42 protein-coding genes, 2 tRNA genes and 1 riboswitch are annotated in these 47,379 nt (G+C 55.4%); of the genes, 18 read left to right on the forward strand and 26 right to left on the reverse strand.

The features are described 5' to 3' along the window. The 3 genes from GAP13_RS06125 to GAP13_RS06135 all read left to right on the forward strand — a co-directional run. Window positions 1-1,417, forward strand: a 1,417-nt coding sequence (locus GAP13_RS06125; protein ID WP_158907244.1) for an ABC transporter ATP-binding protein, incomplete at its 5' end; no start/stop codon positions are given. Then, window positions 1,414-2,448 carry an ABC transporter permease gene (locus GAP13_RS06130; RefSeq protein WP_222126163.1) on the forward strand — a complete coding sequence of 345 codons (1,035 nt, stop codon included), beginning with the start codon at window positions 1,414-1,416 and terminating at the stop codon, window positions 2,446-2,448. The genes GAP13_RS06125 and GAP13_RS06130, both read left to right, overlap by 4 nt. Then, a complete protein-coding gene (locus GAP13_RS06135; RefSeq protein WP_158907248.1) occupies window positions 2,445-3,338 on the forward strand; it encodes an ABC transporter permease in 894 nt (297 codons plus the stop codon). Before GAP13_RS06130 ends, GAP13_RS06135 begins: the two co-directional genes overlap by 4 nt. 16 nt (window positions 3,339-3,354) lie before the next feature. Here GAP13_RS06135 and GAP13_RS06140 read toward each other — a convergent pair whose 3' ends face one another. Then, window positions 3,355-4,005, reverse strand: a complete 651-nt coding sequence (locus GAP13_RS06140) for an HAD-IA family hydrolase (RefSeq protein ID WP_158907250.1) — start codon at window positions 4,003-4,005, stop codon at window positions 3,355-3,357. Window positions 4,006-4,182: 177 nt separating this feature from the next. Between GAP13_RS06140 and GAP13_RS06145 the strand changes: the two genes are divergently transcribed. From GAP13_RS06145 to GAP13_RS06180, 8 genes are all read left to right on the forward strand, one after another. Next, entirely contained in the window at window positions 4,183-4,908 is a 726-nt protein-coding gene (locus GAP13_RS06145; protein WP_158907252.1) for a rhomboid family intramembrane serine protease, read from the forward strand. Between the two features lie 3 nt (window positions 4,909-4,911). Further along, a complete protein-coding gene (recO, locus tag GAP13_RS06150; protein WP_158907254.1) occupies window positions 4,912-5,685 on the forward strand; it encodes a DNA repair protein RecO in 774 nt (257 codons plus the stop codon). A gap of 84 nt (window positions 5,686-5,769) precedes the next feature. After that, a complete protein-coding gene (locus GAP13_RS06155) occupies window positions 5,770-7,080 on the forward strand; it encodes a thymidine phosphorylase (protein WP_158907256.1) in 1,311 nt (436 codons plus the stop codon). After that, complete coding sequence (gene recJ, locus GAP13_RS06160; protein ID WP_158907258.1) at window positions 7,077-9,281, forward strand: single-stranded-DNA-specific exonuclease RecJ; 2,205 nt, start codon at window positions 7,077-7,079, stop codon at window positions 9,279-9,281. Before GAP13_RS06155 ends, recJ begins: the two co-directional genes overlap by 4 nt. A 102-nt stretch (window positions 9,282-9,383) precedes the next feature. Continuing rightward, window positions 9,384-9,454, forward strand: a tRNA-Gln gene (locus GAP13_RS06165). Between the two features lie 32 nt (window positions 9,455-9,486). Next, a tRNA-Glu gene (locus GAP13_RS06170) sits at window positions 9,487-9,558 on the forward strand. Between the two features lie 93 nt (window positions 9,559-9,651). Beyond that, window positions 9,652-9,789, forward strand: a riboswitch (cobalamin riboswitch). A 194-nt stretch (window positions 9,790-9,983) separates the two neighbouring features. Next, window positions 9,984-11,957, forward strand: coding sequence for a TonB-dependent receptor plug domain-containing protein (locus GAP13_RS06175; RefSeq protein WP_158907260.1), 1,974 nt, complete (start codon window positions 9,984-9,986; stop codon window positions 11,955-11,957). Window positions 11,958-12,035: 78 nt separating this feature from the next. Further along, a complete protein-coding gene (locus GAP13_RS06180; protein ID WP_158907262.1) occupies window positions 12,036-13,151 on the forward strand; it encodes an NHL repeat-containing protein in 1,116 nt (371 codons plus the stop codon). 17 nt (window positions 13,152-13,168) lie between these two features. Here the strand turns inward: GAP13_RS06180 and GAP13_RS06185 are convergent, their stop codons facing one another. Both GAP13_RS06185 and GAP13_RS06190 read right to left on the reverse strand, forming a co-directional pair. Further along, a complete protein-coding gene (locus GAP13_RS06185) occupies window positions 13,169-14,902 on the reverse strand; it encodes an energy transducer TonB (RefSeq protein ID WP_158907264.1) in 1,734 nt (577 codons plus the stop codon). Then, window positions 14,899-15,696 carry a TVP38/TMEM64 family protein gene (locus GAP13_RS06190; RefSeq protein ID WP_158907266.1) on the reverse strand — a complete coding sequence of 266 codons (798 nt, stop codon included), beginning with the start codon at window positions 15,694-15,696 and terminating at the stop codon, window positions 14,899-14,901. The genes GAP13_RS06185 and GAP13_RS06190 overlap by 4 nt, the downstream gene beginning before the upstream one ends. A 176-nt stretch (window positions 15,697-15,872) precedes the next feature. Between GAP13_RS06190 and GAP13_RS06195 the strand changes: the two genes are divergently transcribed. Beyond that, on the forward strand, window positions 15,873-16,373 hold the full coding sequence (locus tag GAP13_RS06195; protein ID WP_158907268.1) for a CarD family transcriptional regulator: 501 nt from the start codon (window positions 15,873-15,875) through the stop codon (window positions 16,371-16,373). After that, window positions 16,370-17,608 carry a 2-C-methyl-D-erythritol 2,4-cyclodiphosphate synthase gene (gene ispF / locus GAP13_RS06200; protein WP_158907270.1) on the forward strand — a complete coding sequence of 413 codons (1,239 nt, stop codon included), beginning with the start codon at window positions 16,370-16,372 and terminating at the stop codon, window positions 17,606-17,608. Before GAP13_RS06195 ends, ispF begins: the two co-directional genes overlap by 4 nt. Before the next feature lie 66 nt (window positions 17,609-17,674). Here the strand turns inward: ispF and GAP13_RS06205 are convergent, their stop codons facing one another. From GAP13_RS06205 to GAP13_RS06215, 3 genes are read right to left on the reverse strand one after another with little or no spacing between them, the layout of a single operon-like run. After that, window positions 17,675-18,514, reverse strand: a complete 840-nt coding sequence (locus GAP13_RS06205; protein WP_158907272.1) for a DMT family transporter — start codon at window positions 18,512-18,514, stop codon at window positions 17,675-17,677. Next, window positions 18,472-19,779, reverse strand: a complete 1,308-nt coding sequence (locus GAP13_RS06210) for a glycoside hydrolase family 31 family protein (protein WP_158907274.1) — start codon at window positions 19,777-19,779, stop codon at window positions 18,472-18,474. Before GAP13_RS06210 ends, GAP13_RS06205 begins: the two co-directional genes overlap by 43 nt. A gap of 16 nt (window positions 19,780-19,795) precedes the next feature. After that, the gene (locus tag GAP13_RS06215; RefSeq protein WP_158907276.1) at window positions 19,796-21,112 is read right to left on the reverse strand and encodes a fucose isomerase; all 1,317 of its coding nucleotides are present in this window, start codon (window positions 21,110-21,112) and stop codon (window positions 19,796-19,798) included. A 236-nt stretch (window positions 21,113-21,348) separates the two neighbouring features. On the opposite strand from GAP13_RS06215, the gene GAP13_RS06220 reads away from it, so the two are divergent. The 3 genes from GAP13_RS06220 (at window position 21,349) to GAP13_RS06230 (ending at window position 24,891) form a co-directional block, all read left to right on the forward strand. Then, window positions 21,349-22,290, forward strand: a complete 942-nt coding sequence (locus GAP13_RS06220; protein ID WP_158907278.1) for a TAXI family TRAP transporter solute-binding subunit — start codon at window positions 21,349-21,351, stop codon at window positions 22,288-22,290. 82 nt (window positions 22,291-22,372) lie between these two features. Continuing rightward, the gene (locus GAP13_RS06225) at window positions 22,373-22,894 is read left to right on the forward strand and encodes a DUF1850 domain-containing protein (RefSeq protein ID WP_158907280.1); all 522 of its coding nucleotides are present in this window, start codon (window positions 22,373-22,375) and stop codon (window positions 22,892-22,894) included. Next, window positions 22,891-24,891, forward strand: a complete 2,001-nt coding sequence (locus GAP13_RS06230; RefSeq protein WP_158907282.1) for a TRAP transporter permease — start codon at window positions 22,891-22,893, stop codon at window positions 24,889-24,891. Before GAP13_RS06225 ends, GAP13_RS06230 begins: the two co-directional genes overlap by 4 nt. Before the next feature lie 117 nt (window positions 24,892-25,008). On the opposite strand, the gene thrA is transcribed toward GAP13_RS06230, so the two are convergent. The 13 genes from thrA to GAP13_RS06295 form a co-directional block, all read right to left on the reverse strand. Then, window positions 25,009-27,456, reverse strand: coding sequence for a bifunctional aspartate kinase/homoserine dehydrogenase I (gene thrA / locus GAP13_RS06235; protein WP_158907284.1), 2,448 nt, complete (start codon window positions 27,454-27,456; stop codon window positions 25,009-25,011). An 82-nt stretch (window positions 27,457-27,538) separates the two neighbouring features. Further along, window positions 27,539-28,669 carry a sodium ion-translocating decarboxylase subunit beta gene (locus GAP13_RS06240; RefSeq protein WP_222126164.1) on the reverse strand — a complete coding sequence of 377 codons (1,131 nt, stop codon included), beginning with the start codon at window positions 28,667-28,669 and terminating at the stop codon, window positions 27,539-27,541. An 18-nt stretch (window positions 28,670-28,687) separates the two neighbouring features. After that, entirely contained in the window at window positions 28,688-29,083 is a 396-nt protein-coding gene (locus tag GAP13_RS06245) for a biotin/lipoyl-containing protein (protein WP_158907286.1), read from the reverse strand. 54 nt (window positions 29,084-29,137) lie between these two features. Continuing rightward, window positions 29,138-29,506, reverse strand: a complete 369-nt coding sequence (locus tag GAP13_RS06250) for an OadG family transporter subunit (protein ID WP_158907288.1) — start codon at window positions 29,504-29,506, stop codon at window positions 29,138-29,140. A gap of 10 nt (window positions 29,507-29,516) precedes the next feature. Further along, on the reverse strand, window positions 29,517-31,061 hold the full coding sequence (locus GAP13_RS06255; RefSeq protein ID WP_158907290.1) for an acyl-CoA carboxylase subunit beta: 1,545 nt from the start codon (window positions 31,059-31,061) through the stop codon (window positions 29,517-29,519). Window positions 31,062-31,205: 144 nt separating this feature from the next. After that, window positions 31,206-31,610 carry a methylmalonyl-CoA epimerase gene (gene mce / locus GAP13_RS06260; RefSeq protein ID WP_158907292.1) on the reverse strand — a complete coding sequence of 135 codons (405 nt, stop codon included), beginning with the start codon at window positions 31,608-31,610 and terminating at the stop codon, window positions 31,206-31,208. After that, on the reverse strand, window positions 31,591-32,784 hold the full coding sequence (gene meaB, locus GAP13_RS06265; RefSeq protein ID WP_158907294.1) for a methylmalonyl Co-A mutase-associated GTPase MeaB: 1,194 nt from the start codon (window positions 32,782-32,784) through the stop codon (window positions 31,591-31,593). Before meaB ends, mce begins: the two co-directional genes overlap by 20 nt. Before the next feature lie 31 nt (window positions 32,785-32,815). Then, on the reverse strand, window positions 32,816-33,220 hold the full coding sequence (icmB, locus tag GAP13_RS06270) for a coenzyme B12-dependent isobutyryl CoA mutase small subunit (protein ID WP_158907296.1): 405 nt from the start codon (window positions 33,218-33,220) through the stop codon (window positions 32,816-32,818). A 13-nt stretch (window positions 33,221-33,233) separates the two neighbouring features. Further along, window positions 33,234-34,901 (reverse strand): acyl-CoA mutase large subunit family protein, encoded by a 1,668-nt coding sequence (locus GAP13_RS06275; protein ID WP_158907298.1) that lies wholly within the window; start codon window positions 34,899-34,901, stop codon window positions 33,234-33,236. A 38-nt stretch (window positions 34,902-34,939) separates the two neighbouring features. Beyond that, complete coding sequence (locus tag GAP13_RS06280; protein ID WP_158907300.1) at window positions 34,940-35,536, reverse strand: 2-oxoacid:acceptor oxidoreductase family protein; 597 nt, start codon at window positions 35,534-35,536, stop codon at window positions 34,940-34,942. Continuing rightward, complete coding sequence (locus tag GAP13_RS06285; RefSeq protein ID WP_158907302.1) at window positions 35,515-36,381, reverse strand: 2-oxoacid:ferredoxin oxidoreductase subunit beta; 867 nt, start codon at window positions 36,379-36,381, stop codon at window positions 35,515-35,517. The genes GAP13_RS06280 and GAP13_RS06285 overlap by 22 nt, the downstream gene beginning before the upstream one ends. After that, complete coding sequence (locus GAP13_RS06290) at window positions 36,381-37,514, reverse strand: 2-oxoacid:acceptor oxidoreductase subunit alpha (RefSeq protein ID WP_158907304.1); 1,134 nt, start codon at window positions 37,512-37,514, stop codon at window positions 36,381-36,383. Before GAP13_RS06290 ends, GAP13_RS06285 begins: the two co-directional genes overlap by 1 nt. Further along, a complete protein-coding gene (locus GAP13_RS06295) occupies window positions 37,507-37,782 on the reverse strand; it encodes a 4Fe-4S dicluster domain-containing protein (RefSeq protein ID WP_158907306.1) in 276 nt (91 codons plus the stop codon). Before GAP13_RS06295 ends, GAP13_RS06290 begins: the two co-directional genes overlap by 8 nt. A 257-nt stretch (window positions 37,783-38,039) precedes the next feature. Here GAP13_RS06295 and GAP13_RS06300 point away from each other — a divergent pair, with 257 nt between their 5' ends. Beyond that, window positions 38,040-39,800, forward strand: coding sequence for a hydroxymethylglutaryl-CoA lyase-like TIM-barrel protein (locus tag GAP13_RS06300; RefSeq protein WP_158907308.1), 1,761 nt, complete (start codon window positions 38,040-38,042; stop codon window positions 39,798-39,800). 288 nt (window positions 39,801-40,088) lie between these two features. Beyond that, complete coding sequence (locus GAP13_RS06305) at window positions 40,089-41,042, forward strand: hypothetical protein (protein ID WP_158907310.1); 954 nt, start codon at window positions 40,089-40,091, stop codon at window positions 41,040-41,042. A gap of 104 nt (window positions 41,043-41,146) precedes the next feature. Here GAP13_RS06305 and GAP13_RS06310 read toward each other — a convergent pair whose 3' ends face one another. The 7 genes from GAP13_RS06310 to GAP13_RS06340 all read right to left on the reverse strand — a co-directional run. After that, entirely contained in the window at window positions 41,147-42,619 is a 1,473-nt protein-coding gene (locus GAP13_RS06310) for an RtcB family protein (RefSeq protein WP_158907312.1), read from the reverse strand. Window positions 42,620-42,751: 132 nt separating this feature from the next. After that, on the reverse strand, window positions 42,752-43,555 hold the full coding sequence (murI, locus tag GAP13_RS06315) for a glutamate racemase (RefSeq protein ID WP_158907314.1): 804 nt from the start codon (window positions 43,553-43,555) through the stop codon (window positions 42,752-42,754). 91 nt (window positions 43,556-43,646) lie between these two features. Beyond that, window positions 43,647-44,438: an SIMPL domain-containing protein gene (locus GAP13_RS06320; protein WP_158907316.1), complete on the reverse strand. Its 792-nt coding sequence runs from the start codon at window positions 44,436-44,438 to the stop codon at window positions 43,647-43,649. Window positions 44,439-44,477: 39 nt separating this feature from the next. Further along, window positions 44,478-45,455 carry an alpha/beta hydrolase fold domain-containing protein gene (locus tag GAP13_RS06325; protein WP_158907318.1) on the reverse strand — a complete coding sequence of 326 codons (978 nt, stop codon included), beginning with the start codon at window positions 45,453-45,455 and terminating at the stop codon, window positions 44,478-44,480. Next, window positions 45,452-46,069, reverse strand: a complete 618-nt coding sequence (locus tag GAP13_RS06330) for a TetR/AcrR family transcriptional regulator (protein ID WP_158907320.1) — start codon at window positions 46,067-46,069, stop codon at window positions 45,452-45,454. Before GAP13_RS06330 ends, GAP13_RS06325 begins: the two co-directional genes overlap by 4 nt. 119 nt (window positions 46,070-46,188) lie before the next feature. Further along, a complete protein-coding gene (locus GAP13_RS06335; RefSeq protein WP_158907322.1) occupies window positions 46,189-46,644 on the reverse strand; it encodes a YbaK/EbsC family protein in 456 nt (151 codons plus the stop codon). A 10-nt stretch (window positions 46,645-46,654) separates the two neighbouring features. Then, the coding region (locus GAP13_RS06340; protein WP_186338826.1) for an MraY family glycosyltransferase at window positions 46,655-47,379 on the reverse strand (725 nt) is incomplete at its 5' end.

Below are 47,379 nucleotides of genomic sequence, written 5' to 3' on the forward strand. Positions count from 1 at the left end.
CCTTATGAAAATCCTTGCCGGCCTGGAACTGCCGGACGCTGGAACAATAGAAATCGAAGGCAAGCCAGTACATATCCAATCTCCTGCTCATGCGCGCGAGCTCGGGATCGGCATGGTGCACCAGCATTTTCTTATGTTCGATGACCTCACGACGGCTGAAAACATTTTCTTCGGTCTCGAGCCGCTCCGCGTTTCGAAAATACCGGGAGTATTGGGCATTCTCGACAGGCAAAGTCTTGTCGAGCAGACAAGGCGCATCGCTGCGGACTACGGATTTGTGCTCGATCCGATGGCTCAAGCAGGAGATCTCAGTATAAGCGCGCGTCAGCAGGTGGCAATTTTGCGCCAGCTTGCGCGCAATCTTCATATCCTTATCCTCGATGAGCCGACTTCGGTACTCACAGAACAAGAAACGACCGCGCTTTTTGAAAAATTGGCAGAAATCCGCCGCATGGGGCATACGATTATCATCGTCACGCACAAAATCGACGAAGTGATGCGTATCGCCGACAGAGTCACTGTCATGCGCCAGGGAAAAACCGTCGGCACCTATGATATTGCGGCAACAACTGCCAATGAACTTGCCTGCCTGATTATGGGGACGAATGTCTGCGAAGAAATTAGCCCGCGCACAGAACCTGCAGCGCAAGGCCCTGTCGTATTCCAGATCGAGGGCTTGAGCGCTCGAGGCCATCATCATGGTGAAACTGGTGTAACTGATCTGCACTTTGCAGTGCATGCAGGCGAAGTTCTGGGTGTCTGTGCTCTGAGCGGAAATGGCCTAGCTGAGCTTGAAGATGCGCTGGGCGGTTTTTTGGTTCCCTCAAAAGGCTTCTGCATTTTCGATGGATCGCAGCTAGATATTCGACGAATCCATGAATACCGCCAGCTCCTCAAAAAGGGAGCAATCGGTTATCTGCCTTCGGATCGCATGCGCCGCTCAATGGCTCTTTCGCTTAGTGTGCGCGACAATTTCATGGCAGTATCCCGTACGCGCTATTTCCACAGAGGCTGGTTAGAATCGACTCTCGCGACAAGACAGACACAGGATGCGCTTCACAGCTTCGATATTTCAGCTCAACCGGAACAGAAAACAGTCGAACTCTCAGGCGGCAATATCCAGAAGCTTGCGATAGCTCGCCTTTTCTCTAATCAGCTGCCCAAATTGCTCATTCTCTGCGAACCAACATGGGGGCTCGATATCAAATCGACAGAGAATGTGCACCGGCGAATACTCGATGCCAAAGCCGCTGGCTCGGCTATTCTCATCTTGTCCTCCGATGTCGATGAAATTCTTGCGCTCGCTGATAGTATTATGGTTCTCTACCGGGGGAGGGCTGTTTTGCTTGCGTCCAACAGCGGAGAGCTGAATCGCGAGCGCATCGGTGAGTATCTGCTCGGAGCAAGGAGCGAATGATGCACTCCGAAAGAGAATTGCCTGCAGGTGCCAGAATTGCGCTTGCTGTGGCGCTGTCTATTGCGCTCGCTGCGGCCGTGCTTGCGCTTTTTACAAAAGATTTTTCCCCGGCGCTGGGACAGTTCTTTTTCGAGCCATTTGCAAATCGTTATTTTTTTGGTAATTACATTGCAGATTCCGTACCGCTCATGATTGCGGGCTTGGGAGTCCTCATCGCGTTCCGGTCTAGGAATTTCAACCTGGGCGGCGAAGGGCAGATCTATGCAGGAGCAATTGCTGCGGGAATGCTCGCACTGTCGTTGCCGGAACGCATACCACCCGCTCAAGCATGGCTTTTTGCTGCACTTGCCGGCATGGTGGCCGGCGGGCTGATCGGCGCGCTCTCCGGGATTCTCAAGGCTCTCTGGCATGTTTCGGAGATGATTTCTTCCTTTTTAATTTCCGCTATCGTGCTCAATGTCGGAGACTATCTTATAACTGGTCCTTTTCAGGATCCTGCGAGCAATTTCCAGACAACACGGCAGATTTCCTCGCAGCTCCTTTTGCCCAGGATTCTCGCTCCATCAAAACTGGATATATCGGTATTCATCGGATTGGCGCTTATCGCTGTCCTTGCAATCATGAGCAAGCATACAAGGCCGGGGTTTGAATTGAGAGTGTGCGGCGAAAACGAAGAATTCGCGCGTTATTGCGGTATTCCTGTGGCGTTGTATCAATCAGCGGCCATGGCCATTTCGGGAGCGCTCTATGGCTTGGCTGGCGCGCTGATTGTGATGGGTCCGCAGGCGCGTGTCATGCGCGGTTTTTCGAGCGGGCTGGGATGGAGCGCAATTTCGGTGGCTTTGCTTGCCCAAAGCAGCGAAGCAGGGATTCTGCCCTCTGCCCTTTTTATTGCTTACCTCAAAGCAGGCTCTGATCATGTCATGATAGGATCAGGAGTTCCTTCCGAAATCATTTCGATTCTGCAAGCGGCTGCAATGTTCTTCATCACTGCGCGCCATTTCCCGGTCCGCAAGAGAAGGCGCCCATGAGCACCCCAATCACGATTCTGGCAGACATCCTCAAGTATACAATTGCAGCAGCTACCCCCCTTTTATTCGCTTCGATCGGAGGGCTGTTTTCCCAACTCGCGGGCATGCTGAATATTGCCCTTGAAGGACTCATGGGGTTGGGCGCTTTTTTCGGAATGGCTGCAGCAGGAGCCTCGGGGAGCCTTGTTGTTGGCGCAATGGCCGGGGTAGCCGCTGCGGTTGTCGGCTCCTGGCTTATGGGGATTATCACCATCAAGTTCAAGGCGAACCTGTTCATAACAGGGCTCGCGGTGAACCTCCTCGCGGTTGGTGTAACCGCTGTGCTCTCCCAATCCTGGTTTCACACCAAAGCGGTTGTGGCTTTCGACATCCCGCGCGTGATGCTCGCATTTCCCGCTTTCCTCGGACGAATTCCCTTTATAGGCCCTGTCTTGTTTTCCCAGAATATTCTATCCGCAAGCGCGTGGCTGTGGGTGATTGCTGCGGCGTTCATTATCAGGAATACGCGCCATGGTGTGCGAATCCGCGCGACGGGGATGAATGAGGAAGCGGTGAATGCGCTGGGCTATCGACCCGACCGGTACCACATGGCCGCGCTGATCTGGTCGGGAGTCGGGAGCGGGCTTGGCGGTTTTGCGCTTGGCGTATCAATATCGGCCTTTGTACCGAACATCACTGCGGGGCGGGGGTGGATTGCGCTCGTTGCAATGTATCTCGGGCGCGGAAAACCATTATGGATTGCCGCTTCCTGCTTATTGTTCGCTCTTGCAGAGAGCTTGTCGAATTATGTACAGGGGTTCTCTGCAATTCCGCCTTTGCTGGTGCTCGCGCTTCCCTATGCGGTGACCCTGGTTTCGCTCGTTGCTGCGGCGGCGGGCAAAAAAGATTAAAAAGAACAAGAAGCCGCTAGCTGGCTTTCATGCCAATTTCGTCCAGTACTTCCGGCAGCTCATAAATCGTTTGGATACGTCGACAAGGCAGGTCAGGAAATCGGTTCATCTCGTCTTTCAGAACAGCGGGACCGCCGAGATCGGCATATCCTTTGACATATTTCGGAAGATCATCCACAAACAGCGTCTCTCCCAGCGCAAATCCGGAAGCATCGAGCGCGCGAAGGTAAGCCTTCGGATTCGGCTTGCCCAACAATTCATTGAACCAAATATCATAGACCCCAATAAAACATTCTGCTATTCCCAGTTTCGCAAGGATGCGCTCCGCGTGCTCCCGGGGTGCATTCGTAAGAACAGCTTTGGGCAGCGGAATCGAATTCAGCATGAGGCGCAGGACATGATCCGGCTCGAGGCAGTCTTCTTCGCCTTCGGGATGAATATAGCTGAAATAGCGCTCCGGTTCCGCGAAGCCTTTTTCGCGCATCAGCCATTCAAGAGTAGTGCCATACGGCTTTGCATGCTCGCGACGGAATTTTCCTGCCTCGGAGAATGGCAGATTGAATATGTCGGCCACAAACTGATTCATGCGCTGCAACACGCCCGTTTCAAGACCCGTGGCTTCCGAATAAAGGGTGTTGTCAAGATCGAAAAGCAGCGCTCGTATCATTTGTGTATTGTAATACCATGGATGCCGCGCCGGGGGCAAGAGCGACCGAAAAGCCCCTATACAAGGGCAGCCCGCGCCTGGCGGACTTGCTGAATGCGCTGCCAGCCGAATCGCTAGCCTGCAAGCCGCTCCTGTGGTATTTTTAACCTGTCGCTAGCAATAAAACAGGAGCAATCAATGATACCGATTGGTGATGACAATTCCGGAAGGCGCGGCAAAGCTGTTGTGAACTGGATCCTCATAGGGCTGAATGTCTTTGTATTCGTTTTTATACAGAAATTTGCGCTCGACGATTATGCGACGCTGGCGCTTGCAGCCATTCCGGAAGAGATCCTGTCGGGGCACCGGCTTTTCACGCTTATCACAAGCCAATTCACCCATGCAGGCTTTGCCCACATTCTTGGCAACATGATCTTTCTGGCTGTATTCGGAGACAATGTCGAATGCCGCATCGGAAAGCTCCGCTATATTCTTCTGTATCTGCTTTCCGGCACGTTTGGCATGCTGCTCCAGATTCTGCTTGCGCTGATGGCGGGTGGTGCAGCCTTGCAGATGCCACTTGTCGGCGCCTCTGCAGCAATTTCCGGCGTGCTCGCTTCGTACCTCGTCCTGTTTCCGGGGAACAAGGTTGTGGTCCTTCTTTTCTATTTCATTCCGACAGCCCTGTCTGCGTGGGTTGTCATCGGTTTCTGGTTCGTGCTCCAGGTTCTTGGCGGGTTGTCCGGCCTCGCCAGCATCCAGTCTGGAGGGACGGCGTATTTTGCGCACATCGGTGGTTTTGTGAGCGCGTACCTTTGGTCGCGAGGGTACAAGAAAAAAGAACTCGAGCGCATTCTGGCATGGCGCAAGCGCAGGCTGGCGGGCGATAGCGATGGTTTCCACTGGTGGATTGTAGACGATTGAACGATGGCTGAACGAAACGAGCGGTATCGAGGTCTCTTTCTCCATGCAAAGGATACAGCCCGAGGCGACAGGATTGTCACATTTCTTTGCAAAGAAGGTATTTTGTCGCTCTTTCTTTTCGGCGGACCCAAAAGCTCGCTCAGATCTGTTGCGACTCCCTATATTCTCGCAGATATCGAAGTCTATCATGACCGTCGCAATGATTTTTCGAAGCTGACAGGAGCCACGATCCTCGAGACGTTTGACAGCCTGCACACGAGCTTTTCGCATATGCAAGCCGCCGCTGCTGCTGCCGAGTTTGTGATTCGCACATCCGCGTTTGGTGGTGAATACGGCCTCGCTCTCCAGATGATAACGACATTGCTCCGCGAACTCCCTTCAATCGAAGAAGACTCAGCCCCCTATGCCATGTATGCATTCCTCTGGAATGCCCTGGCTCCGCAAGGATTGGCGCCTGACATCAGCGCATGCGAGCATTGCGGCAAGCGATTCACAGAGGAAGGCGCGCTTCCCGGGCGCCTTTTGGCGGGTGAGCGGAGTTTTCTCTGCGCCAGATGTGCGGAAGAGCGACGAAGGGAAGGGTTCCCGGCCTCGGCGATGATATTGATCGATGCAATGGTGCTCCAATGCTTGAGGGAAATTTTAGATGTTTCGTACAGCCAGGCCGCCCGGTGTATGAGCGTAAATCCATCGCTTCTTCATATCGAAGCGATCATCGAATCGCTTGCGGAATCCGCAGCAGAAGGTCCGTTGCAGAGCCTTCGACTGTTCCATTAGTGCTTTTACATATCAAAAAATTGAAGTAATATACATATCTATTGCGACATAATTAAGAAGCAGCCAAAGCAGGAGACAGTATCAATGAGAGCAGTCGATATCTTGATGAAAAAGCGGGCGGGCGAAACCCTCACCGAAGCCGAAATCCGTTTTATTATCGATGGATACGTAAAAGGCGAAATACCGGATTATCAGATCTCCGCCCTTTTGATGGCGATATTTTTCCGCGGCATGACAGCGAAGGAAACCGCTATCCTGACCGAGACAATGCTCGATTCCGGCGATCGGATGGATCTGTCCGGTATTCCCGGCCCTTTTGTCGACAAGCACTCTACGGGCGGCGTGGGAGACAAAATATCCCTCCCCCTTGCCCCTATGGTTGCTGCCTGCGGCGTCAAAGTCCCGATGATGTCCGGGCGCGCGCTTGGCCACACAGGGGGAACGCTGGACAAGCTCGAATCCATCCCTGGCTATCGCACAGGCCTCGAGCTTTCCGAATTCCGTAAAGGCCTCATCGAAGACGGTTTTGCGATGACCGGCCAGACTGCCCGCGTTGTACCAGCAGATAAAAAGCTCTATGCGCTTCGCGATGTCACTGCAACCGTTGAATCGATTCCGCTCATCACCGCTTCGATTCTGTCCAAAAAAGTAGCCGAAGGCGCTGATGGCATTGTATTCGATGTAAAATGCGGCTCGGGAGCCTTCATGAAGACCTACAACGACGCCAAAGCGCTTGCGTCGAGCCTTGTCGCAACCGGCACCGCAATGGGCAAGCGCGTCGTCGCTGTCCTCACCGACATGTCCCAGCCGCTCGGCTACAAGGTCGGCAATTTTCTCGAAATCGAAGAGACGCTGGATTGCCTTGAAGGAAAAGGCCCCCAGGATGTTATGGAACTCACCTTCAGGCTGGGAGCCTGGATGCTCGTGCTCGGTGGAGCTGCAGAGACAATCGAAGAAGGACGCGCCCGCTGCGAAGAGGCAATCAGCTCGGGTGCAGCTCTCGAGCGGTTCTATCGCAATGTCGTAAGGCAGGGCGGCAATGTAGGCCAGATGCTCAAGCGGCGCGGGTCCTGGCGATCGGATTTTGCGCGCGAACTCAAGGCCGAAAACGATGGATATATCGAATCGATCGATGCGCTGGATATCGGGCTCGCGGGGGTCTATCTCGGCGTCGGCAGGAATCGTACTGAAGACAATGTAAGCCCCACCGCAGGTTTTATTTTCGAGAAAAAACGCGGCGACCTCGTAAAAAAAGGCGATCGCATCGCGATTGCATATGGAAAAGACGAAGCGAGCCTCGATCCCGCAATGGCTCTTGCTCGCAAAGCTGTATCGATTTCAAAAGAAGCGCCACAGCCACTATCGCTCGTCATTGAGGAAATCACTGCCCCATGAAATGGACAAAAAAAGAAATCGACCCGACTTTGGTACGTGAAATCGCACGGCGATATCAGATCGACACATTGACTGCATCCATTCTCGTAAGAAGAAACATCACCGAACCGGAGCAGCTGCGATTTTACCTGGAAGATGACCTTCAACTGCTTCATAATCCCTTTCTCTTTGCCTCGATGGAAGATGCAATCGATCGCCTTCTGATGGCGCATGACGAAGATGAGAAAGTGCTCATCTTCGGCGATTCCGATACAGACGGCATAACATCGACCGCACTTATGACAGAATTGCTAAGAGATTTCGGTCTCGAAGTCTTCCATAAAGTCCCGGAAGGTGAAGAACCGTATGGTCTTTCGGTTTCGGCCATCGATTTTGCGGCGGAAAACAATATAAGCCTTATTGTCACCGTGGATTGCGGCATATCGAACCACGATGAAGTCGCGTATGCGCAGCGCAAAGGCATTGATGTCATAATTGCAGATCACCATCACCTGCAAGCGCCCGCCCCACCCCAAGCTATAGCAGTGCTCGATCCGAAACTTCCGGACTGTGGCTATCCCTTCCGCGATCTTTCAGGCTGCGGCGTTGCCCTCAAACTGGCACATGCCCTTGCAATTGCCCGCCTTGGCATGTACAAGGAGCCTTTCGCTTTGCTGTATGCAGGCAGCGCTCTTTCGTTGGATGAGGCTGCCGGGCTTGCTGATGACGCCGGCGGTGCTGACAGTGCCATGGTCGCAGATTCTGTTTCTGCGCTGACCATCGAAGCTGTCAGGCTCGATAATCTCATCGAGACATCCCGATTGAAGATTCGCTCGGGCAGTGATGGCGTGTTCCCATCGGACACCCTGGAAAAGCTTGAAAAATTCCTTCGCGGCCGCGTTATCATTGCCTGGAACAAAAAAGAAATACATTCATTTTTCAGAGAGCACTTCGGCAATGCCGCCGAGCTCGATGTAATGGATCTGGGCCAGCTCTCGGCCGGATTCTGGCCTGCAATGGCGCGCAGTCCATTCGCTTCGCTCGTCCGGGCTTCCAGGCTTAAAAAATACGCAGGCAGCGCGCATTCGGCTATCGATACGCTCAAAGGCATTTTCAGCGCCTATGTCCTGCAGACGCTGCAGAGCCAAAACCTGCTGACAGAGCGCATGTTCCAGCTTGCGGCTCTCGGCACCATAGCCGACCTCATGCCGCTCAAGGATGAAAATCGTATCATAGTCCGCAAAGGTGTAGAAAGCATAAATGCTTCACCCAGCAACGGCATTCGGGAACTCAAATCGGGCCTCGGACTCGCAAAACCTCTCGGAGCGATCGAAATCGCCTGGCAGATTACGCCGACAATCAATGCGGCAGGCCGCCTTGGCACGCCTAAGCTCGCCCTCGATCTTTTGCAGGCGAAAACTGTCGAAAGCGCCATTACTGCGGCATCGGCACTCATTCAGGCGAACAGCGAGCGGCGTCGGCTCGGTACCGAAGCATGGGAGAATATCCGAGAAGCCTTGAATCAGAGCCTCGAGAAAAGCGGCGGCAAATATGCGGTAGTGGGCAGCTCTGAAATCAAGCCGGGAATCACAGGGCTCCTCGCATCGAAAGCAGCCAACATAATGAAAGTGCCGGTTATCGTTGCGGTATTCAAAGCGGACGGCACCTGCACCGGCTCTATCCGCGGCGGCGCGAACTTCCCCCTTACCCGTCTTCTGGCACATTGTGCGGATCTATTCCTGGACTACGGCGGACACGATTCCGCCGCCGGATTCACGCTCAAAACCGAGCGCTGGCAAAGCTTTCTTGAACGCCTCTCGGAATTCATGGCTCAGACAGAATATAATGCAGAAGAACCGGAGCTCAGCATTGATGCGGAACTTCCACACGCATATGTCACGCCGGAGCTTGTAAACCTCTGTCGACTTTTTGAGCCCTTCGGCGAGGAGAATGATCCGCTCGTTTTCTGCTCGAGGCAGGTGAGCATGATCGATGCCCAGGTCGTTGGCAAAAATGGCAAAAATCACCTCAAGCTCACGCTCGATTTCGGAACCTATAAATGGCCTGCAATGCTCTGGGACGGAGCCGAAAGACTCGAGCGCGATTTTTCTTTCCGCAAAGGCGACAGGGTCGACATTCTGTACAAGGTGACTATGAATTACTGGAATGGAGAAGAACGCCCGCAGCTCGAGCTGTATGACATTCGCCGCGCCGAAGGCTGAGATCGGGCGTAAGGCGGAAACGGGTGCGGCGCTTTCACCATCACTCGCTCAGCAAAAAGCTCTTGACCAAAGCACGAAAAATCGCTATGGTACACCCATCATTCCCCGGTTGTGTAATGGTAGCACGGCAGACTCTGGATCTGCTTGTGGGGGTTCGAATCCTCCCTGGGGAATTTTATTTTTAATCAAGAATTATGCAGATTGAGGCCCCTTCGTCTATCGGTTAGGACAAAAGATTCTCAATCTTTAAAGAGGGGTTCGATTCCCCTAGGGGCTATGTGAGAGCCGGCTTTTGCAAGCCGGCTTTTTTTGCGCCCTCTTGACCGCGCATAAGAACTCAATATACCCTGACTCAGCTTCAGGGGCCTGAGGAATGCGGTGAGAATCCGCAGCGGTCCCGCCACTGTAACCGGGGATGGATGCAGCAGGTCGGTGTCAAGCCGACAGCCATTGCGGCATAAAGCCGCGAGAAGGCGCTGCATTTCAGATGATCCGGAAGCCAGGATACCGCTCTGGGGCGAGCCCGGTATCATGTATCGGGCAAAACTTCGAGGTTTGAGGAACTCTTCATGCGCTGTCGCCCTAATCCCAAAACTCCCACGCGTTCAAAAGGCCGGATTTTACACGTATTTCTGGTATCACATGAACAGATGTGCGGACGCATCGTGAACCTCTTCCCTCGGATTTGCAAGGAGGCTCGCAATGCGCTCGACCTGTCCGGTCAAATTTTTGCTTTTGGGCTTGCTTCTTGGTTCAGCAAGCGTGCCGCGCGCGTTCTCGCAGACTGTTGAGCTGCCCGCTGTCATAATTGAAGAAACTCTGCCTTTTGACCTCCTCGCCCCTTCTGCCGGCACAACCATCATCGAAGAACACGCAATCCAGACGAGCGCAGCGCCAGATTTGCCCTCTCTCCTGTCATCTGTTCCCGGCGTTATTCTCTCCCCTACCGGATCGGAAGGAGCCCAGGCCAGTGTTTCCCTGAGGGGATCCACTTCGAACCAGGTTTTGGTCCTCGTCGATGGTGTGCGCGTGACAGACCCGGCTACGGGGCTTACCGATTTCTCGCGCCTTGGAATACCGCTCGACCAAATCGTACAGATCGAAGTCCAGCGAGGCGGGCTTTCGGCACAGTATGGCGCGGATGCGGTGGGCGGTGTCATTCACATTCATACGCGCAGAGGCTCGAAAAACCTTTCCGCACGCATATCGCTCGAGAATACTTCGTTCCTTCCTTCCTCGATTACCATCGGGAATGGGCTTTCGGCGATTACTGTTCCTTTTGTCGGGTCTGCGTTGATCGATGGCCAGTCTCTCTCCCTTGCTGCCGAGAATCAGTGGCTTTCTGCATGGGCAAAAATCAGCCGGGCGGCGAACGGTTATCCGTATTACGATACAAACGGAGAGCGCAGGCGCAGAGAAAACGCAGGACTTTTTGCGGCAAGCGGGGGCTTGCAAACCCGGTTTCCGCTTTCGGCCGGAGAAATATCGTCTTCAGCAAAGGTTTCCTATCGCTCGGTCGGTATTCCCGGCTCACTCGATATACCGACGCCAGAAGCGCACCAGGAGGACTGGAACGCAAACCTCACTATGCAATTTCGCACCGATGCCCTTCTTGCAGGAGCGCTCGCCCTCGAACTGAGTCCTTATGCGCAGGCAGGAGGAATACGCTATCAGCAATCACAGACGTCGGCAGTCGATTCTCACATTTCGTACCGGGCCGGACTCGACTCGAGCCTTTCCTGGCTTCCTCCTTGGAATGGCGAAGTAAAGGCAGGCGCATCTTTCCGGTACGATAGGCTTGAATCGAGCGTAGTCAAGGGCGCCGACGGCAGTGCACCTGAGCGTTTCTCAGGGGGGATATTTGCTGAGCCTTCATTCGGATTCGGCGCGTGGACCGCGGTTCCAGCGCTCAGGGTCGATATAACGAACGATTTCCCTTCCGGCGTTTCCGCCAGTTTCGGGCTTATTCACGACTTCAGCAAACAGACCGCAATACGCGCCACAATTTCGAGCGCATACCGAGCCCCTTCCTTCGACGATCTCTACTGGCCTGCTTCGGGAGGCGCTGAAGGCAACCCCTCTCTTAAGCCTGAATCAGCCATTTCCAGCGATATATCGCTCACACATAAAGAAGACGCATGTACATGGTCGGTCGGGACGTTTGCACGCTATGCACGCGATGTCATTCTCTGGCAGCCAGATGATGCAGGAATATGGAAACCTTCCAACTTTGGCAATGCGCTGTACCCCGGGATCGAAGCGGAGAGCTCCTGGAAGGCGGGATCCTGGAATCTGGGCGCAAACTACACATTTCTCTATAGCTATGTGCTGTCAGGCAATCTTTCTCTCGCTGACGACAGGCGGGTTCCTTATGTCCCGGTGCATGCAGCTTCTCTGAGCGCAAGCCGAACCACAAAAGCTTTCAAAAGTGCTTTCTTGTTCACCTACCAGAGCCTTCGCTTTATCACTACAGGGAATAGAGCATTTTTGCCTGCGACGCTTATTGCGAACGCAAAATTGACCTGGGAACTTGGTCCGCGCTCTGACTTTGAGCTTTCATTCCAGAATCTGTTCGATGAGCGCTACGAAGCGGTAAAAGGCTACCCGATGCCTGGCTTTTCGGTGTCGGCCACCGTAACGCTGCGGTTCGAAGGGGCAAGGCCCGAGCAGAACTAGCAAAGAATAGAGAGGCTATCTCCGCAAAAGGGAAAATTGGGCTGCGGCCCATTTTAAATATACATGAGGAGGTTGAGCATGAACAAGTTGTGGCAAAGGATCGGGCGCCCGGTTCTGTTTGCAGGGATGATCGCGATGCTGCTCGCAGGACTGGCGGGCTGCGATCTGTTTTCGTCGCCGCAAGGCTCGAGCGCTGTTGTCTTTGCGGTAGATTCGAAAAACGGGAATGTGTACGAAATCGATGCCGACAAGGCAGAGAGCGCTGCAGTGCCGCTTGTCAGCACACAGCAGAACGCGACCGGCAAGATGATCATCAGCGGGACAAAGGCATTTCTTGCGGTAGCAAGCTGGCAGAATACAAGCCCCGGCCTGTATTGGTTTGATCTTTCGTCCAGCAAGCCTTCGGTTGTGCAGGCAGGGCAGAAAATCAGCGCACAATACATCTGTATTGCATCCAGCACAAAAGGCTATGTGAGCTCGGCGGATTGGGGCGGCACCTATGCCAACGCGGTCTATCCATTCAACCCGAGCAGTCCGTCTGCAGGGTTCGGCACAGCGATCAGTGGCTTCGACGCTGGTTTCTTTCCGCAGGATGTCGCGTATGTCGATGACGGCAATGGCACAGACCGCGTGTTCGTCGCGGACAATGGCAATGGCAAGGTTTACCGGCTCAATGCAGAAGGCACGTTGGTCGAAAAGAGCTTTGCTGCATCTGCGGGCGGCACGACCGGATTGCTCGCCGGTGAATTCGACAGCAATGGCGATGGGGTTGCGGAAGCCGGCGTGTTCGTGGCAAATTCCGGAGGCTACGATGCAAATTGGAATCCGCTTCCTGGTTCAATCGATTTCATTCCCCTTGGCGCCTCGAGTGATGCTGATGTGGTCGTTGTCCAATCTGACCTCTCGGCCAGCGCGCTTGCCTTCTTAGATGCTACCCATCTCGCCGCAACTAGCTACGGGCACACCTGGCTCATCGATCTGTCCAAGCTTGCAAGCGACGCTTCCCGCCTCACCGAAATCAAAACCAGCTCTGGCGTCTCCTTTGGCTCAATGGATATTGCGGTGCGAGAAGGCTATGCCTATGTGCCTGACGGAGCACAGACAGTGTACCGCTTCGGGCTGAACAGCCCGACAACCGCAATTCCTACAGGAAAATCAGGCGAAATGATTACGAATATCGCGGTCAGGCAATAGCCGCCGATATGCCCGATTCACCTGGGAATCCGATATTCGACAGGGATGAGGAGCGAAACAGCAGTCTCCAGCCTGATGTGCAAGGGGAAAATGCTCCTGACAAGCTGGAGCGCTGCCTCATCGAGAATCGCGCTCCCAGACCGGGATTGAATGGCCAACGAAGCGAGGGTGCCGTCCGGCGCAACTTGCAATGCAATCCGGACAGTGCCTTCGCTTTTTCTTTTGAGGGCTGCGGCGGGATATTGCTTCTGAGCGGCAAGCTTGCCAGCAATTGCGGCGGCAAGAGATTCAACAGTGTCATAAGTGGCCGGTGCAGACTCCATTGAGGCTGACTTTGACCAGGCTGGCTCTGTTTGGACCGACTCTGTTCGGGCTGGCTCCAATGGGTCCCTCTCAAGCGGCTTTTCCAGAATCAGCGGGCTTTCGGCATCTAAATCAGAAGCGGAAACGGTGCTTTTGGGAGATTCGGGAGCATCGATTCCGGAAGGTTCGGACGCGTCACTCCTAGCGAGCGCTCCATCTGCCCGTGACTGCTCGCGCACCTCGACGACTGCATTCGCTGAGCCAAAGTCGTTTTGGATTGCGCGCTGGTTTGTCAAAGAAGCACTTCCTTCAGCGCGAGCCTCCAGAGAACCAGCCGAAGAGGCCTCTGCACTGCCTTGCGCTATAGGTTGCAACTGGCTTTCATGCAAGCTGGCTGGCACCAAAGCGCTTTCCGGCTGTTGCTCTCCCTGAAAGGCAGCCGGGCTGCCAGACTTTCGCTTTGCAAGAAAATCATTTACATGCTCGGCGCGAATTTCTTCGGCATCGTCATGGAACACGCCTTCTTGCGGAGCTATGGCAGCTGAAGATGGAGCTGAAGATTGAGCTGCCGATACGGAAGACCTTGAGATTGCTCCCTTGGCCTGCTTCTGGCCGGCAGGCACATCTCCTGAAATGCTTTGCGGGAGCGCTATAAGGCTTGAAGCAAGGCCCTCCCGAGAAAGAGCCAGCTTTGGCTTCGCCGGCAAGGGTTTTTCTGCTTGTGGAACAGATAGCGCTTGGCTGGGCGTTGGCTGCAGCGCATCCACAGGAACGTCCGAAAGTGTCGGCTCTGTTGAGCGCGCTGCTTGAGGCGCTGCCTGTGCAAATGCTTGCGCTGCTTGGGGTGCTGGTTTGGCAGGCGGTTCTGCTGGCGCAAATTGTTGTACTTCAGACTCCGCTATTGGCACTGCTGGTGCTTCTATCGGCACTGCTGGCGCCGCTGGCAGCGTTGCCGACGCTTCTATTGGCATTTCAGACATTGCCCGCGCAGGCGCAGGCGCTTCTTCCAGCGCAGAAGGCCCAGGGATTTCGCGAGCGATTTCTGCTTGAGCACTCAGCGGTTCCTGTAAAGATTCTTTTGCTTCTATTGCCTCTGCAGCTGCGGGTATATCAGGGATGTGTATTTCAGGCGCCTCTGCCTGCGGCAAAACCGCTTCTTTTTCGAAAGGCTGCTGAGTTGCTTCAGGCACCTCTGTCTGCTTCAAAGCTGTTTCTTGCTTGTCTTGCTTTACCTGCTTGACTTGCCCGACAGGATCTTGAATCACCTTCGGAGCCTCACGAGACAGCACATCGGCTTCCCGCAATTCATCGATGTTCAAAGACACCACAAAAGGCTGCCGTACTGCGCGCATTCCAATTGGCGCAAAAATAATGAGCGCATGAATCGCCAACGACAGCGCTAGCCCCGCAGCTCGATAGACAAATAGCTGATTCCTCCTCTGCCTCATGCCTTTTTCCGATGAAGAAGCTTTTTGATCGCCGCTTCTATCTTGTTTCTGAAAAAAATACCCAGAATCATTGCTATTGCAGTCACAACGGCGAGCACCACCACAAGGCCCAACTTGTCCTTGTAAACCGCACTCCCCGCCAGTGTTGTTCCGATGATGCCCGGCATTCGCGCAAGCATCGACGCAACAATGAAATACAGAAATTCGCGCTCGCCAGCCCCGGCAAAATAACACAGCACATCCTTCGGAATCCCCGGAATTAGAAACAAAAGAATCAACCCCGCAAAGGTTCGTGCGTCTTTCGCATATTGCTGCAGCTTTTCGTACTGCTCTCTGGAAAGAATGGCCATGAGAAATTGCGGCCCCAGCGCTTTCCCGAGAAAAAAATTGATTGCGGATCCGATGCCGATTCCAGCCATAGTCAGCGCCAGGCCGCCCCAGAAGCCGAAAATGAATCCCCCCGAAATCTGCATAACCTCGCCAGGAATTATAAAAATCACCACCTGCAGAATCTGAAGCGATATGAACACAAGCCATCCGAATGCGCCAAATGCCAGCACCCATTCGCGCAAGGCTTCTTTTTTCGACAAGAGAGGCGCAAGCGCGCTGCGGAGCAGAAATCCTGCCACAACAAACAGCACTAGCAGAATCGGAAATGCAAAACTGCTCAAGCCCGGGGCCTGCTTACCCTGCGGCTCCGGCTGTTTTTTCTGCGCCTCCGGCTGCGACACATGCGGCTGCAACGCTCCCGACTGTAAACTAGCCTGCTTCTTTTGCTCTTTCTTATTGCTCATAGTCGGCACTAAGATACTCTCGCTTATGGGGCTCGCACAAGTCAGGAGCAATTCGGCGGAAGCCGGCTATCGCTTATTGGCTCTATCGTGCAATTCTTTTTGCTATTTACGATTTTTGCAGAAAGCTGTGCCGAGGTTTTGACTGTTATTCATTTTTCTGCTATTATAGCTAACCTATGCCAAATGACCAGACAACAGACTTCCAAATCGACCAGCGAGTCGTCTATCCGAGCCAGGGCGTCGGCCGCATAATGGAAATACGGGAAAAAGCATTCAACGGCCAGAAAACGCTGTACTACATCATCTATCTCGAATTTTCCGACATGACCGTTATGGTGCCAGTCGACAAAGTCGAAGCGCTCGGCATTCGCCCCCTTGTCTCCAGAGAGGAAGCGGAAACAGCGCTTGAATATATCTCTCAAGCTGCATCCACTATTCCTTCCGACTGGAAGCTGCGTTACCAGATGAACCTCGACCTTCTCAAGAAAGGCTCGATTATGGATATCGCCGCGGTCGTTCGTTCGCTCTATCAGCGCTCGAAAATCAAGGAACTCCCGATTCTGGAGCGTAAACTCTATGAATCCGCACTGAACCTCCTGCAAGACGAGATTGCTTTTGCGCTCGATCGTCCAAAAGAGGAGATCGTCAAGATTATCCGCGCCAATCTGGATAAATGAGTACCTCGCTTTCCAAGCCCATCCCTGCTCCTTCGCTCCCTCTCGACGGGCGCGTCTTTGCCCTCATCACCGCGGCAGGTTCAAGCACGCGTTTCGGAGGACAGAAAAAGGAGCTCGAGCAGTTTGAAGGCTGTACGGTGCTCGAACGCGCTATCGAGCCATTTATCGAGACGTGCTCCGGCATCGTCGTGACATGCCCGCCTGGCGCAAGAGCGGAATTTGAGGCATTTTTTGCCCAGTCTGCCTTGAGCCCCGTCATCGCGCGCCTCGAAAGAGGCTTTGCGATCGTCGAAGGCGGCTCAACGCGCCAGGATTCTGTGCTCTTTGGCCTGCGGGCGCTCAAAGAGCTTGGCTGCGATCGCGACATCGTGCTCATACATGACGGAGCGCGCCCCTGGATCTCAGCCGATCTTGTGCGCACGACAATTGAGCAGACTCGCATGCATGGAGCATGCCTGCCCCTTGCGCCTCTTGTCGAAACACCGAAAATAGTCAAAGGCCAGGTTGTGCATACACACCCTTCGCGCGCGCATGTCATGACTGCACAGACACCGCAGGCATTCTCGTTTCCGGAAATCCTGGCTGCTCACGAGCTTGCCGCGCGCGAAGGCTATGTTGCTACCGACGATGCAATGATCTGGGATCATTATGTCGGGCCGGTTTTCTGGATCGAAGGCGAGCGCCAGAACCGCAAAATCACGTATAGAGAAGATTTGTTCGGATCGCCAGCTATGCCGGAGGCCAAACCGGCGGCCGCTCCGACTACGCGAACCGGCATCGGATACGATATCCATCCGTTGATTGCGGATCGTCCGCTTCTCCTTGCTGGAGTGCAGATCGAAAGCGATCGCGGCGAAGCAGGTTACTCGGATGGCGATGTCCTCTGGCACGCGCTGATCGATGCACTTTTGGGCGCGGCCGCGCTTGGCGATATCGGCACGCATTTCCCGCCCGGCAAGCCCGAATGGAAAAACGCCGATTCCACCGCGCTTGCGCGCAAGGTCGCTGCGATGCTGCACAGGCAGGATTGGCATATCGTGAATATCGACTGCACGGTCATCCTCGAGAAGCCTCGTCTCGGCCCTTATCGGGAGCAGATTTGCAGCGCAATCGCACGCGCGCTCAATATCCCTCAAGGCTCTGTTTCCTTCAAAGCCAAAACAAAGGAAGGTTTTGATGCAGTCGGGCGCGGCGAAGCCATAGAGGCACATGCAATCGTATTGATTGCAAGGTAAGGCATTGGCCCCTGTGCGCAGCTAGCCGTTTTTCATGTTCCTGACTGCTTCGCTGGCAACCCCTTGTCACAAAGAAATCAGAATAATCGAAACGCTGATTCCCAGAAAGGCCAGGATCTGCTGGGGATGCAGCGGCACCGACGAGACAAAATACGTTGCGATAGATGGATAGAGCACAAGCAGCCCATAGAAAGACGGCGCGACCGCCGCCATTCTCCCTCGCTCAAAGGCGACCTGCTTGATCGAAAAGGACGAAATGCCACAAAAAATGTAGACATAGAGATACGGCGAGAAAATCCAGCTCATAAAATCAGAACCGCGGGTCATGCGCAGCGCTTCCAGAGCGAGCACCATGAACCCCCCGAGCGCCCCTGCAGCGCTCCCCAAAAAAATGCCTACTTGTGCGGGTGTCATTTTCCTGTTGGCGAGCAGCACAAGCATCGCAAAACCTGTAGGAATAAAAAAGGCAGTCCAGAAGGCTTCGACCTGAAATTGCTTGGATGATTCCTGACCGACAAAGCCCGCGAGCGCAAGGGATCCGGCCATCAAGGCTATCCACGGAATTTTCCCCGCAGGAATTCGCTCGCCAAGCAGAAAATACGAGAGGATGATCGTGAAAACGATATTCGAGCCGCCGATCGCTGCCACAATATTGGGAGCAAGCTTGCCCAGCGCCAGATAGTTGAATATGGGCTGCAGGTTCATGAGGGTAAAGCCGCTTAACCACCCGATGATTTCGCCGCGCTTGATGCGTACGCCTCTGCGCTTTGCCGAAAGCCAGCTCACATACTTTTTCTGAAGGGAAAACCCCAGCGAAAGCAGGAAATTCCCGAAAAGCGCCAGAAAATACGCTGCAAGGCTTGTCATAATCTGCTCGCTACCTGCCGAACTGAATCGAATAGCCATGAATACTCGCTCTCTGCGCGATAGAAAAGCGCAGGAGCGCCCGCTGGTGCATGGACTGTTACCCTGCCCGAAGGATATATCCTCGAAGTCCAAAAATGAACCCATTCACCTTCCGGCAACACAAGGGAAGCTAGCTCGCCTTTTTCTTTCAAATTCGGCGCGAAAACCATATCGGCGCCTGCCATCAATAGATCGTCGCGGCTCTCTAGCGCCACATCCTGCGGATACAGGAGCGAAGGATGCAGCAGTGCCGGTATTCCATCTTCGGTCCATCGCATTCTGCAGAACTCCCAGTATTTTTCGAGCCCGGCACGTATTTTGGCATAACGGTTCTTTAGCCTTGCAGGCAGGATATCACCAAGGGATATAAATGCATTGCCAATTTCCCGCCTGAATTGCGCAGGCAGCGCGATATCGGGCTGACAGAGCATCAAATTGGCATATTTCCAGATCGATCCTTCGCGAACTGCCTGAGCGACTGCCATATTGAGCTGCTGATAATCCTCTGGTCCTGCTCCGGAAAAAGACAGCGAACCCAGAAGCCCTGCAGCTTCTTGCGGGATGACCACAGAATGCGCGCGCGCCGCTGCTGCGATCAGAGTCTGGCTTGTTCCGCTATGCACACCTCTATGCGATTCATCAGGATTTTCAAGGAAAGAATCCAGGCTGCCAAACGAATACCGCCACAGGCGGCAAGCTTCTGCCGGCGTGCGGGCATACCCAAAATGGACTTCTGCGGGTAGATCCAAATCGAAAAGCATCTCTGCCTCGCCAAAACGGAGCTTTCTCTCCCCGCTGGAGCTACAGAGAATAAATCGACCGTCCATTGCAAAGGCAGCGCTCCGCGCGCCTAGGGGCAACGCTACCGTCCCGCGCGCCAGGTGCTGTTCCCGCGGGCCAAGGCCATTCCAATGGACTTTCGGCATGTCGTGGAAACGCAGGCGCACTGAATCGATTTCTTTATCCAGAGAAGAAAAATACAAAGAAAAAATGGCAGTGCTGTAAGCACTTGAATAATCCGCAAACGCCGCGACAGATCGCGCATCGCGCAATTCTTCGCGCATGTCGAGGCCGCTTGAAAACCGGAACAATGCGCTGCGCCCGGATGCCATTGTGGGCAGGCAGGTCCCTGCCGACCGCCACGCTGATCGCATCTCGCCGGCTCTATGTACAAAAACTGCCGGCCTTTTTGCGGAATGCCACAAAAGTCTCTGGCCGGCAACAGTAACAAGGAAGCCCTGTTTCCAGTTTTCGAATGAAATCAAAGGCAGACTCCGATATCTATTCGATAACCTCCCAGCCAGCGATCTTTGCCGCAATTCTGAAAGGTTCGATATAGTTACCATATACGACAGAAGCGTGATGAGCAACACCTTTGCCAATGACTTTATCGAGAACCTGCTTTACCGGGACATCGAATTTTGCTTTGAGGTAGGTGCCTTTGAGCTCTTTCTCCATAGGAATAGCGCGAGCTCGCTGAAGGAAAACGCGGTATTTGCCTTCCGAAGAATCGAGTCTCAGAACCGAAAGCTCACCTTCCTTGAGCACGAAATCAGCAGTAACTCCTTTGCCGCCTGCAAAATAGGTATCGAGAGAGCGCACACAGCGCCCATCCCAGAGGTTGCAGGGCGCAACGCCGCAGTGCCAGAAAAGAGCAAAATCCTTTTCAAAATCAACCTGCGAGAAATCGAACAGGAAGGGCGTTTCCGCTCCTACCGCGCGGTGCATGAGCATCGAGAGCCCGCCTTCCACATCGCCTTCGCATGCAAGAATACGGTGCTCGCTCTGCAAAAGGCTCATCGCAGCGCAGGGCGAGATGCCATATTCTGCCGCGAATTCCGGCCAGCATCGAATAGCGAGCGCATCGAGTGCATATTTATCCAGAAATCCTTGAAGCTTGACCGCGAGCATGGCGACTTTGTGCAATTGCTCTGCGGTGATACCGGAAACATCGAAAATGCCGCGAAGCTGCGTGGCACGAGCCTGAACCGCTTCGTCCGAAGCAGGAAAATTCCATACTTCCGAAAGCTCGTAGTGATCGATGAGAATGCCTGTCTGGCGATAGAGCGCAAGGTCAGCCACGCTCAGGTTGAAAAATCCATGTGCGCGGTAGCCCAGAATACCGATATGCGAACGGGAAAGTACTTTCAGCACGCGGATTGCGTCGACCCAGTTCATGTCGATATGCTCGCCTATCGTCACATGGTAATTCTGCACGCCCGACTTGTAGAGGTTCGATGCATTCAGATTCACGCCACAGACCGAATTGAGGCGGATTTTGCCGCCATTGTAGGGAAGTTCCGGCAGGCCCCAGAGCAAGACTGGCGTATGCACTGTTTTGACAAGCTCGAGCGCCAGATGGCCCAGGTGAAATGTACCGGAAATAATGACAAGCCCATCGACCTGCGCGCGTGCGAGCTGCGAAGCAGCGGCTTTTGCCTCGTCGACCTCGAACACAAGCGCGCGGGGCGCAACAATGCGGACATTCTCTATTGCTTCGAGATCGCTGCGAATTCCGTCCCACAGCTCCTTTGCTGCTGCATAATCGAAGGTTGTGCGTGCAAGGCATACAACACCGAGCGTTATCGCTTCTTTCATGAATTACTCCCTGCGCATCGAAAGCCTCGATGCAAATGCCCGAGCAAACGGGCAGGCAAGTCTCCCAAGAGGCGCAATTATTTTCAATAAGTAAGTAAAACACAGCGCGCCATATGTGTCAACAGCGGTAATAATGGCGGGCATTTTTGCATTGCATTCTCGCGCAAGTCAGTGTATAATTTTTATGTCTCAGCTTTCATTTCATGCAGAAAACACTATACAGGAGGTAAAGAAGCATGAAGAAGATCTTCGCTATCGCTCTCTGCCTGGTGCTTGCCACCAGCGTATTTGCGCAGCAGCGATTCCTCACTATTGCCACTGGCGGCACAGCAGGAACCTATTTCCCGCTCGGTGGCGCACTTGCAGACATTTGGAATAAAAATATTCCAAAGATGAATGCAACCGCACAGTCCACCGGCGCCTCTATCGCAAACATCAACTTGCTCAAGGGCGGCAATGTCGATGTCATCTTCACCCAGAACGATGTAGCCAACTACTCCTACAATGGCACCGAACTGCTGAAAGATCAGGCCTACAAAGACCTGCGCGGCATGGTATGCCTCTACAACGAGACAATCCAGCTTGTGGCGCTCGAGTCCTCAGGGATTAAAACGCTTGCCGATCTCAAAGGAAAGAGAGTATCAGTTGGTGCTGCCGGATCCGGAACCGAAGCGAATGCCCGCCAAATTCTCGAAGCTGCCGGTCTCACCTATAACGACATCAAGGTACAGTACCTCTCCTTCGGCGAGTCTGCCAATAACATGAAAGACGGCAACATCGATGCAGCATTCAACACTGCCGGCATACCGACTGCCGCTATCCAGGACCTTTCCGTTTCCAAGAAGATGGTTCTTGTCCCCGTTGACAAGGAAGCAGCCAGCAAGCTTATGGCCAAATATCCGTTCTATGCGGTGCAGGTCATCCCCGCGGGAACATATCAGGGACAGACCCAGAACGTAACCACGGTCGCTGTCAAGTCCATGCTCGCGGTCAGCAGCAAGATGCCCGCCGACCTCGTCTATGAACTTCTTAAGACCATGTTCGACCACACCGACAGACTGATCGCCGCTCACGCCCAGGGCAAGAATGTCAAGCTCGAAACCGCGCTCGAAGGCATGTCGATTCCTCTGCATCCGGGTGCCGAGAAATTCTACAAGGAAAAAGGCATCCTGAAATAATGCATCTTTTTTTCACAGAAAGTTTTGCATGAATGACGGCGCGGGACAATCCGTTCCGCGCCGTTTGTTAGATAAGGCTGGTATGGAAAGAACGAGGAAGCGAAGCCGATGGTTCATTCTTGCAGCGGTAATTCTGGGCACGGCAATTGCAGGCGCGGCTCTTCTTGCCTTCCTTTTCAATGTGCGGCTTGTTTCGGCATTGATCATCAAGGACAGCACGGGAGCGATCATAGTAAGGCTCCCCCTTCAGGATGGGCAGTTTGTCCATCATTACATTCATTCGATACACAAGACACCGGTCGATGAATATTTTGAGGTGCATGGCTCTTCGCTCGATCTGACCAAGGTAAAATATGACACGTATGGCGTTGGCATGCCATCCGATGCAGGCGAAGGTTTTTCGATCGAAAACGGACGTTTTGTCGTTGTGCTGCATCGGTCTTTTTCAAGTATTCCGATTCGGGTATCGATTGTTCCGGATCACGGGGTGATAATCGGAGGGACGCTTTTCCCCTTCACCCGATGGGTCCCGCAAGAATCAGCTATCACGCTCTCCGCAGGGAGAATGTTGATATTTCGCAATGGGAGGATTTCTCCAAAATGAGTGATTCCCGGAAAACTGTTCCAGAAGAAAATGCAGCTGTCGATGCGCAGGAAATTCTCAAGAAATTCGACAAGGAAGCGAATTATCGAACGTATGTCGGATTTTTCGCCAAGGTTATCTCCGCGATCGCGATTTCATTTTCGGTATTTCAGCTCTATACCGCTATATTCGGCGTTCTCGATGCTATGATCCAGAGATCAATCCACCTCTCGTTCGGGCTGACTCTCATTTTTTTGCTGTATCCGACAAGCAAGAAATGGTCGCGCTCAAAGCTGCACCCGGTGGATGCAGTGCTCGCAGTGATCGGGGCTCTGGCGCCTATGTATATCATAGTGAATTATCAGAAGCTGGTGCTCCGGGCAGGGACAGCGACACCTCTGGACATCGTGTTCGGCGTCATCGGGCTGTTGCTGGTACTCGAAGCTGCGCGGCGCGTTGTAGGCGTCCCCATGGTGGTCATTGCGCTCGTGTTTATTGCCTACGCGTTTGCAGGCCCCTATATTCCCGGCAAGCTTGCGCACCGGGGAGCTAGTTTCGAGACGCTGATTCAGCACCTGTATTTTACAACTGAAGGCGTGTTCGGCATTCCGCTGGGCGTTTCGAGTACGTTTATTTTTCTCTTTATTCTGTTTGGTGCGTTTCTCGAGCGTACGGGACTAGGGCAGCTTTTTATCGACCTGGCGAACGCGGTGGCGGGTTGGGCAGCGGGCGGCCCCGCAAAAGTTGCTGTGCTTTCGAGTGCGCTTATGGGAACAGTCTCCGGTTCTTCTGTGGCGAACGTCGTCGGTACTGGCTCCTTTACCATTCCAATGATGAAGCGGCTTGGCTACAAGCCTGAGTTTGCAGGCGCGGTAGAGGCAACAGCCTCCACTGGCGGCCAGCTTATGCCGCCTATCATGGGTGCTGCCGCCTTCCTGATGGCGGAGTTTACCAATATTCCGTACGCGCGCATCATTGGCGCTGCGGTTGTACCTGCCATTCTCTATTATTTCGGCGTGTGGGCCGGCGTGCATTTCGAGGCAAAAAAGAGCGGGCTGAGGGGCATGAACCGCGACGAGTTGCCGAAACTCAAAAACATAGTCCTCGAGCGCGGCCACCTTATAATTCCTCTCGTAGCAATTATTTACCTTCTGGTCACGGGGTTTACGCCGATGAAAGCCGCGCTGTGGGCGATTATTCTCTCTATCGCTTCATCGTGGCTCAAGAAAAGCACGCGGATACCGCCGATCGAGATCGTGCGCGGACTTGAAGCAGGAGCGCGCGCGGCACTTGGCGTTCTTGCAGCAACCGCATGTGCGGGCATTATCATCGGAGTCGTAACCTTGACGGGGCTTGGCCTCAAACTCGGTTCGACACTTGTGGAACTTGCGGGCGGGCGCATCGTTCCTACGCTCTTCTTTACGATGATCACCTCGCTCATTCTTGGCATGGGTGTGCCGACGACAGCCAATTATGTCATCACATCGACGATTGCAGCGCCTGCGGTTATCATGCTGCTGTCAAAGCAAGCGGGGCTCGATCCATACGCTGTCGCGCCAGCAAGCATCATTCTGCCAGCGCATATGTTCGCCTTCTATTTCGGCATAATAGCGGACGTCACGCCTCCGGTTGCACTTGCTGCTTTTGCTGGCGCGGGTATCGCAAAGGCTAACCCGATGAAAACAGGCATCAATGCGTCCAAGCTCGCAATTGCAGCATTCCTCGTGCCGTATATCTTTGTCTTGAACCCGCAGATGCTGCTGTTCAATGTCAATGCCGTTACCTTTATCTGGATGCTCATCACGAGCCTTGTCGGCATCATCGCCATTGCAGCGGCTGTGAATGGCTGGTTGATAACAACAACACTATGGTACGAGCGACTCATCGGTTTTGCAGGCGGTATTCTGCTCATTTATCCGGGGCTCACCACCGATTTGATGGGCCTGGCCCTGGTCGCTGTGATGGCTATAAGCCAGATTGTGAGAGCTCGAGCTGCGCGAGCGCTGAAAGCACGCTGAAGCTGCGCTGAAGTCGCGCCGCCACGATTTGCCGCAGAATGAAAAGGCCGCGCGTTCCGGAATGCCCGGAATGCGCGGCCTTTCTTTTTTATGGCTGCCTTGCGGCAAAAAGCCGCCTTACAAATATGATTCGGCAGTTTTCAAAATATCGGCAAATACGCCGCCTGCAGTGACATCAGCGCCTGCGCCGGGACCCCGGATGACAAGCGGATTCTGTGAATAGCGCTTCGAGGTGATCACGACCATATTGTCGGTGCCTGTCAGGCTGAAAAAGGGGCTTTCCGGCCCGTACTCAGACAACGACAGCGAGGCCCCTTCTTTTGTAATTGCCGACACATAGCGGAGCACTGTGCCATGCCGGGCCGCATCGCTGCGCCGCGCTTCGATTTCAGCATCCATTTCGGGCAAAAGCGCCATGCATGTTTCAACTGTGGGCGCCTGCGCAATCCTCTTCGAAATGAGCGGCTCGATACGCACGCCTGCTTCTTCGAGCGGAAAACCGGCCTCGCGTGCAAGAATGATAGTCTTTCGCACAATGTCCCTCGCGCTCAAGTCATCGCGAGGGTCGGGCTCAGTGTACCCGAGCTCCTTCGCTTGCCTGACGAGCGCAGAAAATTTAAATTCGGGGTCAGACCCCAAATTGTTAAAAATAAAGCTGATTGTCCCGGAAAGCACCGCTTCGATTTTGAAGATCTCGTCGCCGGATGCGACAAGGTCCTGAATGGTGCCGATGACAGGCAAGCCGGCGCCGACTGTTGTCTCATATCGGTACGGGACATCCATTTCGCGCGCAACCCGCATGAGCCTCTGGTAGCGCGCTAGTTCGCCGCTGTTTGCCCGCTTGTTGGGCGTCACGATGGAGATGGAGGCGGCGAGGAGGGTTTCATAATAGCGAATGGGCGCGTCGCTCGCGGTACAATCGCAGAAGCAGGCGTTGGGCAGATTGAGATGGGTCAATTGCCGAATAAAGGTTTCGAGATGTGTTGGTTCTCCTCGCTCGGCGAGTGCAGTTTTCCAGTCGCTCACATCGATGCCGTTCGCATCGATGAGCATGAGCCGCGAATTTGCAATGCCCGCGACGCGCACGCGAATCGAATGATCTTTGAAAAGCCTTTCATGCTGGGCTTTGACCTGCACAAGAAGAGTCCCGCCGATAAGCCCCGTGCCGACAAGAAACACGTTGACTGTGCGCACGCCGGCGAGGAAGAATGCGTCGTGGATCGCACTCATCGCTTTGCCGCGGTCCTGCGCGCTCACCACGATGGAGATGTTGAGCTCGGACGAACCCTGTGCGATTGCGACCACGTTGATGCCATTGCGCCCGAGCGCCTTGAATACGCGCCCGGAGATGCCCACGCGGTGCTTCATCATCTCGCCCACCACAGCGATGATGCTCAAATCTTTTTCGATGGCGGGCCTCTGGATGGTACCTGTGCTGATTTCGTACTTGAATTCTTCTTTGAGCGCTCGGGCGCCGTTCTCGGCGTCCTGAGGGAGCACCGCGCAGCAGATCGAAAGCTCGCTCGACCCTTGGGTGATGAGAATGACGTTGACACCGGCGGACGCGAGCGCTGCGAACATGCGGCCTGCGATGCCCGTCACGCCGGGCAGACCCGGCCCCTGCAAGAGCAAAAGAGAAATCGAAGGAATTGCCGCAATGCCGCGCACGGGCCAGCTGCTGGGCGCCGCTTCGCGGACAATTTTAGTGCCTGGCGAGCCAGGATTGAAGGTATTGAGGATGCGCACCGGGATGCCCTTGGCCATGGCAGGCAGGATTGTCGGCGGATGCAGCACTTTCGCACCGAAATGCGACATTTCCATGGCTTCGAGGTAGGAAATTTCGGGGATGACAAAGGCATCGGGCACCGCGCGGGGATCTGCGGTGAGGATGCCGTCGACATCCGTCCAGATTTGTATTTCATCTGCATCGAGGCAGGCGCCGAGAATGCCTGCGGTAAAGTCAGAGCCGCCGCGGCCGAGCGTCGTGGTGATGCCATCGGCGGTAGCGGCGATAAATCCGGTGACGACGGCGACGCGGGGGAAGGCGGAAAAGAAAGCGAGGGCACGGCGCTCTGTTTCAGCTTGCAGCCAATGGGCGGAGCCGAATCGCGCATCTGTAATGATGAATTGCCTCGCATCGACCGGTTCGGCAGCGATCCCCGCTTGCGAGAGCGCCTGGGCGACTATGAACGCGCTCAGCCGCTCACCAAACGAAGCAACGAGATCAAGCGTTCTGGCCGACAGATCCCGGACAAGCGATATGCCATACAGCAGAGAAGAAAGCTCATCAAGAAGGGATCGCACATACGCGGTCGCAGTTTCCGAAAATGACCCTTCGAGCAGCGCGTCAATCATCGAGTGATGGCGATTAGTAATCGTCTCGAATATCGCTCGCCATTCTCCACCCCCGCTTGCGAGCTTCGCAGCCTCAAGCAAAGAATCGGTTATACCTGAAAAAGCAGAAACGACAATGATGCGCTCGCCTGAGTCTTTGACTATGCCGACAAGCGCGCGGACAGCATCGGGGCTCCCTACTGATGTGCCGCCAAATTTCAGAATTTTCATGCAATGCTCCGGATGCCGGCATTTTGGCCGGCTTTCCCGGGACTATATCATAAACATGCAGCGCGAAGGAATATCTTTGCGATTATTCCAGCACCGTAAGCAGCACGCCCGCGGCTACCGCCGAACCGATGACGCCCGCGACATTCGGCCCCATCGCATGCATGAGCAAGAAATTCGTCGGATCTTCTTTCGAGCCGACAACCTGGCTGACGCGCGCGGCCATAGGCACCGCTGATACGCCCGCAGAACCAATAAGCGGATTGACCTTGCCCTTCGTGATCCAATACATGATTTTGCCGAAAATCACGCCGCCAGCGGTTCCACAGCTAAACGCAAAAAGCCCCAGGCCAATGATCATCAGGGTCTGGGGGTTCAAAAATCGCGCGGCGCTCGCGGTGGACCCCACCGACACACCAAGGAAAATGGTCAGCGTATTGATGAGCGCATGCTGTGCGGTATCAGACAATCGCTCGGTTACACCACTCTCCCTGAAAAGGTTTCCAAGCATGAGCGCGCCGACAAGCGGAACCGCAGCTGGCAGCAAAAGCCCGATCAAAATGGTCACAAAAATCGGAAACACCACGCGCTCTGCCTTGGATACTTCGCGGAGCTGCGCCATCTTGACCAGGCGCTCTTTTTTGGTGGTGAGCGCTTTCATGATCGGCGGCTGGATGAGCGGCACAAGCGCCATGTACGAATAGGCAGCGATAGCAATGGGCCCCAGCAGCTCGGGCTTGAGGCGCGAGGTGACATAGATAGCAGTCGGGCCGTCCGCGCCCCCGATGATGCCGATACTGCCGCACGACTTAAGATCAAATCCCATGTAATAGGCTGCTATAAAGGGAATGAAAATACCGAGCTGCGCGGCAGCACCGAGCAGAAGACTCCAGGGGTTCGCGATGAGTGGCCCGAAATCGGTCATCGCACCGATGCCGAGAAAAATGAGCGGCGGATAGATACCGAGCTTGACTCCCTGGTATAAATAATAAATAAGCCCACCAACCAACCCGTCTTTTGGACCGTCGGTAATGCCGCTCGCAGGCAGGTTCGCAAGGAGCATGCCGAACGCGATCGGAACCAGCAACAGCGGCTCATACTCCTTTACAATGCCGAGGTACAGAAGGATACAGGACACCGTCAGCATTATGAGCTGTCCCCAGGTCATGGCTATAAAGCCTGTCGAGGAAATAAAATGGGAGAAAAATGCTTCCATGGAGGAATCTCCCCTCGCCTACGCGAGATCGACGAGCGGATCGCCGGTATTCACTGATGCGCTTGCAGGGACACGAAGTGCGACGACTGTGCCGTCCTGCGGAGCGACAATTTCATTCTCCATTTTCATAGCCTCGAGCAAGAGCAGCACATCGCCGCGCTTTACCTGCTGGCCGACGATGACTTTGAATGCAAGAACAGTGCCAGGCATGGGTGATTTGACGGTAATCACTGTTTCGCCATTCGAAGGCGCGGCGGCTGGCTGGACAGAAGGCGCTGCCGGCAAGGAAGCCGATGAAACTGCTGCAGGCGCCTGGCTTACTGCTGCTGCACCAGAACCATGACCGGGCCTGTTGAGATCTTCTACGGTAACCTCATATGTCTTGCCATTCACTGTAATTCTGTAGTGCTTCATATCGATACGCTCCTGTTGTTTGCTTTTATTCAAAATACATCATTTGAAAAAACATCATTTCCGGGAGAGGCGTTCAACGCGGCCCCATACCGGCGTATTGAAACCGCAGCCTTCCGCAGCGGCCTGTTTCACCTGCGCAATCGCAAAAGAGCCAAGCTCGGATCCCCGGGCAGCGGCAACTGCGGCAGTCAGAACAGCAATAAGCTCTTCATCGTCCTCGGCTGGGCTTTGGCTTAACAAGCCAGCCTGCGCCTTCTTTTTGGTCACTTCCACTATTTCTGGCAACGGCGCGAGTTTCTTGTGCTCTTTTTTCTTCAGCGCGGAGAAAAACTTGGGAAAGCCAAGCAGAAAAAGAATAATGAGGAACAGCGCCACAAACACCGTTATGACGCCGACCAGCATAATCATCCAGGGATTTGTCATGGCCAGCCCCTTAAACAGGAATATTGCCGTGCTTGCGGGACGGCATGCTCTGACGCTTGCCCAGAAGCGTGTTCAGCGCGTTGCACAGCCGCATGCGCGTATGAGCCGGATCGATGACATCATCGACATAGCCTCGTGCTGCCGCCTTGTAGGGATTGGCGAAGCTGCGCTTGTACTCTTCGATTTTATCCTTGCGGGCAGCTGCGGGATCGGGTGCTTCTTCGATTTCTTTCTTGAAGATGATGTTTGCTGCTCCCTCGGGGCCCATCACTGCAATCTCGGCTGTCGGCCAGGCAAACACCTGATCCGCGCCGAGGTGGCGCGAGCACATCGCAATGTACGCCCCGCCATATGCCTTTCGCAGAATCACGGTCAGCTTGGGCACCGATGCTTCGGAATACGCGTACAAGAGCTTCGCGCCATGCCGTATGACGCCCCCATGCTCCTGCCCGACGCCCGGCAAATACCCCGCGGTATCCGTCAGCGTAAGAAGCGGAATATTGAAGGAATCGCAGAACCGGATAAAGCGCGTCGCCTTGTCGGAGGCGTTGATATCGAGCACGCCCGCCAGGTACTTTGGCTGGTTGGCGATAATACCGATCACCCGTCCGGCAAGCCTCGCAAAGCCTGTCACAATGTTTTTCGCATAGTTTGGCTGTACTTCGAAGAAATCGGCGGCATCAACAAGCCGCGCAATAATGTCGCGCACATCGTAGGGCTTGTTGGGCGAATCAGGCATGAGGTCAGCAAGCCCTTCGTCGATGCGGTTCGGATCATCGCCGGTTTCTGCAACGGGCGGGTCCTCGACATTGTTCTGCGGAAGATACGAAAGCAGCTTGCGAATCGCCTCGATCGTGCTCTGCTCGTCCGGAAAGCTGAAATGCGCGACACCGGAGACCTCGGAATGCACACGCGCACCGCCCAAATCCTCGGAGCTCACTTCTTCGCCCGTCACTGCCTTGATAACCTGAGGGCCGGTAATGAACATGTTGCTCGTGCCTTCGGTCATGAAGACAAAATCGGTCAGCGCTGGCGAATAGACCGCTCCGCCCGCACACGGGCCCATAATGACCGAAATCTGCGGCACAACGCCGGACGCAAGTGTATTGCGGTAGAAAATCTCACCATAGCCGGAGAGCGCGTCAACGCCTTCCTGGATGCGCGCGCCGCCAGAATCGTTGATCCCGATGCAGGGGCAGCCGATTTTGACCGCAAGATCCATAATCTTGCAAATCTTCGATGCATGCATCTCGCCCAGGCTGCCACCGATGACGGTAAAATCCTGCGCAAACACGCACACAGTGCGGCCGTTGACAAGCCCATAGCCTGTCACCACGCCTTCACCCGGGGCATCGATTTTGTCCATGCCCAGTTCGGTGGCCCGATGCTCGACAAAAGCATCCAGCTCCACGAAGGTCCCCGGATCGAGCAACATTTCGATCCGTTCGCGAGCGGTCATTTTGCCTTTGTCATGCTGAGCGGCGACACGTTTGGGGCCGCCGCCGGCACGCACTTTGGCCTGCCGCTCTTCCAGCTCCCTCAGCTTTTCTTCCATAATAAACCGTCCTTATATCATTACCTCCAGCGGGGAGGTTGCTTTTCAGAACCAAACTGTAATTGCAATTATGACAATCAGCTGCGCGTGGCTGGCCGCGGCCTTTGAAAAACCGAACTCGGCCCGGCGCCGATTGCACGAATCTTATGCTCGTTCGCAAAGCTCGACAAGCACTCCCCCCGTTGCTTTGGGGTGTATAAAAGCGATTCGTGCACCGCCCGCGCCATAGCGCGGCGTCTCGTCGATGAGCCGCACACCCTTTGCCTTGAGTTCGGCAAGGGCCGCTTCGATATTCGCCACACGGAATGCGAGATGGTGCACCCCCTGCCCTTTTGCGGCAAGGAATTTCCCGATGGGGCCTTCGGAATCAGTGCTCTCGAGGAGCTCGATTTCGCTCTCACCGATGGGCATGAAGGCGGTTTTCACCTTCTGGTCGGCGACTTCCTCGATGCCATGCAGCGGCAGGCTCAAGATGCCTTCCCATACAGGAAGCGCTGCATCGATTTTTTCGACCGCGATGCCGATATGATCAAGCTTGAGGGTGTTCATGGGATGCTCCTTGTTCGATGATAGTGTGAAAAAGCGCTATGCCGGCGCTGTAGACATCCATTTTGCGGGAAAATACCTTGTGAGCGAGCTCGTCCTGCGCGGCTGCAAGCTCAGGCAGACTCATGAGGTGCACAATTTCGTTGGAGACGAACTGCCCTAGCTGGTAGCGGATGGATTCGAGCCGTTTTCGTTCGAGTTCGCCGGTGCGGGAAAGAGTTTCAAAATGGCTGAAGATTGCGTCGGCGAGTTCCTTGACGCCGTCGCCGGTTTCGGCAATGGTCTTGAGGACGGGGGGAATGATTAGTGCTGCGGAAATTGTGCCTGCTTCCTGATTAACTAGTGCTGCCGAAACTGTGCCTGCTTCAGGGAGGACACCTGGTTTAGGGGTCGTAATTGATTCCTTCTCGCCAGGGGCTCCTGACTCATTGCCTGCTTTTGGCTGCCAACCTTCTGCCAACCCCGTGTGGTGCAGAAACTCTGGCGCTCTCGCCGCCAGGGTATCGGGCCCGCCCTCGGGGGTCTGTCCCCTCTTCAACTGGGCCTGCAGCTCCAGCATTGCGCGAATTTCGCGCACCACTCTGTCGGCGCCATCGCGGTCAGCCTTGTTCACCACGAAGATGTCCCCGATCTCCATGATGCCCGCTTTTATGACCTGGATATCGTCGCCAAGTCCCGGCACCGACACGAGGACGACCATATCCGCAACGCGCACAATATCGATTTCGGACTGGCCGACGCCGACCGTTTCGACGAGCACGATATCGTAACCTGCTGCGTCGAGCACGCGAATCGCCGCATGGGTAGCCTTGGAAATGCCGCCGAGACTCCCTCGCGCCGCAAGACTGCGGATGAACACGCCGGGATCTGTCGCATGCCCTTGCATCCTGAGCCGGTCGCCAAGAATCGCGCCGCCGGAAAAAGGACTCGATGGGTCGACCGCCAGCACGCCAACTTTGAGCCCGCGCGATCTGAATTGAGCGATGAGCTTGTCTGCGAGTGTGCTCTTGCCCGCTCCCGGCGGCCCCGTGATGCCGATCACCTGCGCGCGGCCCGCGTGATCCTTGAGCCGGTACAATGCGGCATAGGCCTCTCGGTCGCCGCTCTCGAGCAGGGTAATAAGCCGCGCAACAGCCCGCACATCGCCTTCGATACAGCGACGAATTAAATCATACATGGGCACAGCACTCCGAATTTCACAAGGCGGCTCAGTTCAGCGGGCGCTTGAGGTTCGCGCGGATGAACTCGATCGTCTTCGAGGTCGGCGTGCCGGGGCCGAACACTTCTGCAATGCCCTTGGACTTGAGGAAGGGGATGTCCTCTTCGGGAATGACGCCGCCGCCGAAGACAAGCACATTTTCCGCACCACTCTGCTTGAGGAGCTCCACCACACGGGGAAACAGATGATTATGCGCGCCGGACAGAATCGAAAGCCCGATCACATCGACATCTTCCTGGATCGCCGCGCTGACAATCTGCTCAGGTGTCTGCCTGAGGCCTGTGTAGATCACTTCCATGCCGGCGTCGCGGAGGGCGCGGGCGATGACCTTCGCCCCCCTGTCGTGCCCGTCGAGGCCTGGTTTCGCGATAAGCACCCTGATTTTGCGTTCCATTTCGGCTTCCCCCTCAGAACATCACGTTCGGCTTGTATTCGCCGAATTCTTCGCGCAGCACGCCGCAGATTTCGCCGAGCGTGGCATACGCCTTGACCGCTTCGAGAATCGGGAACATGAGGTTGTCGGCACTGCGCGCCGCGTTCCGCAGCGCCGCAAGCGTAGCATTGACCGCACCTTGGTCGCGCGAAGAGCGGAGCGCTGCAAGCTTCTGTTTCTGCCGCTCGCCCACGGCTGGATCGACGCGCAAAAGCCCCTTGGGCGGGTTCTCCTTGACCTGGAACTTGTTGAGGCCAACGATGATTCGCTCGTTCTTTTCGACGTCCATCTGCCAGGCATAGGCCGAATCCTGGATTTCCTGCTGAATGTAGCCCTGCTCGATCGCTTTTACTGCGCCGCCCAGATCGTCGATGCGCTTGATATACTGCAGTACTTCAGTTTCGATGCGGTCGGTGAGGCTCTCGACGTAGTACGAGCCGGCGAGGGGGTCCACAGTTTCGGCAACACCAGATTCGTACGCGATAATCTGCTGGGTTCGCAGGGCGATGCGCACAGCCTCCTCGGTGGGGAGAGCGAGCGCCTCGTCGCGGGAGTTGGTGTGCAGGGACTGCGTGCCGCCGAGCACGGCAGCGAGTGCCTGCAGGGTGACGCGGATGATGTTGTTGTCCGGCTGCTGGGCGGTGAGCGTCGAGCCGCCGGTCTGCGTGTGGAAGCGGAGCATCCAGCTCTTCGGGTTCTTCGCACCGAAGCGGTCTCGCATAATGTGCGCCCAGACTCGCCGCGCCGCGCGGAACTTTGCAACTTCCTCGAAGAGGTCGTTGTGCGCATTGAAAAAGAATGAAAGACGCGGGCCGAACTCGTCGACATCGAGCCCGGCCTTGATCGCCGCCTCAACATAGGCGATGCCGTCCGCCAGGGTGAATGCGACTTCCTGGACCGCCGTGGAGCCCGCCTCGCGGATATGGTAGCCGGAAATGGAAATCGTGTTCCAGTTCGGCACATTCTTTGCACAATATTCGAAGATGTCGGTGATGAGCCGCATGGACGGAGCGGGCGGGAAAATGTAGGTGCCCCGCGCGATGTATTCCTTCAGGATGTCGTTCTGGATGGTGCCGTTGAGCTTGTCCGCGCTCACGCCCTGCTTTTCAGCAACCGCGATATACATCGCAAGGAGCACCGCCGCGGGCGCGTTGATCGTCATGCTCGTGGACACCTTGTCGAGCGGGATGCCGCCGAACAGCGTTTCCATGTCCGCGAGCGAATCGATGGCCACGCCAACCTTGCCGACCTCGCCCTCGGAAAGCGGGTGGTCGGAGTCGTACCCAATCTGCGTCGGCAGGTCGAAGGCAACCGAAAGCCCGGTCTGCCCCTGCTCGAGCAGGTACTTGTAGCGCGCATTCGATTCCTCGGCGGTGCCGAAGCCTGCGTATTGGCGCATCGTCCACAGACGCCCCCGGTACATGGTCGGCTGCACGCCCCGCGTATAGGGAAATTCGCCCGGCAGGCCGAGTTTCTTCTCGTAGTCGAAATCCTTCTGGTCGAGCGGCGTGTAGACTCTTTTTACCGGCGCATTCGAGCCGGTCACGAACTGCTTTTTCCGCTCGGGGTATTTTTCGTTGGCTTTTTCGACTTTGGTGGTCCAGGTATTGAAATCCTGTTCGAGTTTTTCAAGGTCTGTCATGTCCCCTCCTTAGTGCTTCCAACCTTGTGCCGCGGAGGTCAGGCGCGGGGTCTGACCCCGGACGCGGCCAGCTGGGCTTTCGCTTCTTCAGCGAGCGCGAGGCCGGCTTCCAAGGCCGCCAGGTTGAGGTCCTCGGTTCCTTTGGGAACGCGGCTGCGGACCGCCTCGCGCAGGGCCTTTGGTGAAGCGACGCCAGAAAGGCCCCCCAGCACGCCGAGGGCCACCATGTTGGCCACAACGGCACGGCCCAGTTTCTTCGAGGCTGTCTCGAGGATGGGCAGGGTGATTACGGGGACGCCTGCGGTTAGTGCTTCCAACCTTGTGCCAGCTGAGGGCAGGTCGGCGGCAACGGATGTATCGGTGATGATGATTCCTTTTTTCATCAAAGGCCCGTATGTGCGGAAGGCGTCTAGAGTCAGCGCGAGCAGAAAATCGGGCTCGGTCGCCTTCGGGTAATCGATATCGCCATCGGAGATGACCACTTCGGCCTTGCTCGAGCCGCCTCGGGCCTCGGGTCCGTAGCTTTGGGTTTGGACTGCGTTCTTGCCGTCCTGGATTGCGGCATCCGCAAGCACGATACCTGCGAGCAGAAGCCCTTGGCCGCCTGAGCCGCTCAGTCTGAATTCAACTCGCATCCTGGTACTCCTTTGTTTCGTGCATAGGTGGGGTTAGCGCGCTGCACTTTGGCGATGACTTCGAGGTATTGCTGGGTGAATTCCGGCTTTTCGACATTGTGCAGCTCGCCGATCAGAATTTTGCCCTCGCGCTTTTCGGGCGGAAGGGCGGCGGCTGCTTTCACGTTGATGGTCTGGTCCTTGATCCAGTTGAGTGTTTCGACTGGCCCGCCGATTTTGTTCTTGCGGCCGAAATATGTCGGGCACTGCGAAAGCGCTTCGACGACCGAGAACCCCTTGTGCATGATCGCTTTTGAAATGAGTTCTTCGAGGAGCACATAGTGGTAGGTGGTCGCCCGCGCGACATAGGTAGCGCCCGCCGCTTTGGCGAGCTCGCAAAGGTCGAAGTTGTATTCGACGTTGCCGTACGGGGCGGTGGTGCCGAGCATGCCATGCGGGGTCATGGGCGAGGCCTGCCCGCTCGTCATGCCGTAGGTGTCGTTGTTGATGATGATCGTGGTGATGTCAATGTTGCGCCTGGCGGCGTGGATGAAGTGGTTGCCGCCGATCGCTGCGCTATCGCCGTCGCCGGTAATCACGATTACCTTAAGGCGGGGCCGCGCGAGTTTTACGCCGGTCGCAAACGCGATTGCACGCCCATGCGTCGTGTGCAGCGTATCGAAATCGAGGTATCCAACCGATCGGCTCGAGCAGCCGATACCCGAAACCATGACGATATTGTTTTTATCGATGCCGAGCTTGTCGATAGCCCGAACAAGCGCACCGGTCACCGTGCCATTGCCGCATCCGGGGCACCAGATATGCGGGAGCCGGTCCTGTCTGAAGTACGAAAGAAATTCAGCCATCACAGGGCCTCCTTGATTGCGGCGAATACTTCATCGGGATGAAAAAGTTCGCCATTGACCTTGCCAAGCCGAATGACGGGGCGGTCGCAGCCGGCTGCACGCTCTACTTCCAGCGCAAGCTGGCCGAGGTTCATTTCAGGTACAATAATTTTTTTTGCGGATGAGAGCAGCCCGCGTACTGTTTTGGTCGGGAATGGCCATACGGTTTTGAGCCTGAGCATGCCGACCTTATGACCTTCGCTCCTGGCTCTGCGCACGGCCGAGAGGGCTGCCATCGCTGAGGAGCCGAACGAAACGACTGCAAGCTCGCAGTCATCCAAGCCTTCTGCAAAGTAATCCGCCAGCTCTTCGGCTCTGCTTCCAACCTTGTGCTCGAGGCGGCGCATCAAAGTCGAAGCTACCTCAGGCTTACTGGATGGAGCGCCATTTTCGTCATGGAACAGCCCCGTGCAGTGCCAGCGATACCCCATCCCGAACGGCGCCATGAGCGGCACACCCCCATTCGGGTCCGCGGCATAGGGCTTGTATCCGGCTGGGCTTGCCGGCATCGCGCGCACAGGAATCTTGTAGTTTGCAGGATCGGGAAGCACCACTTTTTCGCGCATATGCCCGATCACTTCATCGCTCAGCACAATTACGGGAACACGATATTTTTCCGAAAGTTCGAAGGCACGGAATGTCAGTTCGTAGCACTCTTTTACGTTTCCGGGTACGAGGGCAATCACCGGATGATCGCCATGCGTCCCCCAGCGCGCCTGCATGAGGTCGCCCTGCGCAGGGCTTGTCGGCATGCCTGTCGAAGGGCCGACACGCTGGACATTGATAATCACCACAGGAATCTCGCAGAGGCTCGCGTAGCCGATCGCTTCCTGCATGAGCGAGAATCCGGGCCCCGAAGTCGCTGTCATAGCTTTTGCGCCCGTAAGCGATGCTCCGATGCAGGCTGAGATCGAGCCGATTTCATCTTCCATCTGGATAAATTTGCCACCAACCTTGGGTAATTCTTCCGCGCACATTTCGGCGATTTCGGTGGATGGTGTAATCGGATAGCCCGCGAAGAACTCGAGCCCCGCAGCAATGGCAGCCATTGTGCAGGCTTCGTTCCCCTGCATGAGTTTTGCTTTTTCAGCCATGGTGTGCCTCCGGAGGAAGACTCAAATCGATGTGGTTGATGCTTCGCTCGGATTCTTGCTTTTCTTCGAGCGGTCGCACTTCGATTGCAAAATCCGGGCATCGATACTCGCACATCCTGCATCCAATGCAGACTTCAGCTCTCGCGGCAACGACCTTGCCGCTTTTCAGCTCCAGCACCTGCTTGGGGCAGTAGGCCACACATATTCCACAGCCTTTGCAGTAATTCTCTCGAATTATATGAAAGAATCGTTTTTTTGGTTCGGCCATACCTTTGCTCTTTTTTGTTGTTCGCCGCACCCAATCTGACAGACTGAGAAGAGTTCCTTCAAGAAATTGGCAATGTTACAGGAAAAATTTGCGCACTAGGAACACAAAACGACGTACCTTCATTGTACAGGTAATTCCCGATTTTGTCAAAATCTATCGATTTTATGCATAAAAATATTATCCTGCCGATACTTGTCCTTCCCGCGTCTTTGAAGTAAAACTGAGGAACATATCGGTGGAATACAAAGGAAGCACATATGGCGAAATACATAAAAATACGGGATGTGACCCTCCGCGACGGACAGCAATCGCAGTTTGCTACGCGCATGAACAATGAACAGGTGAAGGCGGTGCTCGACGACTACCGCGCGAGCCACTTCTACGCGATGGAAGTGTGGGGCGGCGCAGTTCCGGATTCCGTCATGCGGTACCTGAACGAAGATCCGTGGCACAGGCTTGGCACCATTAAGCAGGGCATTGGCGATGCATCGAAACTGACTGCGCTCTCGCGCGGACGGAATCTTTTCGGCTACAACCCTTACCCTGATTCAGTCATCGAAGGTTTCTGCAAGAATGCCATCGCAAGCGGTGTCGATATCATGCGCATATTCGACGCGCTCAACGATATCGACAACATGAAGTCTTCGATCCGATTCGTAAAAGAAGCAGGCGGGCTTGCCGACTGCGCGGTCTGCTACACGGTGGATCCGCATTTCTCCTTCAGGGACAGGGTGAACGCGCTCTTTTCAGGTAAGAAGATCCCGCCGAAGATTTTCACCGTCGATTATTACGTCAAAAAAGCGAAGGAACTCGCGGCGCTCGGCGCGGACATGATCACCATCAAGGACATGGCCGGGCTCATCGACCCGGTCGCAGCAGCTCAGCTCATCAAAGCCCTCAAGAACGAGCTCGAAATACCAGTGGATCTGCACACGCACTGCACGCCGGGTTTTGGCGTCGCGAGTCTCCTCGCGGCAATGGTGAACGGCGTCGATATCGTCGATACGGCGGTGCTTTCGTTCTCGGGCGGTCCTGCTGCTCCTGCGTACGAAATCATTCGCGTGTTTGCCGATAGGCTCGGCATCGCCACTGGTGTCGACAATGCCGCAGTCGCCCGAATAGACAGGCGTCTACGCGAAATCCGCAAGGAACTGAGTGCCTACGACCAATATAAAAAACTTCCTCCGGAGCTCGACCTGTCCAAAGACAGCCTCCCGCCGCAGGTCTCCAAGCTCTTCGATGATGCGCTGGAAGCCGCGGTCGGCGGAAAGTACCAGAAATCCCTCGCTATCTGCCAGGAAATCGAAAAAGCATTCAATTACCCCGAGCCCGACGAGATTGTCCGCCACGCGCAGATTCCGGGCGGCATGTACACCAACATGATGGCACAGCTCAAAGAAGCCAAGCTCGAACAGCATCTGAACGAAGTGCTGCATATCGTGCCCCGCGTACGGCTCGACTCAGGGCTGCCGCCCCTTGTCACTCCAACCAGCCAGATCGTTGGCGTCCAGGCCGTCAACTGCGTGATCGCAATCAACCAGGGCAAGGACCTGTACACCAATGTTTCGAAAAATTTCGCCGAGCTCATTGCGGGCTCCTATGGCAAGACCCCCTGGCCAGTCGACCCAGAGTTTCGTTTTAAAATCTGCGGCACCCGCGAGGAAACACCGTACGATACAAGCAAGTACAAGCCGCAGCCCAACCCGCCCGTGGCCGAGGCTGGGGGTGCACTCCTGGCTATGAATGAGAAAGAACAACTGCTGCTGGAATTGTTCCCGTCGGTTGCGACGAAGTTCTTAAGAAACAAGCGAATCGAAGAATGGAAAGCAGCGCACCCCGAGGAAGCAGCCAAAGCTGAGGCGAGCGCAGCGGTGCGGGCAGCTGGGATGGCAGCCGGCAGCGCACCAGGAGGCCAGGAGGATAGCGTTCTTTCGATATATGAGTCGGCTGATTATGAGCCAGCGGATGGGGAGTCGCCTGAGTTCTGGGAGGAGGCGCCGGGGTGGGCTGGAGGTTAATGCTTCATTAATGCTTCCAACCTTGTTCCAAATCTGAAGCAGAAAGGCGATTTGCTGCATCTATCTCTATGAAAAGGTTTCTTATTCTTTTCATGGAGGTAACTACCCATGCAACAATTCCCTTTCTGTCCCAATCCTCGTTGTCGCTGGCACAAGGAGGCTCCTAAAGGCAAATGGGCGAAGGCGAAGGGCTTTTATACTACCAAAGCTTTCGGCCGTATTCAGCGCTTTCAGTGCAGGGCATGCCATACTACCTTCTCTTCCCAGACTTTTTCTCTGTCCTATTATGTGAAACGTCCAATCCCCCTGCCAGATGTTCTCGGCCGCATCACCAGTGGAGAAAGTCTTCGCGCCATAAGCCGCAATCTCTCTGTTTCCTTGCGCCTGGTTACCAATCGCATCGATCGTCTGGCCCGTCAGGCGATCGGTTTGCATGCACAGGCGCTGTCAGCCAGGGTGAGTACCGATGATATCTGTATCGATGGTTTTGTCTCCTTCGATGGTTCACAATACTTCCCCAGCGAGATCCCCATCGCTATCACGGCACACTCTCAGTTCGTCCTCGATTTCAGCCATGCATCCCGTCGCAGGTCGGGTTCCATGACACCTGCCCAGAAAGAAAAGGCGAGCCTTCTCTATGCCCGCTGTCCTCTGGAACGTGGAGCTATCGCACAATCGTTCCGCGAAACGCTCGAAAGCGCCCTTGCCCTTCAGCCGCCTTCTCCTCATAGGCCCTTTGTCCTCATCACGGATGAAAAGCCTGACTACCGGCGCGTGCTCCACAGGCTTGAAGCATTCCGCAACCAAACCGAAGAACGCCGTCTCGTCCACTGGACCATCTGGTCAAAGCTCCCTCGTACCATCCATAATCCCCTCTTTTCTTCCAACTACATCGATCGCGAACTCCGGAAGGACCTCGCGCACCATCACCGGGAAACAGTCTGCTTCAACCGAAATGTTGCGAACGGGATGATGCACCTTGCACTCTACCTGCTTGCCCACAACTATCTCAAGCCGTTCAGAATCCGTGCGCCGCGAGGGAGCCGTCCTGGTTCCCACGCCGAAGCGGCGGGTATTCCTGCTTCCTGGGTACGGCAGTTTGCCCACTCACTCACCGGCGGCATGCGGATGTTCCTGAGTCGCTTAAGGCTCTCCGCAACACTTAAGCGGACCTGGGAAAAAGGCTGGAAGACACCGGGGAAAGAGAAAACTGAATATTTGCCCAAGTATGCATTTATGTGAAGCAGGGATTGGAAAAGGATGATGCGTCTGCGAGATTCCATTTTCCCAGCGCGATTTGGCGAGCTGTGCTCTTCTCGCGTGGCACAAGGTTGGAAGCAGTAATTTCAGCCCTTTATCACGAGGAGGGGCCTCGTGCGCGCTACGACCCTGGCGAGGCCTGAGCCTGTCACCGTCTCCACTACGGCGTCGACATCCTTGTAGGCAGCTGGAGCTTCTTCGCAAGCAAGGCGCTTGTCGGCGGCAAGCAGCCTTACCTTCTGCTGCCCCATCTGGCGCGAAAGTGCCTCAAAGCTGACCTCTTTTGCTGCTGCGTGCCTGCTCATCTTGCGGCCTGCGCCATGCGCCACGCTGCCGAAGCTCTCGCGCATGGCGCGCTCGGTTCCGACAAGGATATAGCTGCCGCGCAGCATGTCGCCGGGAAGCAGGACAGGTTGGCCTGCGTCGTGCGCCAAATCGAGCAGTTCGGGGTGTCCCGCAGGGAAGGCTCTCGTCGCTCCCTTGCGGTGGACGAGGAGGCGGCGCGAGGTTAGTGCTGCGGAAATTGTGCCGCGTGTCTGGCTTTCGCTCTTCCCCACTATATGATCCTCGAACTTGGCGATATTGTGCGCTACATCGTATAATAGCCTCATGCCAAGCGAGTCCGCGGGCTTTCCAAACTCCTCTGAGAAGACCTCGCGCACCGCATGCGTGATCATCTGCCGATTTATCCATGCAAAATTCGCTGCTGCAGCCATGGCGGCCAGATACTCGCCCGCAAGCGGATCGCGCAGAGGAATGCTCACAAAATCGTGTTCAAAAAGCTCGAGCTTGTACTGCGCCATTTTTGGCCGCATACGCGCGATATAATCTGTCGCTATTTGATGCCCGAGGCCCCGGGAACCAGTATGAATCCAGACGAGGACCTGCCCCTCGAAAAGGCTGAATTTTTGTGCGGTCTCGGGGTCGAAAATCTGCTCCACCCGATCGATTTCAAGAAAATGATTGCCTGCGCCAAGCGTGCCGAATTCTTCTTTTCCACGGTTTACCGCTTCATCGCTCACCGCGAGGGGGTCAGACCCCTCAAGACATCCATGACTCTCGATTGCCCGCAGGTCTGCCGGCTCTGCGAACCCCTTGCCCAGCGCCCAGGGGACGCCCTCTGCCATGGCAGCACGAGCTTCCTTCGCGCTGAGGCGTATAAGGCCTTTCGAGCCAAGCCCTGACGGCACGCGCGCGAAGAGCTTTTTGCCGATTGCATCGAGCTTCGGGCGCACTTCTTCTTCCCTCAGGGAGGTGAGAATGACGCGCACGCCGCAGTTGATATCGAACCCCACACCGCCCGGCGACACCACACCCTCATCCACATCGAAGGCCGCAACCCCGCCAATCGGAAACGCAAAGCCCTGATGCATGTCCGGCATGCCAAGCGCATAGCTCACAATGCCAGGAAGACGAGCCACATTCACAAGCTGGTCAAGCGCTTTATCCTGCTTTAGAAGAGAAAAGAGCTGATCCGAGACATACAAGCGCGCAGGCACGCGCATTCCATCGTGCGCCGGAATGAGGCAAGTAAAAGGGTCAATTCGTTCAATTTGCATGAACGCCTCCCTTGGAGGGTGCGCTAGACAGGGCTTGTTCGCACATGATTATTGGGGCTCAGATTCACGATGTCGAGCGGCGCGCCTGCTCGGCACAAGCTTCGCACCACTATCGGGCAGCTGCAAGTGCTCTCAAAGTTGGGTAAAGCGCTGCGCGGGCGGAATGCCGAGCTTGTCGAGCATTTGCCGATAGGCGGCTGGGTCGCCCGACGTGATCACTTCCAGGCTGATGGCGCTCTCCTCGCTGGCAAGCTGTGGGGACTTGGCTGGGGCGGTCGCCACCCCCACGGCCCTCAGCACTTCATTCGCTTGAAGCCCTGCCGGGTCGATAAACCGCATATCCGGCGCCAGCTCCTCGAACACGTTCTGCACAATCGGATAGTGCGTGCAACCCAGAAGTACCGTCCGCACCGGCCCGACCCTGCGCATTTTCGCAATCATAGATGCAATTTCCTCGCGAATCGCCGCTTCATCCCAGGGCACCGAGTCGATAAGCGCCGCAAGCCGCGCGCTGGCAACGCCATGCACCTCAACAGAGGGATTCAACTCGCGCACAAGTTTTGCATGCAGGCCCGACTGAACTGTAAATTCAGTCGCAAACAGCCCTACATGCAGCTCGCTAAGCCCGGCCATTGCTCTGGCCGCCGGCCGGATGATATCCACAAGCGGAATTTTGCTTCGGGATTCGAGCATATCCACTGTCGCCGAAATCGTGTTGCAGGCAATGGCCACCGCCTCAACTCCGCGCCTGTCCAGCACATCGAGCATGCGCTCTGTCAGCGCGACAATTTCGGTCAGGGGCCTGTTTCCGTAGGGGACGTTCGCGTTGTCGCCCACGTAGACGATGTCGAGCGGCACTCCTGCCAAGCACAAGCTTCGCACCACTGTCAAGCCGCCCATGCCGCTGTCGATTACTCCGATTCGATGTCGTTGCATGCGAGCATTTGAGACACGCAAGGCCTTTTCTGTCAATCGAGGCAGGCTGGATGGTGCAAGCAGACTGGCCGGTACAGGCAGATCTGGAGGCTCAGTGGCTACTGTTGACCAGTATCTCGAATTCGACCGCCACCGCCACGCTGATCTCGAGCTCGCCTGCGCTTACAAAATCAGGGCTGGCTGCTGCTTTGAACATCATAGCCTCGCCTGCATTGCGCGCGGAAAATGAATCCTGCACGTCCACCGAAATCGGCGCGCCCAGCCTGAGCCCGGCTCCGTTCCCGGCCAGCCCGCGCAGCGCAGCCTGTGCCTTCAGCTGCGCATCCTTGCACGCCGCCTCGATGAGCTGTGCCTTGAATGCTTCCATGTTTTTGCGATCAAAGTTCAACGAGCGAACTGCATTCGCCCCGGCATTCATCGTGAGGTCCACCAGGCCCGCCATAGCCGGAATGTCTGAAATTTCAACCTGAATCGTGGTTTCGGCCTTGTAGCCGATAATGACATTCTGTTTGTCCTGCTTTGTGCTGTAGACCGGCGAGACGCGATAGTAACTTGTTTTTATTTTGGCCCGGTCGATGCCCGCCCCGGTCAGCGCCGCGAGCACTTTCGAAGCGCGGTCCGCGAGCTGCCCTTGCGCCTTGGCCGCGGTGTCGGACTGGGTTTCGACACCCAGCGTGAGCATCGCGATATCCGGCTCGACAGACATCGACGCCTGGCCCTGCACGCGAATGCTTCGCTTTTCGACGGCGCTTGGGGAGCTCGGCAGCTGGGGTGCCGGGGAGCCTGGCATCTGCGCCCATGCGCCCTGCACGCCTGTCAGCATCAAGGCTGCTATCATAAAGTAAAAAATGGGGGTCTGACCCCTTTTCTTAAAAGTTTTCATTGGCTTTCTCCCTTAGGGGTCTGACCCCCTGCAGAATTTTTAAGAGGGGGTCTGACCCCAAGTCTTAAATTTTTGGACGGCATCGTGTGAGGCGCACTCGGGTTGGGTTGTCAGGATGCCGGCTATCTGGTCGAGCGCCTGCTTGGATTCGCGGATTGGCATGAGCATCCAGACGTGCATCATGTGCTCGTATTCATAATAATCGAGATGGGCGCCGGTAACGAGGCAGATATCACGAAGGCGGCGGCAGTCGGCCCACAGGATATCCTTGGTTCCGATAAAGAGGCTCATCGGGGGAAGGCCCTCAAAATGGCCGTAGATTGGGCTTATTTCCATTCGGCGGGGGTTGGAGCCGCCGGCCCAGGCTGCACCGGCTTTGCGCAGGGCTTCCACGCTCAAAAACGGATCAACCTCGTCGAGCGTTTGGATGTGCGGATTTTCCATTGTCACATCGAGCCAGGGGCTCAACATAATCACCGACGCGGGCATGGTCAGATGTGCATCGCGCAGCGCCTGCACAAAGCCGAGCGCAAGCCCGCCGCCAGCCGAATCGCCCATCAGCACGACGTCCTTGTGCGGCAGCGCCAAGCCTATGCTCTCCCACAGCGCGAACAGCATCCGATACGCATCCGCCCACCGATGCTCAGGCGCAAGCGGATAATCCGGCGCAATAATGACGCTTTTGGTTCGCTCGGCCAGCTTCGCCAGAAAATTCCAGTGCTGGCGCGTAAACGTCGCCACATACGAGCCGCCATGCAGATACAGAATGCACCGCGCACAGCCTTCGAAACGGGGCGTCAGCACATGGACGCGAGAGCCAGCTACTGCAATGCTCTGCACGCCGAGCCGTGCACGAATATGCAAGGGCGGTTCCGCAGAAAGAAGACTCTTCGCATACTGGCGGGTAATGAATCGCGGTTGTTCGCTGTCTGAGGATTCTTTTACGCCCGCCCGCCGGAATGCCCGTTCGAGGAGCATGCTGCGCGCGCTTTGAGGCTGGCGATGGATGAATATCATCGGGCTTTTTCACACTCTGCGAAATACTGCTCGAAGGGCTTTAAGAGTCGATCGTAGGCCAGCGCAAGATGTGCTTCGAATGTTTGCTCATCGACTGGCCCGCACCCGCTGTGAAAATTCCGAACCAGCGCGCCAGCAAGCACTTCATACAGGTAGATATGGCGATGCAATTCTTCTTCGATGCTCTTGTCCAGAAGGCGCTCGGCGGTTTTGCGGAACGCATATTCATAGCGCGATTGTATCGATGGATGATCCGTGTACGGGCGCAGGTCCATCATAAAAAGGAGCGCGTACATTTTGGGATACTGCACAGAAAAATCCTTGAGCTTCCGGCCGATTTCGACAAACCCCTTGAGGGGGCATGCTACGTCGCCTTCAAAGTATTCCTTGAGTTCATTCTGAATCGCCGAGAGCGCTTTGCCGTACGCATCGGCGATCGTGGCTTGCACAATTTCTTCTTTGTTTTCGAAATAGTTATACAGCGTCATCGGCGATATACCGAGCTTTGCGGCAAGGCGCCGAGTCGAGAAATTCTCGTACCCGATCTCGCTGATGAGCGATACTGCCGCATCGATTATGCGCTGCCGGTCGTCAAAAAAACGTTCTCTGCTCATGATCTTGTTTCACATTCTGGATGAAGCATGCAGCGCTGTCAATATAGAAAACATTACGTATTGTGTATGAATTCATTATGCTGAAAATAAATAGTTGAGCAATTCAATATGGATTTCTGTCATTCGCAGAGGTCGCAGGGTTGGCCATTTGTTGCCTGGATAAGGATTTGCACGGTTATGGGGACGCCGGTGGCATCGTTCCCGGCGGCCGGATAGATGGTATCCCAGCGCGCAAGGCTTTCGTCAATGAATATCTCAATGTTTTCGATTCCAAAGGGGCAGACTCCACCGGGGCGAAAACCGGTCAACGCGAATGTTTCATCGGCATCCGTCATCGACATTTTTTCGCCGAACAGTGCCTTCATTTTTCTCGATGAGATGCGCGCGTCGCCTGCGCAGACTATCATCGCCACCCGCCCCGACTTGCCTTTGAAAAGCAGTGACTTCGCAATCTGACCGGTCTGCACGCCGATGCGCTGCGCGGCGGTTTCGGCGGTGGGGGTCGAACCCGGTTCGAACTCGAGCGCTTTGAGATTGTGTCGGTCCAGAATCTTCTGCACTTTTTCGGGAATCATGGTGGATATGCTAGCTTGCTTTGTCAGGTTTCAGCGACATCGCGTAGCGAAAGAGGATGAAAAGAATCCCAATCGAAATCAACATGAGCAAATACCCAAGGCTCTGCGGCATGGATGCGGCAAGGAATACCGCCGCCACAAGCATGATTGCTGCAACATCCAGTACTCCGATCACCGCGAGCGGTCTATAGCCCGAGTCAGCGAAGAGATAATGGATGTGCTGGCGGTCCGCCTTCATCGGGCTTACACCCTCGCGCACTCTGAGCGCGATGACCCTGAGCGCGTCGAAAACCGGCAAGCCCAGCAATGTTATGGACGGGATAAGGCCAAGCCCTGCCTGGGCTCCCTGAGTTCCGGCTCCTATCCCCACCGCTCCTGCTTGCGCCTGCCCCAAAAACGGCATAACGGCCAGGCAAAAGCCAAGAAAAAGACTCCCTGAGTCGCCCATGAATATTTTAGCCCTTGGCGCCGGAAAATTGAAGAACAAAAACCCGACTGCTGCGCCTGCGACACTCAGACACAAAAACGAGCTCGATGCATCGCCAGATTGATAATAGAAAATGCCAAACGCCATCGCCGCAATGAACGAAATGCTGCCCGCAAGGCCGTCAAGCCCGTCGATGAAGTTGATCGCGTTTGCAACGCCAACAATCCAACCTGTGTAATGTAAGCTAAAACTCCCCAGAAAGATCAAACTGGAATGGCCAGAAAAATCGTCAAAATTCCCCAGAAAAA

Origin of the sequence: Rectinema subterraneum (genome assembly GCA_009768935.1) — a bacterium.
Lineage (GTDB): Bacteria > Spirochaetota > Spirochaetia > Treponematales > Rectinemataceae > Rectinema > Rectinema subterraneum.

Coding starts and splice junctions, on each gene's coding strand:
- GAP13_RS06130 (WP_222126163.1), top strand. CDS start 1,414: ATGATGCACTCCGAAAGAGAATTGCCTGCAGGTGCCAGAATTGCGCTT.
- GAP13_RS06135 (WP_158907248.1), top strand. CDS start 2,445: ATGAGCACCCCAATCACGATTCTGGCAGACATCCTCAAGTATACAATT.
- GAP13_RS06140 (WP_158907250.1), bottom strand. CDS start 4,005: ATGATACGAGCGCTGCTTTTCGATCTTGACAACACCCTTTATTCGGAA.
- GAP13_RS06145 (WP_158907252.1), top strand. CDS start 4,183: ATGATACCGATTGGTGATGACAATTCCGGAAGGCGCGGCAAAGCTGTT.
- recO (WP_158907254.1), top strand. CDS start 4,912: ATGGCTGAACGAAACGAGCGGTATCGAGGTCTCTTTCTCCATGCAAAG.
- GAP13_RS06155 (WP_158907256.1), top strand. CDS start 5,770: ATGAGAGCAGTCGATATCTTGATGAAAAAGCGGGCGGGCGAAACCCTC.
- recJ (WP_158907258.1), top strand. CDS start 7,077: ATGAAATGGACAAAAAAAGAAATCGACCCGACTTTGGTACGTGAAATC.
- GAP13_RS06175 (WP_158907260.1), top strand. CDS start 9,984: ATGCGCTCGACCTGTCCGGTCAAATTTTTGCTTTTGGGCTTGCTTCTT.
- GAP13_RS06180 (WP_158907262.1), top strand. CDS start 12,036: ATGAACAAGTTGTGGCAAAGGATCGGGCGCCCGGTTCTGTTTGCAGGG.
- GAP13_RS06185 (WP_158907264.1), bottom strand. CDS start 14,902: ATGAGGCAGAGGAGGAATCAGCTATTTGTCTATCGAGCTGCGGGGCTA.
- GAP13_RS06190 (WP_158907266.1), bottom strand. CDS start 15,696: ATGAGCAATAAGAAAGAGCAAAAGAAGCAGGCTAGTTTACAGTCGGGA.
- GAP13_RS06195 (WP_158907268.1), top strand. CDS start 15,873: ATGCCAAATGACCAGACAACAGACTTCCAAATCGACCAGCGAGTCGTC.
- ispF (WP_158907270.1), top strand. CDS start 16,370: ATGAGTACCTCGCTTTCCAAGCCCATCCCTGCTCCTTCGCTCCCTCTC.
- GAP13_RS06205 (WP_158907272.1), bottom strand. CDS start 18,514: ATGGCTATTCGATTCAGTTCGGCAGGTAGCGAGCAGATTATGACAAGC.
- GAP13_RS06215 (WP_158907276.1), bottom strand. CDS start 21,112: ATGAAAGAAGCGATAACGCTCGGTGTTGTATGCCTTGCACGCACAACC.
- GAP13_RS06220 (WP_158907278.1), top strand. CDS start 21,349: ATGAAGAAGATCTTCGCTATCGCTCTCTGCCTGGTGCTTGCCACCAGC.
- GAP13_RS06225 (WP_158907280.1), top strand. CDS start 22,373: ATGGAAAGAACGAGGAAGCGAAGCCGATGGTTCATTCTTGCAGCGGTA.
- GAP13_RS06230 (WP_158907282.1), top strand. CDS start 22,891: ATGAGTGATTCCCGGAAAACTGTTCCAGAAGAAAATGCAGCTGTCGAT.
- thrA (WP_158907284.1), bottom strand. CDS start 27,456: ATGAAAATTCTGAAATTTGGCGGCACATCAGTAGGGAGCCCCGATGCT.
- GAP13_RS06240 (WP_222126164.1), bottom strand. CDS start 28,669: ATGGAAGCATTTTTCTCCCATTTTATTTCCTCGACAGGCTTTATAGCC.
- GAP13_RS06245 (WP_158907286.1), bottom strand. CDS start 29,083: ATGAAGCACTACAGAATTACAGTGAATGGCAAGACATATGAGGTTACC.
- GAP13_RS06250 (WP_158907288.1), bottom strand. CDS start 29,506: ATGACAAATCCCTGGATGATTATGCTGGTCGGCGTCATAACGGTGTTT.
- GAP13_RS06255 (WP_158907290.1), bottom strand. CDS start 31,061: ATGGAAGAAAAGCTGAGGGAGCTGGAAGAGCGGCAGGCCAAAGTGCGT.
- mce (WP_158907292.1), bottom strand. CDS start 31,610: ATGAACACCCTCAAGCTTGATCATATCGGCATCGCGGTCGAAAAAATC.
- meaB (WP_158907294.1), bottom strand. CDS start 32,784: ATGTATGATTTAATTCGTCGCTGTATCGAAGGCGATGTGCGGGCTGTT.
- icmB (WP_158907296.1), bottom strand. CDS start 33,220: ATGGAACGCAAAATCAGGGTGCTTATCGCGAAACCAGGCCTCGACGGG.
- GAP13_RS06275 (WP_158907298.1), bottom strand. CDS start 34,901: ATGACAGACCTTGAAAAACTCGAACAGGATTTCAATACCTGGACCACC.
- GAP13_RS06280 (WP_158907300.1), bottom strand. CDS start 35,536: ATGCGAGTTGAATTCAGACTGAGCGGCTCAGGCGGCCAAGGGCTTCTG.
- GAP13_RS06285 (WP_158907302.1), bottom strand. CDS start 36,381: ATGGCTGAATTTCTTTCGTACTTCAGACAGGACCGGCTCCCGCATATC.
- GAP13_RS06290 (WP_158907304.1), bottom strand. CDS start 37,514: ATGGCTGAAAAAGCAAAACTCATGCAGGGGAACGAAGCCTGCACAATG.
- GAP13_RS06295 (WP_158907306.1), bottom strand. CDS start 37,782: ATGGCCGAACCAAAAAAACGATTCTTTCATATAATTCGAGAGAATTAC.
- GAP13_RS06300 (WP_158907308.1), top strand. CDS start 38,040: ATGGCGAAATACATAAAAATACGGGATGTGACCCTCCGCGACGGACAG.
- GAP13_RS06310 (WP_158907312.1), bottom strand. CDS start 42,619: ATGCAAATTGAACGAATTGACCCTTTTACTTGCCTCATTCCGGCGCAC.
- murI (WP_158907314.1), bottom strand. CDS start 43,555: ATGCAACGACATCGAATCGGAGTAATCGACAGCGGCATGGGCGGCTTG.
- GAP13_RS06320 (WP_158907316.1), bottom strand. CDS start 44,438: ATGAAAACTTTTAAGAAAAGGGGTCAGACCCCCATTTTTTACTTTATG.
- GAP13_RS06325 (WP_158907318.1), bottom strand. CDS start 45,455: ATGATATTCATCCATCGCCAGCCTCAAAGCGCGCGCAGCATGCTCCTC.
- GAP13_RS06330 (WP_158907320.1), bottom strand. CDS start 46,069: ATGAGCAGAGAACGTTTTTTTGACGACCGGCAGCGCATAATCGATGCG.
- GAP13_RS06335 (WP_158907322.1), bottom strand. CDS start 46,644: ATGATTCCCGAAAAAGTGCAGAAGATTCTGGACCGACACAATCTCAAA.